The organism is Leifsonia poae (assembly GCF_027921845.1).
Classification (GTDB): domain Bacteria; phylum Actinomycetota; class Actinomycetes; order Actinomycetales; family Microbacteriaceae; genus Leifsonia; species Leifsonia poae.
Window position 1 is genome coordinate 56,375 of the sequence record NZ_BSEN01000003.1, and the last position, 56,202, is coordinate 112,576.

Below are 56,202 nucleotides of genomic sequence, written 5' to 3' on the forward strand. Positions count from 1 at the left end.
TGCGGCACAGGCTGCGTTACGCCGCCTGCTGCATTACGCCGCCTGCTGCGTTACGCCGCCTGCTGCTCGTCGGCGTCCGCGTTGCGGACCGTGGCGAGGGCGGTCGACCAGGACTCGACCTGGTCGAAGAGGGGCGTGAGCGCCGCCTCCTGCTGCGCGGTGGCCTTGAGCGACCAGTTCTCGAAGTCGTGTGCGAGGCTCAGGCCGACGTGGGCGCTGACCGTCGCTACCTGCAGCTGCGAGAGCACCAGCCGCAGGTGCTCGACGGCGCGGGCGCCACCGAACACTCCGTAGCTGACGAAGCCGGCCGCCTTGTTGTACCACTCGGCCCCGACGTAGTCGATCGCGTTCTTGAGCGCGCCCGACGTGCTGTGGTTGTACTCCGGGGTCACGAAGATGTAGCCGTCGAACTCGTCGATCTTGGCGGCCCAGGCCTTGGTGTGGTCGTTGGCGTACTGCCCCATCGCGGCGGGCATGGCCTCGTCGAGGTGCGGGAGGTTCCAGTCGAGCAGGTCGACGAGCTCGTACTCGACACCCTCGCGCTGTGCGGCGTGCTCGAGCACCCAGCGGGCCACGGCTTCGCCGTTGCGTCCCGGGCGGGTGCTTCCGATGATGATGGCGATCTTCGTCATGTGAGAGACCTTTCGTTGCGTGTGACGGATTGATGACGTGTCACCAACATCGAACCCGGGATGCGCGCAGTTCATTCCCGCCCGCTCGACCGGTCGTCGCGGCGTCCCGCGATTCCGGGCTGTCCTCTCGACTTCGAGCCACCTGCCGCCCGATTCCAGCCCGCCGCCTGCCCGCACACCGCGCCGTCGCCCGCACAACTCCGGAAGAACCCAGGCCGCGATGCACCATCTTCCGGAGTTAGGCGAGGCCCGGCGGCGTGTCGCCTCAGAGTTCCGGAGTTATGCGCAGGAGTCACCTCGCCGCCCCGGCCGCCGCCCGCACAACTCCGGAAGAACGGGGGCGGATGCCCTCCGCCTTCCGGAGTTAGGCACGGCCCGGCGGCGTGTCGCCTCAGAGTTCCGGAATTATGCGCAGGAGTCACCTCGCCGCCCCGGCCGCCGCCCGCACAACTCCGGAAGAACGGGGGCGGATGCCCTCCGCCTTCCGGAGTTGTGCCCGGAGCGGCGGCGTGTCGCCTCGGCGTTCCGGAATTGCGCGCGGAGCCAGCCGACCGTAGACACTCGGGACGGGCATCCGGAATTGCGCGGGGAGCCAGACGGCCGCAGACGCTCGGGACGGGCATCCGGATTCGCGGAACGGTAGGCTCTCTGCGCATCGGCAGGAGGACCCATGGCACGCAGACGCGACGAGCACGACGACACGCAGCTGCCTGACGACGCCACCGACGACCAACGCCGCGAGGCCGGCGACCGCCTCCGCGAACGCATCTACGCCACCTTCACCGCCCTCGCCGTGCTGATGGCGCTGAACAGCCACAGCGAGAGCCTCGAACCGCTCAACGTGCTCTACACCCTGCTCATCTCCGTCGGCGGCGTGCTGCTCGCCGGGCTGACGTCCGACCTGGTCGCGCACATGATCGTGCACAACAAGCTGCCGACGGTCGCGGAGTTCCGTCACATGCTGGCCGTCGCATCCCGTGCCCTCGGCGTTCTCGCGGTGCCGGCGATCATGCTGCTGCTCGCCTTCTTCGACGTTGTGACTGCTCGCACCGCAGTCACCGTGTCCCTCGTCTCCCTCATCGTCTCGCTCGCCGTCATCGCCCAGATCGCGGTGAAGCGCACGAACCTCAGCACCGTCAAGCGGCTGATCGTGCTCGTCGTGATCGTCGCGCTCGGCGTCGCCGTGGTGGCACTGGAGTCGCTGGCCCACCACTGACAACGAGGACGCCGTCCGCCGCAGGCACGTCGTCGGCAGGTCGCAGCCGGTCGCCGGCGGCCCGGAGGCGCAGCCACGTCGGCGCGCGCCCGCATGGCCGTGACGCGTGCAAGGATGACGTATGCCGAGCGCACGAACGAAGCCCGACCCGCGAAAGCTGACGGCAGAAGAGGACGACCTCTTCAGCAGCTTCTACCGGATGCGCCGCGGCTTCGACCGAGCACTGGATGCCCAGCTGCAGCGCGACGCCGGGGTCTCGATCTCCGAGCTGGAAGTGCTGATGGCGCTGGTCCGCTCCCCCGGTCGCCGGCTGCGCGTGCGCGAGCTCTCGGAGATCACGGGCTGGGAGAAGAGCCGCATCTCGCACCAGGTGACCCGGATGGTCGCCCGCGGCTTCGTCGAACGTCAGGAGTGCGCGGAAGACCTCCGCGCCAGCTACGTGCATCTCACCGGAGAGGGCCGCCGCGTCGTGGTCCGCGTGCTCCCCGAGCACACCGCCACCATCCGGCGCCTGCTGTTCGACGCGCTCACTCCGGAGCAGCAGGAGGAGTTCCGCGAGATCTCCCACCGCATGAACGAGGCGATCGCGGCGGAGCCGGAGGCGTAGCGATGACTCGCACGAACCACCGCGTCGCCGTGCTCGTGCTCGACGGCGCGAAGCCGCTCGATGTCGGCATCCCGGCGCAGGTGTTCTCGAACCGGCCGAGCATGCCGTACGAGGTGCGGGTGTGCGGCGCCGCGCCCGGGCTGGTCACGGGCGGCGACGGCCTCTCGTACCACGTGGCCGACGGCCTCGAAGCGCTCGAGCAGGCCGACACGATCTTCATCCCGGGCTACCGCGAGCCGGCCACGACCGAGCCGGCGGCATCCGTCGTCGCCGCGCTCCAGGACGCCCATGCACGGGGCGCTCGGCTCGCGGCGATCTCGACGGGAGCGTTCGCGCTGGCAGCGGCCGGGCTGCTCGACGGCAAGCGTGCGACGACGCACTGGCACTACACGAAGGCGCTCGAGCGGCGGTATCCGGGCATCCGGGTGGATGAGAACGTGCTGTTCGTCGACGAGGGCGACGTGCTGACGTCGGCCGGGGCGGCATCCGGGATCGATCTGTGCCTGCACCTGGTGCGGCGCGACCACGGCATCGCACTCTCCAACCACGTGGCGCGCCGGCTCGTGGCGGCGCCGTACCGGAGCGGCGGGCAGGCGCAGTACGTTCCCCGGAGCGTTCCCGAGCCGCTCGGCGACCTGTTCGCGACCACGCGCGAGTGGGCGCTCGAGCACCTCGGGGAGCCGCTCACGCTCGAGGCGCTCGCACGCAATGCGAAGGTGTCGGCACGGACGTTCTCGCGCCGGTTCGTGGAGGACACCGGCTACACGCCGATGCAGTGGGTGCTGCGGGCGCGGGTCGACCTCGCGCGGGAGCTGCTCGAACGATCGGACCTCGGCGTGGAGCAGATCGCGGCCCGCGTCGGACTCGGCAGCGGGGCGAACCTGCGCCTGCACTTCCAGCGGATCCTAGGCACGTCTCCCACGGAGTACCGGCACACCTTCTCGGCGTGAGGGTGGTGGGAGTGCCCGGGCGCGCTCGGGCGTGCTCGGGCGTGCTCGGGCGTGCTCGGCGATCTGACCTGAGCACGGGAGTCGCACGCGGGGTGCCGGGCGGTGAGTGGTCACTCGTTGTCGCTCGGAGACCGGATTAGGCCCCTCTCGCGACAACAAGTGACCACTCACCGCGAGCGACCCGCGCGTCCCTGTGGAAAACTCGCACTCCGGCACACGAGCGGGGCGCCTGCGCGCCCGTGGCGAGATCCTCGCGCCGCCTGGCGATCAGCGCGGCGAGAATCTTGCGCACACTGTCATCCAAGCCACTGTCGTCTCGGCCGAGCAGCGCACAGCATGGGGACCGGAACGAAAGGAACCCCTATGACCCGCATCGCCATCAACGGCTTCGGCCGCATCGGCCGCAACACCCTCCGCGCCCTGCTCGAGCGCGACAGCGACCTCGAGGTCGTCGCCGTCAACGACCTGACCGCGCCCGAGACCCTCGCCCACCTGCTGAAGTACGACAGCACCCTCGGCCGCCTCGGCCGCCCCGTCGAGGTCGACGGAGCGGACCTCGTGGTCGACGGCCGCCGCATCCGGGTTCTCGCCGAGCGCGACCCTGCCGACCTGCCGTGGGCCGAGCTGGGCGTCGAGCTCGTTCTCGAGTCCACCGGCCGCTTCACCTCCGCTGAGGCCGCGCGTGCGCACCTCCGGGCCGGTGCCAAGCGGGTGCTCGTGAGCGCGCCCTCCGACGGCGCCGACGTGACCCTCGCCTACGGCGTGAACACCGACGCCTACGACCCGGCCACGCACGTCATCGTCTCGAACGCGTCGTGCACCACCAACGCGCTGGCCCCGCTCGCCTCCGTACTGGATGACCTGGCCGGCATCGAGCACGGCTTCATGACCACAGTCCACGCCTACACGCAGGAGCAGAACCTGCAGGACGGCCCGCACCGCGACCTGCGCCGTTCCCGCGCGGCCGGCGTGAACATCGTGCCGACCACGACCGGAGCGGCGAAGGCCATCGGGCTGGTGCTGCCGAACCTCGACGGCAAGCTATCGGGCGACTCGATCCGCGTGCCGGTGCCGGTGGGATCGATCGTCGAGCTGAACACCACGGTCTCACGCGAGGTGACCCTCGACGAGGTTCTCGCCGCCTACCGTGCCGCCGCGGACGGGCCGCTCGCGGGCGTGCTCGAGTACGCCGACGAGCCGTTGGTCTCCAGCGACATCACCGGCGAGCCGGCGTCGTCGATCTTCGACTCGGCGCTCACCCGTGTGAGCGGGAAGCACGTGAAGGTGGTCGCCTGGTACGACAACGAGTGGGGCTTCTCGAACCGCGTCGTCGACACGCTCGAACTGCTCGCGCGCGGCTGACCAGCGGCTCGCCCGCGGCGGACCAGCTGACCGGCGGCTCGTCCGCGGCGGACGCGCTGCTGACCGGCGGCTCGCCCACGCCCGCAACGGCGGCGCGGTCGGCTCAGTTGATGCAGACTGTGTCGCTGTAGTTGGACGCGGGAGAGCTGGGCGTCGCGCTCGGCGCTGAACCAGAACCGGAACCGGAACCGGACCCGCCGGACCCACCGGACCCGCCGGACCCGGACCCGCCGCCGGTCGAACCGCCCGCGCTCGGCGCCTTCGGCATGACGCCGTCGTCGCCGAGCACCACGGTCACTGTCTTCACGGAGGCGTCCTGCTGAGCGGTCGCACCAGGCAGGTACGCGGCGACGACCTTGGCCTGCGCCTCCTGCCCGCTCGGGTACTGGATCACCGTCGTCGCTCGGTCGTTCGCGTCACCGGGCGCGCCGGTGGTGAAGCCCGCCGCCTTGAGCGTGGCGGTCGCCGTTCCGGCCGCGCCGTCCGCCGAGCCGCCGTTGAGCACCGTCACCGCGGTGTCCGCCGGCTTGGCGGCGGTGGCCTTCTCGTAGGCGCTCGGTTCGCCGACGACCTTCTGGATGAAGGCCGGCATCGCGGCGGTGTCCACCTCGACGATCGACAGGTCGCTGCCGTCGACGGTGATGGTCGGAGTGCCCGAGATCGGGATGGTCGCCGACTGGATCTTGCCGCCGGTGAGCCCCTGCATCTGCGCCGCGAGCGAGAGGAAGTTGAGACCGGGGTCGGTCTCGAGCGAGCTGCTCACCGCATCCAGCGTCGTCGACAGTTTGGCGGGATTGAGCAGCGTTCCGGCGGAGAGGAACTTGTGCGCCTCCACCGAGAGGAAGTACTGCTGGCGCACGACGCGGTCGAGGTCGCCGCGCGGCAGGCCGTGCCGCTGGCGCACGAAGGCCAGCGCCTGGTGGGCGTCGAGCGTCGAGATGCCCGCCGGGAACTTCGCGGTCGAGTACGGGTCGTCCACGGCCTGATTGAGGCAGACCTTGATGGGCCCGAGCGCCTTGGCGATGTCGTAGAAGCCGAGCAGCGAGACGCGCACCCAGTGGTCGATCGTCAAGCCCGTGAGGTTCTGGACGGTCTGCACGAGCAGTCGGGCGCCGCCGAAGTCGTCGCCGCTCGCGCCTCCGCCGAGCGCGAAGGCCGAGTTGAGCTTGTTCATGCCGTGACCGGGAACGTCGACCCACGAGTCGCGCGGCAGCGAGATGAGCGTCGCCGAGCGACCGTCCGCCGGGATGTGCAGCACCATCATCGTGTCGGTGTTCGTGCCGCCGCCGTCCGCAGTCGTCCCGAGCTGGTTCAGCTCCGCCTGCGACGCGTTGTCGGGGCGGTGGTCGTCGCCGACGAGCAGGATGTTCTGGGCCTGGCCGTCGACGTCGTTGGCCGGCTTGTCCGACGAGGAGATCGCATCCACGTGCTTCACGCCGTTGATGAACCGGAAGTAGTTGTAGGTTGCGTAGCCGCCGACGACGACGAGCAGGATGGCGAGACCGAGCGCGGTCCAGCCGATGATGCGCTTGGTGCGGCTGCGTCGTTTGCGCGGCTTGCGCCCCCGAGGAGCGCCGGACCCCTGGCCACCGGATCCCGAACCACCCGAACCGCCGGATCCCGAGCCGCCGGACCCCGAGCCACCCGACCCCGACCCTCCGCCGCCGAACGGCGCACCGGGACCGGCCGGCGGTCGACCCCCCGCCGAAGAGCCGGCAGGGCGCGTCGCACGCACGGGCCGGCGCGGGTCGACCGGCGGAACCTGACCGAAGATCTCGGTGGCGGGTTCGCGATCGTCGCGGGGCTCGTCGGGTAGCGGATAATTCGGGCGTCGCACACCGAAACGCTAGAGGGCACTCGCTGCGAAAGGGCTGGCGACCGCGGCGTTTCCCGACGAATCGTCAGCGTGCTCCCAGCCGTGATCAGTCGAACAACCTCCGGAACACGTTCGTGTCTGCGAGGTCTATCAACTCGTCGCCGCGGCCGGACATGATCGTGCGCAGCGCGTAGAGCGTGAAGCCCTTGACCTGCTCCGCGGTGATCGCCGGCGGGATCGACAGCTCCTGACGCGCGGTCACGACATCGACGAGGGCGGGCCCGTCGTGCTGGAAGGCGGCGCGCAACGCGCCCTCGAGGTCGTCCGGCTTCTCGACCCGCTGGCCGTAGATGCCGATGGCGTTGGCGACGTCCGCGAAGTTCGGATTGTCGAGCCCCGTGCCGAAGTTCACGAAGCCGGCCGCCTTCATCTCCACCTCGACGAAGTTGAGCGACGAGTTGTTGTAGACGACGATCTTCACCGGCAGCTTCATCTGGCGCAGCGTCAGCAGCTCCCCCATCAGCATCGCGAGGCCGCCGTCTCCGGCGAGCGCGATCACCTGCCGACCGGGGAAGGCCGACTGCGCTCCGATCGCGTGCGGCAGCGCGTTGGCCATTGTTCCGTGCGAGAAGGAGCCGATCAGGCGCCTGCGCCCGTTCATCTCCAGATACCGCGACGCCCACACGACCGGCGAACCGACATCCGGGATGAACACCGCGTCATCCGTTGCCAGCTCGCTCACCAGCCGCGCCACATACTGCGGGTGGATCGGTGTGCGGTTGCGGTCGTTCACCGCGAGGTCGTCCAGGCTCTTGCGCGCCTTCGCGTAGTGCGCCGTCGACGAGTCGAGATGCTTGGTCTCGGTGCGGTCCTTCAGCAGCGGCAGCAGCGCCTCGATGGTGTCGCGCACGCTGCCGACGAGCCCGAGGTCGACGGGGGTGCGCCGCCCCAGGTTCTCGCCCCGGATGTCGACCTGGATGATCTTCGCCTTCGACGGGTAGAACTGCTGATAGGGGAAGTCCGTGCCGAGCATGAGCAGCGCGTCGCAGCTCTCCATCGCCCGATAGCCGGACGAGAAGCCGAGCAGTCCGGTCATCCCGACGTCGTAGGGGTTGTCGTATTCGATGAACTCCTTGCCGCGCAGCGCGTGAACGACGGGCGCCTTCAGCTTCTCGGCGATCGAGACCAGCTGCTCGTGGGCCCCCTCCGTGCCCGCCCCGCCGAGGATAGTGACCTTGCGGGCCGAGTTGAGCAGATCGGCAGCGGCCTTCAGTTCAGGATCGGTCGGCCGGGTGACGCGCGGCGAGAAGGTGATCGGCGCGGACTTGCGACGGCCGACGCTCTCTTTCAGGAACACTTCGCCGGGGATGACGACCACGGCGACCCCGCGGCGTTCGACCGCGGTGCGCATGGCGATCTCGAGCACGCGCGGCAGCTGCTCCGGGATGCTCACCAGTTCGGTGTACACGCTGCACTCGCGGAACAGATCCTGCGGGTGCGTCTCCTGGAAGTAGGTGCTCCCGATCTCGGGCCCGGGGATCTGCGCGGCGATCGCCAGCACGGGCACCCGGCTGCGGTTCGCGTCGTAGAGCCCGTTGATGAGGTGCAGGTTGCCCGGCCCGCAGCTTCCGGCGCAGACGGCGAGCTCCCCGGTCAGCGCCGCTTCGGCCGCCGCCGCGAAGGCCGCGGCCTCCTCGTGCCGCACGTGCTGCCAGGCGATCGTCCCCGCGCGCCGCAGCGCATCGGTGAAGCCGTTGAGCGAATCGCCTGGAAGCCCGTAGACCCGCTTCACCCCCGCATCCCGGATGATCTCGACGATGGTGTCTGCGACGGTCGGCATAGGACCCCTCCTTAGCATTGGTCGTACGCAATGAACATACGCCCGGCCCCCGCGCGGCGTCAGGGGTATTGCCGCGGCCCGCACATCCGTTCACAATCGCCCCATGACGAACCGTATTGATTACTTCGAGATCGGGACTCCCGCGCCGGAAGCGACGAAGACCTTCTACTCCGGGCTGTTCGGCTGGGAGATCGGGCCGCCGTCGGAGGCGCACTACAGCATGGTCGACGGCGGCGCCGGCGGCCTCTGGGACACGACAGCGATGGGCGGCGGCTCGTGGGCGATCTTCTACGTGCACGTCGACGACGTCGCCGACGCCGTGGCGCGGGCGGAGGAACTCGGCGCCACGATCGCACTGCCGGTCATCGACAACGGCGACATCACCTTCGCGCACCTGGTCGACCCGCTCGGCAACCGCTTCGCGGTGTGGCGCCCGAACAACACCGACTGACCGGACGCCCGGCGAGCCGAAGCACGCCCGTTCCGCGCGAGGGGACGACTGGACTGTCCACTGGAACGATCCATTACGGTGTGTGTAACCGGTCACGGTCTTCGTGTTCCGGCCTGCATCGCCAACGTCCCCCGTAGTTCCGCCGGCCCCACCGCAGGAGTCTTCTCGCATGGTCAAACAGGCGCGCGCTCGAGCGACGCGAGACGCCATCATCCGGGGCGCCGCCGAGGTCTTCGAGCGCAACGGATACGGCATCGCGTCGATCAGCGACATCGCGTCGGCCGCAGCCGTCACCAAGGGCGCCCTGTACTTCCACTTCCAATCGAAGGACGACCTGGCGCACGCCGTGATCGCGCGCCAGCACGAGCTCGCTTTCAGCGCGGGTGCTCTCGTGCTCGAGCAGGGCCGGCCCGCGCTCGAGTCGATGGTGTTGCTGTGCGCGGGCCTCGGCCGCCAGCTCGTCACCGATCCGGTGGTGCAGGCGGGGATCCGGCTGACCACCGAGGTGTCGAATTTCGAACGCCCGGTCGCAGACCCCTATGAAGACTGGCTGAACACGTTCGAGGAGCTGGCGCGGCGCGCGATCGAGGAGGGCGACATCGCGCCGACCGTCGACCCGGCGATGCTCGCGCACTTCATCATCCCGGCGTACACCGGCATTCAGCTCGTGTCCGCGACGCTCGCCGATCGCACCGATCTCCTGCAGCGCATCCGGGAACTGTGGATCGTGCTGCTGCCCGGAATCGTACCGGCCGATCGTCTCGACGCTCTGCGACGACTTCCCGAGCTGATCCCCACCTCGGCCTGAGCGCCCACGGACCGTCACACCCCCAATTTGTGACGGTCGACGTGGACACCGGACCGTGGATATCAGACTAGTGCACGCAACCGGACGAACGGTATGTTTACACACCGTTCCCCCAGCTGTCCGCCGACGAGCCGAATGCTGAGCATCCTCTGGTCCTCGCCGTGTCGCACGCGGCCCGTCGCTACACTGACCCCGGAGGATCACCGCGGGGGGCGCGGTTCCTCCGCCGGGGAGGAACGACATGGCACGGACGCGCATCGACAAACGGGTGACGATGAGACTCGTCTACATCGATTTCTGGTCGAGCCTCAAGCTGTCGTTCCTCGTCTCGCTCTGCGTCGCCGCCGTCACGATCCTGGTCGCGCTGCTCGGCTGGAGCGTCCTCGACAAGACCGGCATCATCACCTCGGCGCGGGTGCTCTTCACCGACATCGGCGGAGACCGCGCCACGGACCTCTTCGCGGGCCTGACGTTTCAGGGTGTGCTGAGCTTCACCCTCGTCGTCGCACTGCTGGAGCTCATCGTCGTCACAGCCCTGGGGGCGGTGTTCGCCGCGCTGTTCAACCTCGCCTCGCGGGTGACGGGCGGCGCCAGAGTGAAGTTCGCCAACAAGGACTGAACCACGACCCGTCAACGCGTGACGCGGTGGCGTTCGAGCCCTTCGACGAGCAGTGTCACGCCGAAGGTGAACGACTCCGCCTGCTCGCCGCCGGCATCCAGAGCATCGGGCACCGCGCCGTCGGGTAGCACGCCCAGGCTGTCGTACTGCAACCGCTGCTGTTCGTGCGAGACGTGGCCGAGCACGAAATGCGCGAGCGCGGTCGCGGCGCGACGGCTCGTCTCGGCGTCGAAGCCACCGGACTCGATCGCCGCCGTCAACCGCTCGCCCGGGCCGGATGCGCCGAGTCCGAGGGCGAGTGTGCTCGAGACGACCTCGGCGCCGTCGCGATAGGCGAGGAGGCCGTCGCGCAGACTCTCCGCCTCGGAACGCGTACGAGCCGCCCAGTCCCGCTCGCCGGCCTGCGAGGCGACACGCGGGGCGTCACGCCGGGCGTCACGCGGGGCGACGATCCGGTCGGCGAGTTCGGCGAGAAGCGACTGCTTGTTCGGGAAGTGCCAGTAGAGCGCGCTCGGCTGCACGTCGAGCGCGGCCGCCAGCCGGCGCATCGTCAGGTCGGGGAGCCCGTACTCATCGAGGATGCGCAGGGCCGTCTCGGCCACATCGTCGCGGGAGTGCCGCCCGCTTCTGCCTGCGCTTTCGTTCGCTGCCACACGCCCACTATAGTGAACGCTGTTCAGGTGAACAGTGTTCAGGTGAACAACGTTCAGGAATCACCGGAGAAACAGGAGCCCGATGAACAGCCGCTTCCGCATCGACGCCACCGACATCGCGCGCATCGCGGTGTTCGCCGCCATCGTCGCCGTCCTCGGCCTCGGCGGTGGGTTCACCGTGCTCGGCGCCGTGCCGATCACCGCTCAGACGCTCGGCGTGATGCTGGCCGGGGCCGTGCTCGGGCCGTGGCGCGGTGCCCTGTCGATGCTGGTCTTCCTCGCCCTGGTCGCACTCGGCCTCCCCCTGCTGTCCGGCGGCCGTGGCGGCATCGGCGTGTTCGCGGGGCCGTCGGCCGGCTACCTCGTGGGATGGGTGGTCGGCGCCTTCGTGATCGGTGCGATCGTCCACGCGCGCGGTCGTCGCCTCACCTGGGTGCGCACCAGCATCGGCGTGCTCGTCGGGGGCATCCTCACCATCTACGTGTTCGGCATCCCCGTGCAGGCGTTCGTGACCCGCCTCCCCCTCGCGGAGACCGCGCTGCAGAGCACCGTCTTCCTGCCGGGCGATCTGATCAAGGCGGTCATCGCGGCCGCGATCACGATGACGCTCGCCCGGGCCTACCCGCGCGCCTTCCGCTCGGCCGCTGCCCGGACGGCGGCGCTGCCGGCGTCCGCGGCCCCGGCATCCGCGAACTCGGCATCCGCGAACTCGACGAGCGACTCCGTCGCCGACGCGCCCGATCACGCGGCGGACGGATCGCACACCCGGTGACGGCGCGCATCCGACCCGGCGAGATCGTCCCGCTGAGGGGCGACGCGGCGACGGTCATCGCACCGGCTCTCGCCGTGCACGACCAGGGCGGCATCCCGCTGATCGGCGACGTCCGCCGGCCCCGCGAGCAGTGGGCGCGCGTCGAGGAGCTGGCCGCCCGCGCCGGCGCTCGGCCGGGTCTGGGCTGGGCCGCACTCACCTCCGGCACGACAGGGACGCCGCGCATCGTCCTGCGCACCGCCGATTCGTGGGCATCGTCCTTCGCTGCGATCGACGCGCTGCTCGGCCGTCGGCCGGATGACGTGCTCTTCCTCCCCGCACCGCCCGCGTCGTCGATGACGCTGTTCTCGATCGCGCATGCGCACGCCAAAGCGCTGGGCGTCGTGCTCGGAGGCGGAGGCGCGGTCACGCCGGGGCCTGCACGCGACGCGACGCTCTTCCACGGCACTCCGGGAGCGCTGCTGTCGATGATCGAAGCGATCGAGTCCGGGTCGCCCTCGCGCCTCCGTTCGGCCCTCGTCGGCGGAAGCGACCTCGCTGCGTCGACCCGCGAGCGTGCCGAGCGCCTCGGCATCCGGGTCGTCGCGTACTACGGTGCCGCCGAGCTCTCCTTCGTCGCCGTCGACCAGGGCGACGGGCTCCGGCCGTTCCCCGGCGTCGAGGTGCAGGTACGCGATGACGTGCTCTGGGTGCGCTCGCCCTACGTCGCGGCCGGCTATCTCACCGACGGGCCGCAGACCGACGGCTCGGAGACCGACGGTCCGGTGACCGACGGACCCTTCCGCACCGACGATGACGGCTGGTGCACCGTCGGCGACCGCGCGGCGCTCGACGGCGACAGGATCACCCTGCGCGGACGCCGCGACGACGCCATCCTCACGGCGTCGGCGACCGTGATCCCCGGGGAGGTGGAGGCGGCCATCCGCTCTCTCCCGTGGGTCGGCGACGCTGTGGTGTTCGGGATGCCGAACGCGACGATCGGATCGCTGGTCGCCGCGGTCGTCGAGCCCGCCGCCGGTCGCGCGGTCCCCGCCCTGAGCACGGTGCGTGCACAGGCCGACGCGGTGCTCAGTCACACGCACCGGCCGCGCCGCTGGTTCGGGATGAGCGAACTCCCGCGCACCGCGTCGGGGAAGCCCGCCAGGGCGGCGATCGTCGCCCGGGTGCTGGCGGGGGAGGTGACGCCCCTTGGCGAGCTCGACCGCTGATCCCGTGATCGTCGCCGCGCGCCGCACGCCGATCGGCACGCGTGGACGAAGCCTGCGCTCCGTCACGGTGGAACAGCTGGCGGCGCCCGTCATCCGGGCCCTCGTCGACGACGGCGCCGACGCGCTCGGCGGGCGCCGGCCGGTCGCCGATGTCGTACTCGGCAACTGCATGGGTCCCGGAGGCAATCCCGCGCGGGTCGCCGCGCTCGCGGCGGGGCTCGGCTCGGGCGTGCCAGGGATGACCGTCGACCGTCAATGCGGCAGCGGCCTGGCCGCCATCGTGGAGGCCGCGACCGCGGTCCGGGCCGGCGACGAGCGGATGCGCGTCGCAGGCGGTGTCGAGAGCGCCTCGACGGCCCCCGTGCGCTCCATCGACGGCGTCGCCTACGAGCGCGCTCCGTTCGCGCCGCAGGGAACGCCGGATCCCGACATGACGCTGGCCGCCGACGACCTCGCCCGGGCGTTCGGGCTGAGCCGCGAGCGTCAGGACGCCTACACCGCACGTAGCCACCGCCGCGCGCGGGTGGCGGTGGACCGCGGCGCCTTCGACGAGGAGCTCGTTCCGCTCGCGGCACTCGCCGTCGACGATGCGATCACGGCCGTCGGCGCCAACCCGGCCGACGGCGCGAACGACACGGCGAGCATCGCCGTCGAACGCCTGCTCCCCCGCTTCCCTCCGCTGTTCGACGGCGGCAGCGTGACGGCCGGCAATTCCTGCCGCGTCAACGACGGGGCAGCCGCGGCGCTCATCGTTCCCGGGCGCGTCCGTGGGGACGCGCCCGGCCTCGCCCTGCGAGCCCACGCGACGGTCGGCTGCGACCCCGCCCTCCCCGGGCTCGGAGCCGCGCCCGCGATCGCCGCCGCACTCGATCGCTCGGGCCACCGGCTCGCCGACGTCGCCGCGTTCGAGATCGTCGAGGCGTTCGCCGCCCAACTGCTCGCCGTGCTGACCGAGCTCGGCCTCCCCGATACGGATGCCCGGGTCTGCGCCGACGGCGGAGCGCTCGCACTCGGGCATCCGTGGGGCGCGAGCGGTGCGGTCAGTGTCGTCAGACTCTTCTCGCGGCTGGTGCGCGCCGGCGCCCCTGCCGGCACGGTGGGCGTCGCCGCCGCGTCGATCGGCGGCGGGATGGGCGTCGCCGCGGTGTTCGAGGTGGTGCGATGACCGCCATCGAGCTGCGCGACGTGACCGTACGACTGGGCGACCGGGTCGCCCTCGACCGGGTGAGCCTCAGCCTCGATCACCGGCGGATCGCCGTGATCGGCGCCAACGGATCGGGCAAGTCGACCTTCGCCCGCCTCCTCGGCGGGCTGGTCACCGCGGAGTCCGGATCGGCCTCGGTGCTGGGGATCGATCCCGCGCACCGGTCGACGGAGCTCCGCCGCCGGGTCGGCTTCGTCTTCAGCAACCCCGACGCCCAGATCATCATGCCGACGGTCGCCGAGGACGTGGCGTTCTCGCTCCGGGGCGAACGCCTGCCCAAGGCGGAATCCGTCGCCCGGGTCGCCGCAGCCTTGGAGCGATTCGGGCTCGGAGCACTGGCCGACCAGGCCGCGCACGACCTCTCCGGCGGCCAGAAGCAACTGCTCGCGCTGTGCGCCGCCCTCATCCGGGAGCCGTCGCTGGTCATCGCCGACGAGCCGACCGCCTATCTCGACGCGCGCAACAGCCGCCAGATCGCCGATCACTTGCTGTCGGATGCGGGCCACGACCTCGTGCTCGTCACGCACGACCTCCGGATGGCCGGGCGCTGCGACGTCGCCGTGCTCTTCGACGCGGGCAGGGTGGTGGCCTCCGGGCAGCCGGATGCGGTGATCGAACGCTACGAGGCACTGCTGTCATGCTGACCCTCTACCGCCCGGGAACCGGCTGGCTGCATCGCGCACCCGCCGGTCCGAAGGCAGCCGTGCTGCTCGTGCTGGTGGTCGCGGTGACGCTGCTCCCGTCGACCCTGGCCGCGGCCTCCGTCGCCGCGCTGGTCACGACGGCGAGCTACCTGATCGGGGGGCTCGGCTGGCGCGTGCTCGGCCGGCAGGTGGTCTCCGTGCGCTGGGTGATCGTGATCACGCTCGGCGCTCAGCTCGTCTTCCTGACGCCGGAGGTGGCCGTGGCGAACAGCACGCGCGTGCTCGCCGCCATCCTGATCGCGGGCCTGCTGGTGCTGACGACCCGGGTCGCCGACCTGCTCGACGCCGTCGAACGCGGGCTGCGGCCGTTCGAGCGCATCGGGGTCGACGCCGAACGGGTCGCGCTGGTGCTCGCCGTCTCGATCACGACGATCCCCGTGCTGGTGCGGCTCGCCGCCGGCGTGCGGGAGGCGCAGAAGGCGCGAGGCGTGCGCGTCGGTGTCGCCGGCTTCGTGATCCCGTTCCTGGTCGTCTCCCTCAAGCACGCCGACGAGCTGGGCGAAGCCCTGACCGCTCGCGGCGTGCGCTGAACGGCGTGCGCTGAACGGGATACGGTGAACGGGATGCTCATCCACGGCCCCACGATCGACGACCAGACCCGCTGCGTGCACTACGGCGGGCCGCTCGACGTCATCGCGATCAAGTTCCGCTGCTGCGGCGACTACTACCCGTGCCACCTCTGCCACGCCGAGACGGCAGGGCATCCGGCCGAGCAGTGGCACCTCGACGAACGCGGCGAGCGGGCCGTGATCTGCGGCGTGTGCGACACCGAACTGACCATCGACGAGTACCTCGCCGTCGACGCCTGCCCGGCATGCGCCGCCGACTTCAACCCCGGCTGCCGGCTGCACACGCACCTCTACTTCGAGACCGCCTGACCGGAGCCCCCGGGGCCGGCCGCAGCCGTCGTCCAGACCCCGATGGGATAATGTGCGGATGGTCTCCGGCTCCGAGCATCCGCGCGTCACGCACTTCAACGACTGCGCCTTCGTGGGCCGCGCACTCGTCGGCGCGGCCGCGCGCGCCGGGCTGACGTGGAAGTACGTCGGCCCGGAAGCGGTCCGTCCCGCTGCCGGCTTCCGCGGCGGGTCGCACCTGCCGGGTGAGCTCCCCTACATCCTGCGTCACGAACGCGTCGCCCTGACGAGCGACGTGGTTCATGTGCACTACGCGACGTCTGTTCCGCTCCTCCAGAAGCCGTACATCCCGAAGCGCCCCTACGTGCTGCACCTGCACGGCACCGACATCCGGCGCCAGTGGAAGGCGCCGGAGACGCACGACCTCATCCAGCGGGCGATCGATGGCGCGAGCGCGGTCTACTACCCGAATCTCGACACCGCCGAGGCGGCGACGACCGCGCGGCCGGATGCCGTCCACATGCCGATCATCGTCGACACGGGCATCCTGCCCGCCTGGAGGCCGTCTTCGGAGTCCGGCAGCCCGACGGTGTTGTTCGTGTCGCGGTGGGATGACTCCAAGGGCGTCGAGAATCAGCTCGCGGTCGCGCACGCCCTCCGGGCCGCTCTGCCGCAGGATGCCCGCCTGCTCGGTCTCGACTGGGGCCCGGGAGCACCGGCCGCCGCCGAGGCCGGTGTCGAGCTGGTCCCGCGCCGTTCGCACGATCGCTTCCTCGACCTCATCGCCGGGGCCGATGTGGCCGTCGCGCAGTCGTCGGGAGTCCTGGCGACGAGCGAGCTGGAGGCGATGGCGATCGGTCCGGCGGTGCTGGTCCCGGTCCCGTCGATCGCTGACGACGGCGACCCGGCACCGGTGCTGACGGGAACGGTGGACGAGGTGGTCGAGCAGACAATGGACGTGCTCCGTGATCCACGTGCGGCGTCCGTCGCCCTCGGCGGTCGTGCCTGGGTCGAGAAGAAGCACACCGGCGACCGCTGGGTCGCCGAGCTCGAGCGCGTGTATCGCGCGGCCGCTACGCGCTGACCCGGCGCGTACCGGCAGCACCCGGCGGACGCCGAGCCGGCCCATGGGAGAATTCTCCTGTGACCGCGCGCCCCTCCCTCCTGATCCTGTCGTTCTCGCCGATCCGTTCGGATCCACGCGTCCTCAAGCAGGTCCAGCTCTTCACGCCGCACTACGACGTGACCACCTGCGGCTACGGCGATGCCCCCGACGGCGTCGTCGAGCACATCGAGATCCCGCGCGAGGCGCGCGCCTGGGTCGACGACAAGGTCGGAATCGCCACCCGGCAGTACAAGCGCGCGTACTGGAACACGCAGGCGGTGAAGGATGCCGTCCCCAAGCTCGCCGGCCGCTCGTTCGACGGCGTGCTGGCCAACGACCTGAACGCCGTGCCCCTCGCGCTCTCGCTCGATGCGAAACACGGCGTGCACGGCGATCTCCACGAGTTCGCGCCGAAGGAGAAGGACGACGACCTCACCTGGCGGCTCACGGTCGCGCCCTACATGCGCTGGCTCTGCCGCACGTACCTCCCGCGGCTGCGTTCGATTACGACCGTGGCGCGCGGCATCGCCGACCGATACGAGTCCGACTACGGAGTGAAGGTCGGCGTGGTGACCAACGCGGCGCCGTACGCCGATCGCACCCCGCAGGAGGTGCATGCACCGATCCGTCTCATCCACTCTGCCGCCGGCCAGCGCTACCGCAAGCTCGAGAACTTCATCGAGCTGATGAAGGACGCACCGTCCAACGTGACGCTCGACATGATCGTCATGCCCAACGAGCCGGACTACGTCGCCGAGTTGAAAGAGCAGGGCCGCGGCGTTCCCGGGCTCACCTTCCGCGATCCCGTGCCGTACGACAGGCTGGTCGAGACACTGGCGGAGTACGACGTCTCGATGACGTTCCTGCCGCCCACCAACTTCAATCTCGCGCATGCGCTGCCCAACAAGTTCTTCGAGGCCGTGCAGGCGCGTCTCGGCCTGATCATCGGGCCGTCGCCGGAGATGGCGTCCATCCTCGGCGAGTACGGACTCGGCGAGGTCGTGCCCGACTTCAGCGTCGCGTCGCTGCGCACGGTCGTCGCTCAGCTGACGCCGGAGAAGGTCGCCGGGTGGAAGCAGGCAGCGGATCGCGCGGCCAAGGACCTCTCGGCCGAGGAGCAGCAGAGCGAGTGGGTGCGCGCCATCGCCGAACTGTTCGCGGCGCCGGCCACTGCCACCGGAACGGCCTGACGCGTCGCAGCGCCCGTCACCGGGACGGGCGGACCAGGGCCGATGCGATCATGAAGCGCGGCGGCCCCTCGACCGCCAGCATGCCGCGGATGCCACGCGTGACCAGGGTCGCCGGATGCCCGAACCGGCGTCGGGCGCGCAACGTCGCGGCGAGCACCGAGACATCGGCGTGCCCGTCCGCAATGGCATCGAGAGCCCGGCGGTCCGCGACCGAGAAGGGGCGCTCGAAGCCGGGGGCTTCTCGTTCGAGCCGCTGGACGAGGTCGGCCGCGAACGTCTGATCATCGCCGTCCCACTCGCCGGAGGCGATGCGCGCGAGCACGGCCGCGAACACGTGGATGCGCACGATCTTGATCGCCAGCGCCCCGCGCGAGGCGAGCGGCAGGGCCGAGAACCACGGGTCGGCGAGCAGCTCGTCGACGAAGGCGAACTCGGCCCGCAGGGGCCGGGACGTCATGCTCACGCGGGTCTCCGCGTCCGCGCCCACAACGTAGGCCGGAGCCCCGCCGGCGTACCGCACGACACCGCCGAACCAGAGCTTGGCGCTGAAACTCTGGTCTTCGCCGGTACGCAGCCCGGCGGGGAACCGCAGACCGAGGCGCTGCACGGCCTCCGTCCGGATCAGCCCGAGCGGAGCGGTGCGGTAGGCGAGACGGTCCTTCACCGCGTCCAGGTCCCCTCGACGGAACGGCCTCTTCGGCGGCGTGCGCACGGTTGCGCCGTTCGCGTGCTTCTGCGGCGGGATCACCGCATCCGCTCGGCCGCCGTCGGTGTGCTTCTCCCACGCGGCGAGCGCACCCGGCTCGAGCACGTCGTCCGATCCCATGATGGCGACGTAGGGCGCGGTCGCGGCGGCGATGCCGGCCGTGAACGGACCGGCAGCGCTCGGGATGCCGTCGCGGAGCTCGAGGAAGCGCACGTCTCGCGCTAGCTCTTCCGGCACGACCGCCCGGATCTCCGCCTGATCGATGTTGTGGCACACGACCGTGATGCGCAGCTCGGCGCCGTCACGCACGTCGAGTCCCGATTCGGTCAGCGAGCGGATGGCCCGGGCGACCGGTCGTCGCGCGTCGTGCACGGCGATGACCGCATCGATGCGAGGTGTCGTCACCACGACGCTCCGGCGTTCAGTCGATCATGCCGGCGAGCTCGGCCTGCCGGGCGAAATCGGGAACGGCCGCGACGAGTTCGTCGAACGTGCCACTGGCCGCGACGCGACCGTCGGCCATGTAGTAGATCTGATCGGCGTGCCGGATGGTGGAGAGCCGGTGCGCCACGAGGATGACGGTCACCTTGCCGTGCAGTTCGCGGATGGCTGTCGCCACGGCCGCTTCTGTCGCACTGTCGAGCGCACTGGTCGCCTCGTCCATCACCAGGACGAACGGGTCGGCGTACAGCGCCCTGGCGATGCCGAGGCGCTGGCGCTGGCCGCCGGAGAGGGCGAGCCCGCGCTCGCCGATCGGGCCGTCGAGCCCGCCGGCGCGCGACTCGATGGTCTCCCACAGCTGCGCCTGCTCCAGCGAGGCCTTCGCACGGTCGCGGTCGACGTCCTGCGACCAGGTGAGCGCGACGTTCTGCCCCACTGTCGCGTCGAACAGGGAGACATCCTGAGGCACGTAGCCGACCCGGGAGTGCCACGCCGACGCGACGTGGCGCAGCGGGGTCCCGTCGATCGCGATGGTGCCCGACGTGGGATCGACGAGGCCGAGGATCAGGTCGACCAGGGTGGATTTGCCGGCGCCCGACGAACCGACGAACGCGACGGTGGAACCGAACGGGATGGTCAGCGACACATTGTCGAGGGCGAGGGGTGCATCGGCCGAATAGCGGAAGCTGACGTCGTCGAGCACCAGCGTTGTCGGATGCTCGGGCAGGTGCCCGGAATCGAGACCGTTCTGCGCCGCCTTGCCCTGAGCCTCCATGACGCGGATGTCGTCGATCACGTTGCGAGCGTGGGGCAGGTTGGCGGACGTGCCGGCCACGACGGCCTGGAATCGGGTGATCGACGGCGCCATGCGGAAACCGGCGAGGCTGAAGATCGAGACCGCCGTCACGGCAGCGGTCATGCTGCCGCCGCCGGTGAGGAAGCCGACCACGCCCACCAGCACGAAGCCGCCGATGAGGGCCGTCTCGAGGATGTAGCGCGGCACGTTGTTGAGGAACTGGATGTTCGCACGAGCGCGCGACGTGCGCACGCGGTTGGCGTGCACCACCTCCTGCACCTCGGCCGACTTGTTGCGCAGGGTCACCTCTTTGAGCGCCCCGATCACCTCGGTGAGCAGACGGGAGACCGTGTAGGAGTAGTCGCGGTTGACGCGCCCGGCGATCTGCGACTGGCGCGAGATCCAGAAGTAGAGCACGAGACCGACGAGCCCGAGGTAGACGAGCGCGGTGATCGCGATCGCGGGCTGCGAGATCATCAGCACCAGCAGCACGACGACGAAGGTCGCTGCCTCGCCGATCAGCGAGAACGCGGGGAGCAGAACGCCCGCGATGGTGTTCGCGATCCCCCAGTCGGCGAGCCGGACGACATCGGAGGAGTTGCGCTTGAGTCGCTCGACCCAGGGAGCCGCCAGGTACGCGGCCAGCAGGCGGTCGCCGATCTCCAGTTCGTACGAGGCGAAGCGACGGGTCGCCGAGAACTGCAGCAGCGAGGCGAGCACGCCCTTGAGGATGACGACGAAACAGATCAGGACGAGCAGCCAGATCAGGCTCGACGTCGAGATGGTGCCGACGACCGGGAGGGTCAGCGGCTGATTGGAGATGAGCGGCGTCATCACCACGGCCAGCAGGCCCAGCGAGAAGGCGTCGAGCACCGAGAGCAGTCCGAGCAGCCACGAGTACATCTTCAGGTAGCGGCGGCCGGACGGCGGGAGAAGCGGGAGCAGGTCGCGCAGCGTGCGAATCAGAGCCTTCACGACGCGCGTCGCCTGTCCGGAGCCGCGCTGCCGTCCAACTCGATGATCAAAGGTCGTCTGTGCACCAGAACAAACTACACACTCCGCCTGAGCGAGCGCCCACCGGAACCGACGCCCACGGCCGGGTGGGCGGGCTACGGGGCTCAGCCACGGGGGCAGCTGCCGCCGACGACCTCCGCCCGCGGAAACGTCCAGCCGCCCTCGAGCACGGCGCGATGCGGGCGGTACATCCGCACCACGTAGTTCCAGCCTGGTGTGATCGGCAGCTGGTTGGGGGCGTCGCCGGGCTCACCGCCGAACTGCACCGTGATCGTGCCGTCGTCGTTGCGTACCGCGGTGAGGTTGTTGATCGAGTACGCGTGCTGCTCGTTGCGCTCGAAGTAGCCGTCCGCGTTGTAGACGCTGATCGACCAGAAGCCGTGCACCGGCACGTCCCCCACCGTCAGCCGGTACGGAGTGCTGCCGTCGGCCTGCTCAGGGAACACGGACATGTAGCGTGCGTCCCGCGGCGGATTCCCTCCCCAGCCGCCGGCCGTCCCGATCAGGTGCCGGAGCGGGTTCACCTCGACCCTCGTGCCGAACGACGCACCCGGTAGATAAGCGAGCGCTGGACTCATCCGACGAAGGGTGTCGCGCACGATGCCGAGCGAGGCCTGATCCCAGTTCGGCGCCTCCAGGGGCGCGCCGACGACGGGGGTATCGATCCGGATGGCGTCCTGCAGCGCGTGCACGGCGGCGACGTCGTCGGCGTTCTCCGGGTCGACGAGCGTGCGCACAACGATGCCCGCGTATCGCGTTCCGATGAGTTCGCGCGTGAAGGTGTGCGGTCCGGCGCCGTAGACGCACCCGGTGGTGTAGTGGTCCTGGCTGACGGGCATCAGCGACAGGAAGCGTCCGTCCGAGTCCGGCAGGTGCACGGTGACCGGACCCGCCTCCACGTCGACCACTCCCGACGAGTAGAGCGTGTCGCGGTTCATCCGCACGACGGACTGCTCCTCCACCCGCGTCGGCACGCGTGCGTGGTGCAGCACCCCCACCCCCGACCGCCCTGCGGCCTTGCGGAAGTACGTGTCGCTCTCGGCCCGGACGAAGTTGTCGACCGTGACCGCCACGGACGTCTCCGACCCCGTGCTCATGCGATGACTGTAGACCCGGGCGGGCATCCAGGGCCAGAGTGGGTGCAGGGGGATCAGCGCGGGCGGGCGAGAGGATCCAGCCATGAAGATCGCCATCATCGGCACCGGACGGGTCGGCCGCACCCTCTCCGCCGGATTCGCGACGGCCGGCCACGAGGTCGTGCTCGGCTCGCGCGATCCGGACGACCGCGGCGACGCGCCCGCGCCCATCCTGCCGGCCGCGGACGCCGTGGACGGCGCCGACATCGTGGTCGACGCGATCCCCGGCAACGTCGCCGTGCCGAACCTCCGCGAGCTGGGCAGGTCCGCCCTCGACGGCACGATCCTGATCGATGTCGGCAACGCCCTCGACGAGCGCTACGGCCTGGTGTATCCGAACGCGAGCCTCGGTGCAGCCCTCCAGGCGGAGTTCCGGCACACCCGGGTCGTGAAGACACTGAACACCGTGAGTGCGCCCCTGATGACGCGGCCGAAGGACCTGCCGCCCACCACCGTCTTCCTCTCGGGCGACGACGCCGAGGCGAAGGCGATCGTGGGCGGCCTGCTCGGCGACCTCGGCTGGAGCGCCGAGAACCGCATCGACCTGGGCGGCATCGACACCGCCCATGGACCGGAGCTCTACGTCTTCCTCTCGATGGAGATCATGCGCGCGGTCGGAACGCCGCTGTACGGGATCTCCGTGGTGAGCGGCCCGCGTCCGGTGACCTGACCGCGCGCTGCGCCTGCGCATCGGCTCAGATCCAGGTGCCGAACCGGCGGATGTACCGGGTCTTGAGCAGCTGGGTGAGCAGGCAGTAGGCGGCGAGCGTCGCGAGCAGCCAGGGGAAGTAGGTCCACGGCAGCGCGACGAGCCCGAGCCCGGCGCCCCAGCCGGTGAACGGAAGCACGAGGCCGAACACGCAGACCGCTCCGGTGGCCAGCAGCACCGGCAGACTCGCCCGCGACTGGAGGAACGGGAGGCGCCGGGTGCGCAGCATGTGCACGACGAGCGTCTGCGAGATGATCGATTCGATGAACCAGCCCGACTGGAACAGTGCGGCATGCTCGGGGCTGTTCGCCGCGAACACGATCCACATCAGCGCATAGGTCGTGAGGTCGAAGATCGACGAGATCGGCCCGATCCGGATCATGAAGCTCGAGAGGCTCTTCGACTCCCACCGGCGCGGGTCCTTCAGCTCGTCCTCGTCCACGTCGTCCCACGGAAGGGTGAGCATCGACAGGTCGTAGGCGAGGTTCTGCACCAGCACGACCAGCGGGATCATCGGGATGAACGGGAGCAGGGCACTGGCGATGAGCACCGAGAACATGTTGCCGAAGTTCGACGACGCGGTCATCGAGATGTACTTCATGGTGTTCACGAAGGTTCGGCGGCCCTCGACCACTCCGCCCTCGAGCACGGTGAGGTCCTTCTCGAGCAGGATGATGTCGGCGGACTCCTTGGCGATGTCCACCGCGGTGTCCACGGAGATGCCCACGTCGGCGACCCGGAGCGCCGGAGCGTCGTTGATGCCGTCGCCGAGGAAGCCGACCGTGTGGCCGTTGGCCCGCATCGCTTCGACGATGCGGGCCTTCTGGGTGGGATTCACCTTGGCGAAGACCGCGGTCTCGTCGGCGAGCGCGCCCAGCTCATCGAGCGTCAGGTCGTCGAGCTCGCTGCCGAGCACGATGCGGCCGGCATCGATGCCCACCTCACGGCACACCGTCGCCGCGACCTGCGTGTTGTCCCCGGTGATCACCTTTACCGCGATGCCGTGCCCGCGCAGGCTGGCGATCGCGGCGCCGGCCGACGCTTTGGGCGGGTCGAGGAAGGCGAGGAAGCCCACCAGCGTCATGCGCTCCTCGTGCCCGCGGGTGTACTCGTAGCGCTCTTCGTCCTCGTCGGGGACGACCGAGCGGATCGCAACGGCGAGCACGCGCATCCCGAGCTCGTTCTGCTCGGCGACGAGCGCGTCGAGAGCGGCCAGGCGGTCCTCCGTGAGGTCGAGTTCCTTGCCGTCCGCGAGTTCCGAGGTGCACTGCGCGAGCACTTCTTCGACGGCGCCCTTGGTGATGATGAGGTGGGAGAAGCCGTCGTCGACGACCACGGACATCCGCCGCCGCTCGAAGTCGAAGGGCATCTCGTCGACCAGCGTGTACTCCCGGCGCACGCGGTCGAGCTCGTGCGGGCCGGCGGCGGCCACGATCGCCGTGTCGAGCAGGTTGCGCAGCCCGGTCTGGAAGTGCGCGTTCGCCGTGGCGTAGCCGAGCGTCGTCTCGCTCGAGCGTCCGGCGACGTCGAGGTGCCGCTCGAGCGCGATCCGGTCTTCGGTGAGCGTGCCGGTCTTGTCGGTGGCGAGCACATCCATCGCGCCCAGGTTCTGGATGCTGTTGAGCCGCTTGACGATCACCTTGCGCGTTGCCAGGTACTTCGCGCCCTTCGCGAGGTTGGCCGTGACGATCAGCGGGAGCATCTCCGGGGTCAGGCCCACCGCGGTCGTAACTCCGAAGAGGAAGGCGCTGGTCCAGTCCTTGGTGAGCCCGTTGATGACGAACACCACCGGGACCATCACCAGCATGAACCGGATGAGCGTGAAGCTCACCTTTTTGATGCCGACGTCGAAGGCGGTCTCCGGCCGGGCGCCGACGATGGCCGACGACATGCTGCCGAAGTAGCTGAGACGGCCCGTGGCGACGACGACAGCGGTCCCGGAGCCCGACACGACCGAGGTGCCGAAGAACCCGAGGTTCGGTGCGTCGAGCAGCTCGGACGCGTTCACGTCGGGGACCGCGTCGATCGACTTCTCGGCCGGAAGCGATTCACCCGTCAGCATCCCCTGGTTCACCTGCAGGTCTTTCGCGCAGACGAAGCGCACGTCGGCCGGCACCATGTCGCCCGCGGCGAGCTCGACGATGTCACCACGAACCACCTCGTCGATCGGGTGCTCGCGGGTGACCGAGGTCCCGTCGACCCGGCGCGTGACCGCGACCGTCGTGCGAACGAGCGCCGTGAGCTGCTCGGCCGCCCTCGACGAGCGGTACTCCTGCCAGAAGCGCAGGGTGGCGCTCACCAGCACCATGACGCCCACGGTGACGACACCCGTGACGTCGGGGCCGTCCTCCGGATCGGCGAACACCACGTCGGTGATCACCATCACCACCACGAGGAACAGCAGGATCAGGATGAACGGGTTCACGAAGGCGCGGAGGAACTGCACGATCGCCGGCGCCGGCCTGTCGTGGGCGACCTCGTTCCTCCCGTAGCGGGCACGACGGGTCTGCACGGAGTGCTCGTCCAGCCCGGTGAGCGCGGTCGACATCGCGGCGATGGCCGCCGCGGGCGGCATGGTCGCAGACTCGACGAGCAGCGTCGATGGCGTCAGCCGGTCGGAATCGGTCCGGAAGGTACGGAAGGTACGGAAGGTACGCATGAGATGTCCCGTTCGTTCGGGCGCGACGACCACCCCGCCGGTGGGCCGGCGAGGAGAGTGCGCGTCGCGACAGGTGAAGGTGTTCTGCAGCGCTGGACGAACGGAGTCCGCCACTTCCACGTAAGAGCTTCGACACTGCACGACGTGTCCCACCATCGAACGGGCGGGAAGCCACTTTGGGTGACCCCTTAATCCGGGGAGACCTGTCCTAACCTTGGGCGTCTCTCGACGTCGTCAGATCAGTGGCCTGTGTTCGTGCAGGAGCCTCGCCTAACGAAGTGCTGCATCCCGACGCTAACAACGCGTGGTGGGCGCAGGCCGGTGCGCGACGAGCACGTAGCCGCGAGCCACGAATCTAAGTGTGGCGGCAGCGCGCGTAGTGCGTGCGAGAATGCTGCGGTGCGAGCAGGCGAATTGGATGTCGTGAGCGGTCCCGAGCTGGAGTACCGCGCGGCCGTCCCGACGCTCGGCATCCGTGAGACCGTCCCGTTCCGCACGATGCTCTCCAACCGGGACCGCCTGCTCGCGGAACTGATCGCCTGGCTCGACGAGAACGGTGTCGAGCCGACGGGCCCCTTCTTCCTCCGCCTCCACGTGGTGAATATGGCCGATCAGATGCAGATCGAGGTCGGTGTCGCGGGTAAGTCAGACGACACGGACGATCGGGTCCAGGCCGGGGCGATCCCGGCCGGCAGTTATGCCGTGCTGGCCTACCGCGCGAAGTCCATGGCGGCGAACCGCCTCCTGCACGCCTGGATTCAGGAGCAGGGCCTCGAACTGGACACGAAGCCGCACCCCGGTGGGGAAGCCTTCGCCTCCCGCTGCGAGATCTACCTGACGGACCCCCGCACGGAACCGCGCAAGACGCGCTGGGTCGTCGAACTCGCGTTCCTCACTCGCTCGTAGCCACCTAGCCGTGCGCGATGGACGAGGCTAGCATTCAGCCACAGAGCGAAACGGACATCCCCATGACCGACAGCACGCCATCGACCCCAGCCCCCACCGTCACCGTCGGAACCGCCGAGCCGACCGGTGCGGCGAACGATGTCGTCACCCCCGTACCCCCGCCCCTCGTCCCGGTCGCCTCTGCTCCGGTGGTCACCTTGTCGGCCGCCGCCGTTCCGGTCGCCCCGCACGCCGTGACCAATGTCTACGTGACGACCTCGCCGGTGGTGCCGCAACCCCTCGCGCCCCTCCCCCGCAAGCACGCACGTGTCGCCTACGCGCTGATGCTGCCCTCCTTCATCGGGATGTGCGGCCTGCAGCACTTCTACCTGGGCAAGGTCGGGCAGGGCGTGCTCTGGCTCTTCACGTTCGGACTGTTCGGGTTCGGCACCGTGCTCGACGCGTTCACCCTCAACTCGCAGACCAAGACGATCAACGCGCGGCGCGCCCTCGGCATCCGCTGACGGCGCGTCACGCGGTCACGCCGGCCGAGGGATCACTGGCGCTCGCGCTTTCGCTCTCGCGCAGGGCGGCCTCCACCGCCTTCTTGACGCGCTCGTCCTCGCGCGCCGCACTGCGCCGACGCCGTGCGCGCAACAGGAACACCGTGCCGACCACAGCCGCGGCGACGAGCAGCACGAGCACCAGCAACGCCCACGGGATGGCGACCGTACTGCCGCTCGACCGCACACCGTCCAACCCGGGAGTCACCCCCGACACGGCGGGCAGCTGCGGGTTCAGCGTCGTCGTCGCGGACAGCCAGAACGCCGGGACGACGCCGGAGACCGGCACCGAAACGGTCCACGATTCGCCCGGCAGCAGCTCGGGCACGGGGGCCACCCCCTCCACCTCCACCGGGAACCAGCCGAACGGCCCGGTCAGTGCGACGGTCTGACCGGCGGCCAGCCGCACGTTCCCCGTGTTGCGCACCGTGTACGCGATGGTCGCCGCTCCGGTGCCGAAGGGGTTGAACGTGCCCGTGTAGTCGACGTGCAGCTTCTCGACGGCCACGCTCGGGGCCAGCGCACCGCCGACCCGCACGTGCATCCGGATGCCGAGGCGACGATCGACGCTGATGCCGTTCTCCTGCGACGTGTGAGGCAGCGAAGTGAGGATGCCGCCGGCGTAGTCGCCGGGCGTCGCCGTGGCTGGGACGGTGACGGTGAACGGCACCTGGACCGTCTTTCCGGCAGCGACGGTGAGCGTCCCGCCGCGAAGCGCCGTCCAAGCGCCGACGGCCACCGACTTCTTGTCGGGCGTGAGCAGGTCCAGCTGTCCGCTGGAGGTGGTGAAGCCGTCGGCCGCGTAGACCTCGAGCTTCAGCGGCGCCGCGTCATGGTTGCTGATGACCAGGGCATCGCTCACGATCGCGCCGGGCTTGATCGTGTACGCGAAGTTCTGACGGTCGGTGCCGTTGGCGTTCGACGCCGTTCTGACTCCCCAGGTGACATCGTCGGCGGCCGAGGCCGTGCCCGCCGGGCCGGCAGCGATGAGACCAGCGGAGAGGAGGAGTGCGGCGAGTGCAGCGGGGAGGAGCCGGGTGGCGGCCGATACGAAGCGGGAGGTACGAGCGTTCATGAGTCCTCGAAGGAAGAGGGGCGGAAGATCAGCTGAAGAGGGTTGGTGATCGGAGTGGGCGCAGGATCGCGCCCACTCCGACCGGTGGAGCGGATGACTAGCTCAGTGCGGTGAGCGTGAGCGTCGCCTGGTACGTGCCGTCGGTGACGTCGACCGGGAGGTTCAGGTCGAGCGCGGCGCCGAGCTTGGCCGAGCCGCGGGCGTGACCGTTGGCCGCGTCGCCGAGCGTGGACGAGACGGAGAGACCGTCGCCACCCGAGAACCCGGACTGCACCCGGTCACCGGCGACGGCGTCGCCGCCGGCCTCGGTCACCGCGGGCGTCCAGCCGAGGTACTTGCCCGAGAACGACTTCGCACCCGAAGTGAAGTCGCCGACCTGCGCAGAGACGGACCACTGCGGGCCCGACGCGCGGGTGTCGGTGACGCGGATCGGGTTGATCGAGCCGACCGCGGCGTAGTGGTCGCCGGCTTCGACGGCCTTGCCGAGGTCGACGAGACCGTTGGTGCCGTCGATGTTCCAGACGAACTCGCCCGGAGCAGCCTCGGGAACCGTGACCTGCAGCGCCTGCGAGTTCGTGTCCGGCTTCGCCTCGCGGGTCAGGGTGACCTGGTCGACGATGCTGTTCACGGGCTTGTCGGTGCCGTTCGCCTGGCTGCGCAGCGTCTTGATCGTGATCGCGTTGCCGGTGATGTCGACCGCGCTGTAGTTGCGCACCTTCTCCTGGTTCTGCACCGAGAGCCACCAGAAGCCCTTGTTCTGCAGGTCGTAGTACTTGGAGCCCGACGACGAGTTCGCGGTCACGTACAGCACTCCGCCCGGACCGGCGACGACCGAGTCCGCACCGGCGGCCTCATCCGGATTCGCCTTCTCACCGTTGTGGATGAGGTAGCTGCGCGCGTAGCTGTGGTCGTGACCCTGCAGCACGAGGTCGATCCCGAGGTTCGAGATCGCGGTCGGCAGGGTGCTGCGGCGATCGAGCACGTCCGCGTCCGTGGCGTGCGGACCGGGCGAGTAGATCGAGTGGTGGAAGGCGAGGACCTTCCACTTGGCCTCGTCGCCGTGCTCGGCGACGACCTGGTTCATCCAGGCGATGTGCGACGCGTCGCGGCTGTTCGAGTTGATGTCGAGGAACAGCACATCCTTGTAGATGAACCAGTAGTCACCGCCGGAGCCGGTTCCCGTGCCCGCGCCAGCGGTGCGGTCGACGTTCGGAGTGTTGAAGTGCTGCTCGTACGCCTTGGAGCCCACGTCGTGGTTTCCGTTGGTCGCGACGAACGGGATCTGGCGCAGGGCATCCGACGCCAGGAAGGCCTCGTACTGCGGCTCGCTGGTCGCCGTCTCCACCTGGTCACCGGCCGAGAACAGCAGCTCGGCGTTCGGGTAGGCCGAGGTCGCGACGTTCAGCGTGTCCACCCATCCGGCCGAGTCGTTCGCCACGTTGCCCGACGAACCGATCTGCGGGTCGCCGAAGAACAGGAAGTTGAAGTCGCCGCTGAACTTCTGCGTGCGGAACGAGTAGGTCGCCGACCAGTCGCCGACGCTGCCGACGCGGTAGACGTAGGCTGTGGCCTCCTTCAGCCCCGTGACGGTGGCGAAGCGGTTGTACTCGTTGCTGGTGGTGAGGCCGCCGGTCGCCGAGATGGTCTTGGCCTGCTCGGGGAAGGCCCCGTCGACCACATCGGAGGCCAGAGCGACCTGCACGACCTGAGCCGTGTCGGTCGCCGAATACCAGGAGAAGTTGCGCTGCGACTCGGTCGCACCGACGCCGAGCACGATGTCGGTCTGGTTGGTGGACGCGGCGAAGGCGGCCGGTGCGGAGAGCAGGCTTGCGCCGAGGGCGACCGTCAAGCAGACGGCAGCCGCGGCGAGCCGGGGTGTTTTCCGGCGATGCGCAGGCGTTGCGGCCTGCGGTGCGTCGTGAAGCGACATGGGTGATCCAGTGCCTTTCATAGTGGAGGGATCCGCGGGTTCGCGGGGTGCACGCCTCACGGTGGCGGGGGTCGGTGAATCCTGTATGAATTCACAGAGTTCAGAGGGTGTCCGTCGAGAGAACCACTCGAACGGGGGGGGTCCGCCCCTCCGCCTGGCGGCTACTCGATCCCGAGCACGCGCTGCACGAACCACACCAGGGCGATCACGGTGACGGCGGCCGCGACGGCGATCCCGACCCACAGCCCGGTGCGCGGTGCGCGGCGGCGCAGCACGATGAGCAGCGGGAAGACGACCGCGATGATCCCGAGCTGCACAGCCTCGATCCCCACGTTGAACACGAGCAGCGACCAGAGCAGCGTCCACGACCACGCCTCGTCGATGCCGAGGGCGCTCGCGAAGCCCAGCCCGTGCACGAGGCCGAACAGGAAGACGACAGCAAGGCGGAGCCAGTCGGCCTTGTCCATCCCCCGCGACGGCGCGAGGTCGGCGACGGTCGGGATGCCGGACGACCGTCGCTTCCAGACGCCCCATAGGTACCAGGCGGCGACTACGGCGATGGAGAGCGCGATGATCGGCTCCACGATCGCCGCCGGCACCGTGACGACTCCGAGCGCGGCGAGCAGGAACGTCACCGAGTGCGCCACGGTGAAGGTCGTCGCGGCGAGTACGACGTCGCGGAGCCGCCGCGATCCGATGATCAGGGCGAGCAGGAACAGGATGTGGTCGATACCGCTCAGCAGGTGCTCGGCGCCGAGCAGGAAGAACTCGCCGAAGCGCTCGCCGGCACTCTGCCCGGTGGAGAACGACGGATGCTGGGCATCCAGCGCCGCACTGCCCGACCGGCCGTCGAGGTCGTACGTCACGATCGTCTTGGTGTCTTTGACGTAGTCCTCCGCATCGGGGAACAGCGCGCTCGCGATCTCGTGGGCTGCGTGACCACCGGATGCCGCAGCGCAGGTGAACTCGAGGGTCAGTTGCGCGTAGGGCACGCCGTCGCGCTGGTGCACGGGGATGTCTCCGACCTGCCGGGGACGGCAGGCGGACCCCTCGGCCGCAACGGTGAAACGCTCGGTGACGTACGCCGTCACCGTGGCGGCGTGGGCGTTCATCGCCGTCGCCTCCTCGCCCGTCTCGAACAGCCTGGTGCCGTCGTCGAACAGCGCCTGGTCGTGCTGCTTCTCGGCCGCCGAGACGACGAGCAGGTCGTATTCGAGCTCGAGGTGCGTACGCACGGTGCCGTCGGTGGGAGCGGTGATGTCGGCGTAGACCGTCGAGCTGAAACCGTGCGCCTGCGCCGCAGCGGCCGGCAGCAGGATCCCGATGGCGGTGGCGATGGCGGCGATGATCAGGGCGACGGTTGTGCGAGGCTCCCGCACGAAGGGGCGGCGCGGCCGCTGCAGGGCGCGGCGCGGCCGCTGGTTCGTATGACTCACCCGCACACGGTGTCCGAGCCGGGTTAACGCGATGCGGCGCGCGCGCGAACGTGAGGAAACGTACAGAAACGCAGTAGTCCCGCGGATGCTCGCCGAGCCGGAGTGTTCGCCTGTCGTTCATCTGCACGGAAGCCCGGCGACATCGCCGTGCCGCGACGCTGCGGCACGGTCGGAGAACCACATCCATCCCCGGCCACCGAGAGATCCATCCCGTGACCCGCACGCCCGCCTCGTCCTTCCTCTCGTCCGCGCTCACCGTCGCCGCCGCGGGAGCGCTCGTCGCCGCGATGGCCGGATGCGTCGCCACGGCTCCGGAACCTGCTTCGTCCTCGACGGCGCAGGGCGGCATCCGACCGCTCGGCGACGGATTCCTCGGCAGCGTCACGACACCGACGCCCGAGGCCACGGTGAATCCGGAACCCGGTTCGTGGGCGGGGGTCGTGCCGCCCGCAGGCTACCGCGTCGCACTCATCACGGCCGGTGCGGACGCGGCCACGACGACGCTGGCGACCGCGGTCACGACCTGGGCCGAGCGCGAGAGCGTCGCGCTGACCGTGCTGACGGCCTCGACGGATGACGAGGTGGAGCAGCGCATCGACGAGGCCGTGGGGATGGCGCCCGACCTGGTCGTCGGAGCCGGCTCCCGCATCGTCGACGTCTTCACGCTGCTCACCGGGCAGCACCTTCAGCAGCAGTTCCTGATCATCGGAGCCGAGCTCCCGGAACCCACCGGGAACACGACCGCGGTCGTGTGGAAGGGCGCGAGCTTCCGCGGCACCGGGCTGAGCACCGCCGACGAACTGGATCCGGATGCCGTCACTCCGGCTCGCGCCCGTGACGCGATCACCGCTGGGGTCGCGAGCGTGCTGCACGACTTGACCGGGATCGTGCTGCGCCTGCCGTCCTGACCGGATGGCTCGTCGACGAGGGCCTCAGCCTTCGCGGCGCGACCTCCACAGGAGCCAGATGAAGTACGGAGCCCCGATCACCGCCGTGACGAGGCCGACCGGGATCTGCGCGGGAGCGATGACCGTGCGACCGATGGTGTCGGCGACGCAGACCAGGAACGCACCGAGCAGTGCGGCCACCGGCAGCACGCGCACATGGCGCTGCCCGACGAGGGCGCGCGCGGCATGCGGCGCGACGAGACCCACGAAGCCGATCACCCCGACGGCCGCGACGGCCGCCGCGGTGAGCACGACGGCGATGCTCAGGAGCCCGAGGCGGGTCGACCCCAGGCGGATGCCGAGCAGCCGGGGTGTGTCGGCATCCAGACCGATCACGTCGAGCCGTCGTCGCATCGTCACGAGGATCGGCAGCGTCACCGCGAGCGCGACCAGCACGGGGAGCACCTGCGGGAACGTGCGGCCGTAGGTCGAGCCCGACAGCCACACCAGCGCCTTCGCCCCGTTGTACGGATCGGTGAGCACGATCAGCAGGCTCACCAGTGCGGATGCGCCCGCCGAGACACCGACGCCGATCAGCACCAGCCGGTTCTGCTCGAGCCCGCGGCGCGCGGCCAGCCCGAAGACGAGCGCCGCCGCGAGCGCGGCCCCGGCCAGCGAAGCGCCGCCCACCAGCCAGAAGCTCGCCAGGGGAACGGCCGTCAGGATTCCGACCGCCCCGACGCCGGCACCGCCGACGACGCCGAGGATGCCCGGCTCGGCGAGCGGGTTGCGCGAGACCGCCTGCACGACGGTTCCCGCGACGGCGAGCGCGGCGCCGGCCAGCAGCGCCGCCACGACCCGCGGCATCCGGGAGTCGAGCACGAACGTGACGATGCGCCCGGCGTTGCCGGTCACCCAGTTCGCCACGTCGCCCAGCAGCAGCCGGGCATCCCCGAGCAGCACGGCCGCGATCGTCGCGACGATCACTCCCACGACGGCGACGATCAGGGTGATCACGAAGGCCCGCCGGCTGCGCACCCGGGCGAACGCGGTCGACGAGCTCGTCGACCCGGAGTCGCGCGAACGATAGGCGAGCACCACCAGCACGACGGCGCCGACGACGGTCGTCACGATCCCGGTCGGCACGGCCACGCCGGCCTGAGCACCGAACACCGCGCGCAGGAGCACGTCGGCGCCGAGCACGACGAGCACGCCGGCGACAGCGGACGCGGGGATGAACGCCCGATGCCGCAGCAGGCCGGGCACCCTCGCACCGAGGAGCCGGACGATCGCCGGCGCGCAGAGACCCACGAACCCGATCGGACCGGCGATGGTGACCGCCACCGCCGCGAGGAGCACAGCGAGGACGACGGCGATGCTGCGCGTGCCCCGCGGGCTCACTCCCACGACCGCCGCACCGTCATCGCCGAGCGCGAGGATGTCGAGCCGTCGGCCGAGCACCAGCAGCCCGATCAGCGCGAGCAGGGCGACGGGCGCGAGCTGGTTGACCGCCTGCATCCCGATCTGCGCCAGCGAGCCGTTGCCCCACGCGAAGAGCCCGGTCGTCTCCTGGGCTCGCAACAGGATGAGCATCCCGCTGAGCCCGCTGAACGCGAGGGTCAGAGCCGACCCGGCCAGCACCAGCCGGATCGGACCCGACCCTGCGCGGGACAACCCGAGCACGATCCCGGCCGCGATCAGCCCGCCGATGAACGCCGTCGCTCCCGCCGGAAGCGCGGGCAGGCTGATGCCGAAGGCGGCCACGGCGACCACCGCGAGATAGGCTCCCGCGTTCACCGCGAGCGTGTCCGGCGACGCCAGGACGTTGCGCGAGACCGACTGCAACGCCGCGCCGGATGCCCCCAGGGCGCACCCGACCACCAACCCCGCGACCAACCGGGGCAGGCGCGAGTCGATGAGCACCGCATCCGCCTGGCTCGTGCCGGAGCCGGTGATCGCCCGCCAGACCGCGCCGAGGTCGACGGAGGCGGTGCCCTGGCTGACGTGCACGAGGGCGAGAACGGCCACACCCAACAGCGCGAGCACGGCGAGCACGAGCATCCGCCCGCCGGCGCCACCCCGGCGACCGCCATCAGACGGACGGGACGCGCGGGACTCGGCGTCCCGGTCGGACGGCGCCGGAGACGGCTCGGGCGCGCGCTGCAGGGTGGGGGTGCTCACGATCAGTCGGTCAGGGCACCGACGACTGCGTCGATGTACTGCTCCATCGCCGCCGTGCTGCCGAACATCCAGATGCCGTCGGGCAGCCGGTAAGTGTGACCGGCCTTCACGAAGGGCAGCGACTTCCACACGGCGTTGTCCTTCAGCGCGCCCGCGAACGGGTCATCGCCGTCGGTCGAGTTCGCGATGTAGGCGAAGCGGGCGTCGCCCAGCTTGGTGAGTCCCTCCACGTCGGTCGATGCCAGGCCGTAGGCCTTGTCGCCGGTGAGCGACCAGGGGTCGGTGAGACCGAGTTCGGCGTTGATGTCGGCGAGCAGGGAGCCGGTCACGTACGGGCGCACGGAGACCTGGTTGTCGGTGACCCAGCCGTCGGCGAAGGCGAGCTCGGTTCCGGCAAGACCGGCCGCGGCGAGCTTCTTCTTGCCGTCGGCCATCGCCGAACGGAAGCCGGCGATCTCGGTCTTGGCCGCGCTCTGCGTTCCCGTCGCCTCGGCGATGAGGTTCACGTTGTCGATCATCTGGTCGATCTGCCGGCTCGCGTCCGCCGAGCGCACGACGATCACCGGCGCGATCTTCGACAGCTGGTCGATCGCGGAATCCGACAGATCCGTGGTGCCGACGATCAGATCCGGGTCCAGTGCCGCAACGGTGTCGACGCTCGGCTCGCCGCGCGTGCCGATGTCTTTGACCTCGCCCTTCAGCGGGGCCGCGGTGTCCCAGGCGGTGTAGCCCTTGACGTCGGCGACACCGACCGGCTGCACACCGAGCGTGACCAGCGTCTCCACGACGTTCCACTCCGTTCCGACGACGCGTTTCGCCGGGCCGTCGAGCTCGACCTTCTCGCCGCGGGAATCCGTGACGGTGAGCGAACCGCGGGTGGCGGCGTCCGCGGCGGGCGTCTCGGTGGTTCCGCAACCGGCGAGGGCGACCACGGCCGTTGCGGCGAGCGCGACGGTGATGGTGTTCCTCAGGGTGCGGGGGCGGGTCGCCTGGGGGCGGGTCGTCTCGGCTCTGGTCGTCTTGGGGCTGGTCGTCATGAGTGTGCGGGGGTCCTTTCGGTTCTGAGGTGATGCGTTCCGACCGCGCGGGTGCGCGGGATGCCGGTCTCTGGGTTCGCATCGACGTCGATGCGGATGCCGTAGGTCGAGCTGAGCCGCTCGGCGTCGTAGACGCCGGAGGGCGTGCCCGCCGCGATGACCCGCCCCTCCGAGAGGAGCACGACACGGTCGGCGACGGCGGCCGCCTGATCCAGGTCGTGCAGCACGACGCCGACGGTGACGCCGTGCGTATCCGCGAGGTCGCGGATGAGGTCGAGGATCTCCACCTGGTACCGCAGGTCGAGGTAGGTGGTCGGCTCGTCGAGCAGCAGCACGTCGGTGTCCTGGGCCAGGCAGCACGCTAGCCAGACCCGCTGCAGCTGCCCGCCGGAGAGACTCTCGACGCCGCGATCGGCGAACTCCTCCACCCCGGTCACGGCGAGCGCGTGGGCGATCACCCGCGCACCCTCGGGGTCGGTGCCCCGGAACCGCCGACGGTACGGATGCCGGCCGAACCCGACCACGTCGCGCACGCTCAGCCCGGACGGTGTCGGACGGCTCTGCGCGAGGAGGGTGATCCTGCGCGCGAAATCACTGCGCGACAGGGCGAGCGCGTCGGCCTGTTCGCCGGGCTCGGACGAGACGTGCACGCTTCCCGAGCGGGCCCGGTGCAACCGTGCGATCGCCCGGAGGAGCGTCGATTTGCCGCTGCCGTTCGGGCCGATCAGGGCCGTGACCCGGCCACGCGGCAGCCCGAGCTCGGCGTCGTGGACCACGTCGGTCCCGTCGTACGCGACGGTCATCCCGCGAGCGTGCAGCCCGAGGTCTGCGTCAGCCAGGGGGGTGGTTTCGTGAAGGGTCACAAGTCAGTACCTTAGGGAAGCCTTACCTAACTTTGCAACTACGATGGAGTCGCGCATCGAGCAGGAATCGAGAAGCAGGAGGCCCGGGCGCAGACCTACCGTGAAGTCATGACATCAATCGAATCCGTCACTCTCGACGTCGCAGACACCAGCGCCGCTGAGCGCTTCTTCACCGCCGCCTTCGGGCTCGACTCCCGGGTGCAGGTGCGCGCCTTGGAGGCCCCCACCTCGGGATTCCGGGGCTACTCCCTCTCGCTCATCGTGTCGCAGCCGTCGACCGTGAACGCGCTCTTCGACTCCGCCGTCGCGGCGGGCGCCACGGTGGTGAAGCCCGTCTCGAAATCGATGTGGGGCCACGGCGGGGTCGCCCAAGCGCCGGACGGCTCGATCTGGAAGGTGGCGACCTCGGCCAAGAAGGACACCGGCCCTGCGACGCGCCAGATCGACCAGGTCGTGCTGCTCCTCGCGGCCGGCGACGTCTCGGCGACCAAGCAGTTCTACGTCGGCCACGGCCTCGCCGTCGGCAAGAGCTTCGGCACGTACGTCGAGTTCGACATGCCCACCAGCCCCGTGCGACTCGGCCTCTACTCCCGCAAGGCGCTCGCGAAGGATGCCGGCGTGCCGCCGGAGGGATCGGGATCGCACCGGATCGCGATCAACAGCACCGCGGCGCCGTTCACCGATCCCGATGGCTTCGCCTGGGAGCCGGTGTCGACGTCGGCTCGCGCCTGAGCCGTCGGCCCGGGGACTGTTCGTGGCTCCCGGGTTAGAAGTCTTCGCGCCCCTCGGCGTCGATGTCGAGCGCCTTCTGGTCGGCCGCCCACGCTTCGAGCACCAGCTGCAGCTGTCGCAGCAGCCACTCCGCCTCGAGCGCCTCGGCCTCGAGAGCGGCGAGCCTGCGCATCCGCTCGCCAGAGGTTCCCGTGAGATCGTCCATCACTCCTCCTTCGTCGTGACCGAGTCTGCTCCCGCGAGCCTGCTCGCACAACGCCTCCCACCCCGCCAGTGCTGTGCGTCGCATCGACTCTGCACTGAGGCGACTCAGTGGGGCGGCGTGGTGAGGGTCTTCTCGAGGAGCGCGCGGAGTCGGCGCCGCTCGGTGGGGGTGAGCGCGTCGGTCACGGGCGACAGTGCCGCGGCGACCCGTACCTCGACCTCGTCGGCGAGCGCGAGGCCGGCGGCACTGAGGTACACCTCGACGGCCCGGCGATCGGTCTCGCTGGGCGCGCGCTCGACCAGCCCGCGCTTCTCCGCGCGGTCGACGAGACCGGTCATGGTCGACTTCTCGAGCCCGAGATAATCGGCGAGCCCGGCCATCCTGAGCCGTCGATCGCGGAGGATCGCGAGCACGCGCAGCTGGGTGAGCGAGAGGTCGTACTCGGCGCTGATCCGGCTCAGCACGGCCACCGTCTCGAAGGCCGACCGGGCGAGGGCGTCGACGAGGCCGTTGCGTTCCTCGGTGCGGAGATCGTCGATCGGCTGTGTGTTCGTCACGCCTCGATCCTATTTGACATGGTACGTATCGCAAACTATTTTTAGTTCGTATCACGAACTAAAAATGATCAGGAGGAGAACGATGCGCGCAGCGGTCGTCTCACACTTCGGCACGGCCCCGGCCGCCGAGGAGTGCCCCGATCCGTCCGCCCACAGCGACGACGAACTGGTGGTCGACGTCATCGCCGCCGGCCTCCACCCTCGCGTGCGGTCCCAGGCGGACGGATCGCATTACACGAGCACGGGCGCCCTCCCCCTGGTGCCCGGCATCGACGGCGTCGGGCGCGACCGGCACGGCGCCCTCCGCTACTTCATCCTCCCGGACACGACGCTGGGTTCCATGGCGCAGAAGACGGTCATCGATGTGCGGCGCAGCATCGTGCTCCCGCCGAACAGCGACCCGATCGCGGTGGCGGCCGCCATGAACCCGGCGATGTCGTCGTGGCTCGCGCTGCGGCAGCGCATCCGGTTCGAGCCCGGGCAGAGCGTGCTCATCCTCGGCGCCACCGGCAACGCCGGCCGGCTCGCCGTGCAGGTCGCCGCGCACCTGGGAGCGGGCGAGATCATCGCCGCCGGGCGTGACGCCGACCGCCTGGCGATGCTGCCCGCGCTGGGAGCGACGGCCACCGTCCGTCTCGACGGGCGCGCCGACGAGGTGGCGCGCCGGCTCGGCGAGACCGCCGCCGACGTGGATCTCGTGCTCGACTATCTCTGGGGCGAGCCGACGGCGGCCGCGATGGTCGCGGTCGTCTCGGATCGCACGGACCGCGGCCGACCGCTCAGCTGGATCGAGATCGGTTCGGTGGCCGGCGCGACGGCGTCGATCCCGTCGGCCGCACTGCGCGCGGCACGCCTGCAGATCGTCGGCAGCGGCCAGGGGTCGGTCAGCACACGCGAGATCCTCGCGGAGCTGCCCGCCCTGGCCGACGCCATCACCGACGGCGCCTTCACGATCGATGCCGTCGCCGTCCCCCTCGAGCACGTCGCTGAGGTGTGGGCGGATGACGCGCGCGCCGCACAGCGCGTCGTGCTCACCCCGTAGCCGGCGAGCGGAGTCAGGTGAGAGTCAGGGCGTGACGAACAGGCCCGCCTCGGCATCCCGGCTCGACTGCTTCTTGAGGATGAAGTGCTGCTTCTTCCCGGTCGCCGTGTACGGCAGCTCGCCGACGAAGGCGTAACGACGGGGACGCTTGTAGTCCGCGAGCGAGACGCTCGCCCGGCAGTGCGCGTCGAGTGTCGCGGCCGCAGCGGCGGCATCCGCGAGCCGGCCCTCCCGCGGCTGCACATACGCGACCACGACCTCGCCCCACTCGTCGTCGGGCAGGCCGACCACGATGCTGTCGGCGACATCGGGATGCCCGGCCAGCACCTCCTCCACCTGCACCGGATGCACGTTCTCTCCGCCTGAGATGATCATGTCGTCTTTGCGGCCGATGATCGTCACGACCTCGTTCGCATCCCAGCTCGCGAGGTCGCCCGGGTACATCCACGCGCCCCGGAACTTGCGGGCCTGTTCCTCAGGGTTGTGCATGTAGGCGTAGCCGCTCTTGACGGTGCGCATGATGACCTCGCCGATCTCGTGGCCGTCTTTCTTGGCCAGGTCGCCCGGCTCCGCGATCCGGTCGTCACCGTAGACCGTGACGACTGCAACGTCGTCGTCGAGGCAGGCACGGCCCGCGGCGCCCGCCGCATCCGGCAGATCCTCCGGACGCAGGTAGGTGTTCCAGAACGCCTCGGTGGTGCCGTAGCCGTTGGCGATGCGCGGCGTGAGCACGCGCTGGTAGCGCAGGGCGGCGGAGCGGTCGAGCGGTGCGCCCATCGTGACGATGCCGTGCAGGCTGCTGAGGTCGCGGGGCTCCGCCTCCTGCGCATCCGCGAGGCGCTCGAGGTTCGTCGGGGCGCCGATCACGTAGGTGAGGCCGTAGTCCTGCACACTGTCGAGCACGATGGCGGCGTCGAACCGTGGCAGTGCGACGACCTCGGCCCCGACGTAGAAGGCCGTGTTCGGTCCGGCGCAGTAGTTGCCGCCCCGGTGGAACCACGGCGACATGTTCATCGTCTTGTCGGTGGGCGCGAGGGGGAAGTGCATGATCACGTCGTGCGCGGTGAGCACCTCGTTGAGGCTCGTCAGCGGCACGGCCTTGGGCATCCCGGTGGTGCCGCTCGTGTAGAGCCGGGACGTCTCGTCCCAGACCGACGCTCCCTCGGGCGCGCGGAACGACGGGGCATCCGGCACCAGCAGGTCGTCGAACCGCACGGCACCCTCGAGGAGCGGGCCGTCGCCGACGGCGGCGAGCACGGCGGGGCGGTGATCGGCGAGCTCGAGCGCGGTGGCGACATCGTCGCTCGCTGCCGCGTCGTACACGAAGACGGCCGGGCGAGAGTCGTCGAGGATGTGGGCGGTCTCGCCCGGCGCCAGGCGGAAGTTCATCGGTGAACTCACGGCCCGCAGCCCCTGCGCCGCCACATAGAGGAAGGCGAACTCAGGGGTGTTCATCAACTGGTAGGCCACGATGTCGCCGACGCCGACCCCGCGAGCGGAGAGACCGGCCACCAGTCCGCCGGTCACCCGCCCGAGTTCCGCGTAGGTCCAGCTGCGGCCGGTCGGCGGATCGGTGATCGCGGTCCGCGCTGCATAGCGGTGGGTGTTGCGCTCGACCGCTGACGCATAGGTGAAGTGCTGCTCGAACACGGAACGCAGGGTGCTCGGGTCGTACTCGGTGTTCGGCTGGGGGGTGCCGCCGTCAGGAGCGGTGCGGGTGTTCGGGTCGGTGCTGGTCATGTCTTTCCTGGAGGGTCGGGCAGGGTTCAGGCGTCCAGTGGGCGTCGACTCGCTTTCGGATCGGTGGGGTCGCTCTGGCGGAACTCGGACCAGAACGGGGGCGCGACGACGGTGAGACCGCCGTCGACGACGAGGGTGTGGCCGGTGATGTAGCCGGCGTTCGCGGACGCGAGGAACCGCACGGCTTCGGCGATGTCGTCGACCGTGCCGAGCCGGCCGAGCGGGATGCGCGACGTCATCACGTCGAGGTCGGGCACGTCGTCGTGACCGTAGAAGTAGTGCAGCGAGTCCGTGTCGATGAGGCCGCCGTTGACCGCGTTCACCGTAATGCCGGCAGGGCCGAGCTCGGCGGCGAGATGGCGCACCCATGACTCGACGGCGGCCTTGTCGGAGCCGATCGCTCCGTACAGCGGGAAGGCGCGATGGCTGCCGTAGCTGGTGACCGCGATGATGCGGCCTCCTGAGGCGGGGCGCGCACTCTCGACGGCGCGCATCCGCTGCGCGGCGCGCTGGGCGAGCAGCACGAACGAGCGCACGTTGGTCGACCACGAGCGCTCCAGGTTGCGCGCGCTGAGGTCTGCGAGCGGCCGGAAGACGGATGCCGCCGCACTCGCCACCAGGATGTCGATGCGCTCGCCCGCCGGGAACTCGTCGTCGAACATCCGGTCGATGTCGTCGTCGCTCTCGAGCTCGAGCCGGTGGGCGCGCGCCGATCCACCGGATGCGGCGACGGCGTCGACCACGGCCTGGGCCGCGTCCGCCTCCCGCCGGTAGGTGAAGACGACATCGACACCATCCGCGGCGAGCACCTCGACGATGCGGCGGCCGATGCCGCGCGACCCGCCGGTCACCAGCGCACGTCGCCGACGCGCGGCCGATTGCGTGGTCGCCTGGTCTGGGCCGGATCCCGATTCGTTCGTCGCTGCTCCTGTGCGTCTACTCGATGCCGTCCGTCAGTCTAGACCCGGCGGAGGGTGCCTCCGCAACGGCCGTCCCGACGCCGACGGCGAGGGGCCCCGAATCGTCGTTCCCGGGGCGCGGGAGCGACGTTTCGGGGCACCTCAGCGGCAGCGGCGTCCGCCCGCGTCAGCGGGTGAGCGAGGCGACCGCGAGCTTCGTGGCCGCGGCGAGCAGCGCGTTGTCCGGGGTCGCGTCGGGAGTGTCCTTTCTGGTCAGCACCGCGACGACGATTGGAGCGCGGTGCGCCGGATAGACCACCGCGATGTCGTCGCGCACGCCGTACTCGCCCGTTCCGGTCTTGTCGGCGACCGGCCACGCGGGATCCACGCCCGCTCGGATCGTGTCGTCGCCCGTCGTGTTGTCGAGCATGGTGTTGCGCAGGAGCATCCGGTCGCTCGTCTCGAGCACGCCGCCCAGCAGCACCGAGCGGAGATCGGCAGCGAACTGCGCAGGGGTGGTCGTGTCGCGCCGGTCTCCCGGTAGCGCCTCGTTGAGGTCGGGCTCGATGCGATCGACGTCGGTCACGCGATCGCCGATGCCGCGCAACCAGTTCTCGACCGCCTGCGGTCCCCCGAGCCGCGCGACGAGCAGGTTCGCGGCCGTGTTGTCGCTGAAGCGGAGCATCGCATCGAGCAGCTCCCGCACCGTCATCCCGGTGTCGACGAAGCGGCTCGTGATCGGGGCGTACTCGAGCAGGTCCGCACGTGTGTAGTGCACCACGGTTTCGAGATCCGCGGTCGACGAGCGCTGCAGAGTGGCGGCCGCGATGAACGTCTTGTTCGAGGAGGCGAAGGGGAACCGCTCCCCCGAGCGGTAGCCGACGGTGCGGCCCGAGCCGGTGTCGATCGCGAGGATGCCGAGGTGCGCGTCGTGCGTGCGCTCGAGCGACGCGAAGGCGCGCGTCAGGGCCGCCCCTGTCGTCGACGCGACCGGCGCCGCGGCCGTCGAGCTCGCCGCCGTCGACGTCGCCGCCGCGGATCCGGATGGCGAGACGCCCGGCGCCGCGAACAGCGGCGCACTGGAGAACACGGCGGCGGCACCGAGGGTGACCGCGACCGCACTGGCGAGGAATCGTGTCTGAATCTGCATGAGCTCCACCCTCACCCGCGACCATCCATCCCGTCGAAGACCGGAACGCTCCAATCGATGCCCGTTCAGCATCGGACTAGGCTGCTCGAGTGGACATGATCGCAGCCTGTCGCGTGCTCGTAGCGATCGAGGAACGGGGAACCGTCACCCGCGCGGCCGCGGCTCTGGATGTCGCACAGTCCGTCGCGAGCCGGCGCATCCTCGCCCTCGAACAGCACTTCGGCGGTCCCCTGCTGGAGCGGACCGGACGCCGCGCGGTGCTCACGCCGTTCGGGCGCGACCTCGTGCCCTCCGCGCGCCGCCTGGTGCGACTCGCCGATGAACTCGACCTCGACGCCGCACGTGCGCGGCTGCGGCCGGTGACGATCGCCGTGCCGGAGACCTGTTCCACCCGCGACCTCGCCGTCGCCGACGCCGCCGGCCGCGCCGCCGGTCTCCGCCTGGAATTCCGACGACTGCCTCCGCTGCGCCGCACTGAACTCGCCGAGACGCTCGGCGTGCGCGTCGCCATCGCCGACGTTCCTCCGGCCGAAGCGCTCTGGGTCGTCGAGCTCGGCGCGGCCTCGCGGCGCCCCCTCCACCGGGCACTCCGGCTCGAAGGACTCCGCGCCGTGCGGTCAGGGAGCACGCGCCGCGACGAGGACGCGGGATCGCGCCTGCGGATCTGCCCGGAGGACGACCTGCCGCACGTGCGTGACATCCTGACGCGCGCGGGGTTCGCCGCCGGTCTCGCGCCCGGGCAGCTCCCCGTCGACACCTCGCTGACGGCCGCCCTCGCCGGCGTGCTCGCCGACGGCGATCTGCTGCTCTGCACGCAGGCGGAGGCGGAGGATCTGGGGCTGCACTGGCGGCCGTTCACCGGCCTCGCCCTCGCCCGCGGGTTCGCGCTCATCGGCGACAGCGAGCACGACGTGCGCACCGTTCAGGATGCCGTCGCGGACGAGCTCGCCGCCGCGCTCGGCGCGGTCCCGGGTCCGGCGCTCGAGCCGACGCAGCCGACGGAGCCGACGGAGCCGACTGACCAGGAGGAGGCCCCGGATGCGTGACGAACGGCTGCTCGGCGACGTGCGCGCCGAGCTCGCGCGCGCCGGACTGCGCGCCTCGCTCGTCGTCAGGGACCTCGACGACGGCAGGGAGGTCTCACTCGACGGCGACATCCCGATCCCGGCGGCGTCCCTGGCAAAGGTCCCGTTGGCGCTGGCGGTGCTCGACCGCATCGCCGACGGACGGCTCGACGGCGCGATGCCCGTGACGCTGCCTCCGGGGGATCCCGCCGAGATCACTCCCGGCACCGGCCGCTTCCGGCATCCGTCGACGATCGCGGTCGACGACCTGGTGTCCCTCACCCTGACGATCAGTGACAACGGCGCCGCCGACGCGCTCCTGCAGCTCGTGCCCGCCGCGGAGGTCATGGCCGACCTCGACAGGCTCGGCATCCGCGGGATCGTGGTGCGGCATCCGTTCGCGGACCTCAGCGACACGCCCCTCGAACGATTCGCGCCGGACGAAGCGCACCTCGCCCACACCCTCGCCATCCGCGGGAGCACACCGGCGCACGGCCATCCCGTGCGCCAGCTCGATGTGGCACGCACGAACACGACGACCGCCACCGGGTTCGCTGACCTACTGGAGGCGGTGTGGCGCGAGCGCGGCGTCCGGCGCGTGGTCGCGGAACGGCTGCGCGGGCTCCTGCACGCCAACGTCATCCGCCACCGGCTCGCCCCCGACTTCGCGACGGATGATGCGCGCTGGGCCTCGAAGACAGGCACCCTGCTCAATCTCCGCCACGAGGCCGGCGTCGTCGAGCACGCCGACGGGTCGCGGTTCGCCGTGGTCGCTCTCAGCGCATCGTCGGTCGCGGCGACGGCGCAGCCCGCCGCGGAAGCCGCGCTCGGCGCCGCTGCGCGCGAGCTGCACCGCCACCTGCGCGGGTGAGGGGACGGACGCAGGTCCGGCGTCGCCGAGTCGATCTCACTGCAGGAGCTGCCATGGACGAGATCGCGGCGGCGACGATCAACATCAGCGCGGGCACCCTGCCCGACTAGCGCGGCCTGCGGACCGGAGACGAGGACGCGCCCAGCAGACCGCGCCGAAAGCCCTCGGCGACCGCAGCGGCCCTGTCCCCGACGCCGAGCTTGCCGTAGACACTGAGGAGATGCGTCTTCACCGTCGCCTCGCTCAGGTGCAGCCGCGCGCCCGCCTCGCGGTTCGTCGCGCCGTCCGCCACCAGTCCGAGCACCTGGAGCTCGCGCGGGCTGAGCAGGCTCGCCTCCGGCGTGCGCACCCGGTCGACCAGGCGCGACGCGACGGACGGCGAGAGAGACGCGTGGCCCGCCGCGGCCGCGTGCACCGCCCGCACCAGCTCGTCGCGCGACGCGTCCTTGAGCAGATAGCCGGTCGCACCGGCCTCGATGGCGGGCAGCACGTCGGCGTCCGCGTCGTAGGTGGTCAGGACGACCACGCGGCTCGGGATCCCGAGCCGCACGAGCTCCCGGATCGCCGTGACGCCGTCGGTCCCCGGCATCCGGAGATCCATGAGCACGACATCCGGCTGCAGTGCACGCGCGAGGCCCACCGCCTCCGCACCGTCGGACGCCTCGCCGACGACCTCGATGCCGGGGTCGGACGACACCATGCCCACGATGCCGTCACGGACCACCGGATGATCGTCGGCGACCAGCAGACGCACGGCGGTCATCCGGGCACCTCGACCCGGACGGCCGTGCCGCGGCCCGGGCTCGACTCGATGACGAGCTGACCGGCGACGGCCGTGATCCGCTCGCGCATGGCGATCAGTCCGTAGCCGCCCTCGGGGCCGTCGGTGCGCTCTGCAGCGGGATCGAAACCGCGACCGTCGTCACGCACCTCGAGCCGCGCGCCGCGGGCGTCGTGCCAGAGGCTCAGGGTGACCTGATGCGCACCGGCATGGCGCTCGACGTTGGCGAGAGCTTCCTGGGCCGTTCGCAGCAGGGTGACCTCGGCCTCCGTCGGGAGGGCGCCGGCCGCGTCGGCGGTGTGCACCTCGACCGGGATGCCTGTGCGCTCCGACCAGCGACGGGCGGTCGTCGCGATCGCCTCCGGGAGCCCGGCCGTGTCGAGCACGGCGGGGCGCAACGCCTGCACCGAGCGCCGCGCCTCCCTGAGTCCGTCCCGGGCCAGCGCGAGCGCAGAGTCGGTGTGACGAGCGCGGGCGGTCTCATCCGGTGCGTGCTCGGCGGCCTGGAGCTGCGTCACGATGCCCGCGAAGCCCTGCGCGAGCGTGTCGTGGATCTCGCGCGCGAGCCGCGCACGTTCCGCCTCCGTCGACGCGCGTTCCTGCTGCTGTCGCGCCACCCGGAGGCCCCAGGAGAGGCCGCACATGATGATGACGTTGATCAGCACCACGATCGTCCTCCCGGCGATGCCGGCCGGGTCGACGCCGAGGCTGGACGCCTGCGCGAGACCGGCGACGACGGCCGTGGCGGCGACCGCGACGAGCTCCCACGGCCAGGAGACGAGCGAGTAGGCCATCGAGAAGGTCCCGATCGTGAGGAACGCGAACCAGCTGTCGAGCTGCACGAGAGCGAGGTTGATCACGATGACGCCGGTCATCAGCACGGCGACGGTGGCGGGCCGGCCGTTCCAGGGCATCCGGAGGTCACGGAAGACGAGGACCCACAGGGCGTATGCGGCACAGAGCGTCAACTCGGGCACGAGTCGTGCCCAGTCCCCCCAGCCCACCCCGAGCGCGAAGGCGGCCAGCATCCCCGCCATCAGGTAGGGCACGACCGTGAGCACGGCCCGCCAGCGCGGATCGACCATACGCCGACCCTACGCGTCCTTCGGGAAGTGGGCGCGGATGCGGGGCAGGTTGGCCAGGATCGCCACCGGCAGCACGAGCGCGCCGCAGACGGCCTGCTCGATGCGCACCCAGTCGGGCAGGAAACCGGGGATCGACACGATGACGACGACCGCGATCACGACCACGGGGCTGATGATCCGGAGGCGGGTCAAGGAGTCGCGCGACCCTCGCGCGGCGCTCACCGCGATCAGCACCAGGACGACCGAGCTGGCGAGCACGAGGGAGCACCGGATCCAGATCGCGATGGCGACGGATGCGCCCGTCGCGTTCTGCACGATGAGCACGGCCTCCATGGCGAGACTGACCAGCAGGAAGGCGGTCAGCAGCACCAGGATCGGCCGGAAGGCGGCACGGCGCGCGGCATCGGCGGCGACGGAACGGGCGTGTGCGGGAGCGGATGTCTCTGTCATGCCTCCAGCGTCTCGAATGGGACCCGGCGCCGGATCGACCGTTCGGCCGGACTCCGTCACCGAACGGTGGAGTGGTGCCGGCACCCGTCCCGCGCAGAAGACGAGGCGGCGAGGGCTACCTCCGAGGCCGCCGTTGCGGCAGACTCGCACCGCAGGAGGACACGATGAGCGCGACGACCGACTTCTCAGCCCGGCTCAGGTCCGAGCTCCATCACCGGATCCGGCGGATGTCCGGCCGCGATCCGACGGAGCGCGGCAGATCGGTCACGCCGCTGGAGCTGCTCTACGACCTCACCTACGTGGTCGCGTTCGCCGCCGCATCCGATCAGCTCGCGGAGCAGCTCGCACGCGGCGACGTGTGGCGGGCGATCGGCGCGTTCGTGTTCGCGGTGTGGGCCGTGAGCTGGGCCTGGTTCAATTTCACCTGGTTCACCTCGGCGTACGGAACGGACGACGTCGTGTTCCGGCTCGCGACGATCGTGCAGATGATCGGCGTCATCGTGCTCACGTACGGACTTCCGGTGAGCTTCGAGTCGGCCGCCCATGGCGGGAGCCCGAACAACCTGCTGCTGGTGATCGGCTACATCATCATGCGGATCCCGCTCATCGCGCTCTGGGCGTCGGCCGCCGTGCAGGATCCACGTCATCGCAAGAGCTCTCTGGCCTACGTCTGGATCATCTCGATCGCGCAGGTGGGCTGGCTCCTCACCGCGATCCTGCCGCTGCCGACCGTGCCGACGGTGATCGCGCTGGTCGTGCTCGCGCTGGCCGAGATGACCGCACCGATCGCGGCGGCGCGACGGTTCGGCCACGCCCCCTGGAACGCCGGTCACATCGCCGAGCGGTTCGGGCTGCTGACCCTGATCACGATCGGCGAGGTCATCGCGGGCACCACGGCGGCGGTCGGCGCGCTCATCCAAGCGAAGGACTGGTCGCCCGAGGCGGTGATGATCGCGGCCTCCGGGCTCGTGATCGCCGCCGCGGTCTGGTGGACGTACTTCCTCGTGCCCTCGCGCACGGTGCTCGAGGAGCGTCCGGAGAGGCTGTTCGCGTGGCGCAACGCGCATTTTCCGCTGTTCGGCTCCATCGCTGCCATCGGCGCCGGTCTGCACCTGACGACGATCGCAGTTCAGCACGGCGGCGTCTCGCTGTTCGGGATCGCCCTGTCACTGACCGTTCCTCTGGCGATCACAGTCGTGCTCATCTTCCTGATCTGGTCGGTGCTGATGCGCTCGTTCGACCTGACGACGCACCTGCCCCTGCTGCTGGCGACACTCGCGCCGCTCTGCGCCGCGGTCGTCGTCGGACTGCTCGTGAATCCCGGCGAGCCGCTGGACCTCTCGCAACCGGGCGCCCTCACGGCGTTGAGCACCGTGATCGGTCTGGCGGCGCTGGGCGCCGTGGTCGAAGTCGTCGGGCACGAGCTCGTCGGCTACGAGCACACCCTGCGCGCCTGGGAGCGCTCGACGACCTGATACGACGGCGCACTGACCTGGTGAGCCGCCGCGGCGGCCGTGTCTGTGTGAAGCTGGGACGGCAGCCCGGATTCCACAGCCCGGATTCCACAGCGAGGGAGAGCCATGTCCGCCAGAACGTCGATCGTCATCGGCACCGGCGTCGCCGGTGCCGCCACCGCCTTCGGGCTGGCGCGGCGCGGCGTGACCGTCACCATGGTCGAGGCCGAGTTCGACGGCCGCGCGACGGCGGCCGGCGCCGGCATCATCCAGCCGTGGAGCTCGTCGGTCGACGGCGAGTTCTACCGGCTCTACGCGGCGGGCGCCGACTACTACGACGAGCTCATCCGGCGGCTGGCGGAGACCGGTGTTCACGACATCGGCTACCGACGCGCGGGCGCACTGGTGGTCAACCGGGACAGCGGAGTGCTGGACGACGTCGAAGCCCGCGTCGCCGCGCGCGCGGCCGATGCACCGGCGATGGGGACCGTCTCGCGCATCTCCGGCGAGCGCGCACGTGAACTCTTCCCGCCGCTGGGCCCCGATTTCGAGGCACTCCACATTGCCGGCGGTGCACGCGTCGACGGCCGCGCGCTCCGCGCAGGACTGCTCGCCGCGTCGCAATCGCTGGGCGCCGTCGTGGTGCCGGGCACCGCATCCCTCGTCTCGGCGCCACGGGGAGGCTGGGCCGTCGCGGTCGGAGATCGCGTCCTCGAAGCCGACTCGATCGTGGTCGCGGCCGGGGCGTGGACCGACCGCGTCATCGAGCCGCTCGGGCTGCGCATCGCGGTGGAGCCGCAGCGCGGGCAGATCACGCACCTGCGCGTCGGGACGGCGGACACCCGGTCCTGGCCCTCCGTCCATCCGGTCGCCAGCCACTACCTGGTGGCGTTCGACGACTCGCGCGTCGTCGTCGGCGCCACGCGCGAGACCGGCTCCGGATTCGACCCGCGCGTGACGGCGGACGGCCAACGGCAGATCCTCGAGAACGCCCTCTCGGTGGCGCCGGGCCTCGCGGACGCGACGCTCATCGAGACCCGGGTCGGACTGCGACCGCTCCCCAAGGGCGAGCTGCCCATCGTGGGTGCCCTCGAGGGTTTCGACGGGCTCTATGTCAACGCGGGCTTCGGCGCCGCGGGCCTGACCATGGGCCCCTTGGTCGGAGACCGGCTCGCGGCCGTCATCGACGGGGAGACCCCGCCACCGGCGGCCGGGCTGCTCGCGCCGGTCGCGGCGCACCGGTAGCCGCGGGCACGAGGGTCGGGGGCCCGCGATCCGCGGGCTAGACCACCAGCGACCGGATCGCCGTGGCGGCGGCGCCGCGTGCCCAGTCCTCGAAGGTGTGGGGGCGCACGACGATACGGCACCGGTCGGCCGACGCGAACACGTGCTCGGCATACGACCGGCGCAGCGGTTCCTCGATCAGATCGAAGTTCACCACGCCCTCACCGCCGATTATGACGAGTTCCGGACCGACCATGTTGACAAGGCTGGCGATGGCCGCACCGATCACGGTGCCCGCCTCGGCGAATGCCTGAGCGGCGACCGGGTCGCCGTCCCTGGCGAGCTCGACCGCCTCTTCGATGGAGACCTCACGCCCGAGGCCGGCCGATACGGTTGCCACGATCGCGGCCGTTGCAGCGACGGCCTCCACGCAGCCTCGGCGTCCGCAGGCGCAGATGCGGTCGGGCGAGGTCAGGGGCAGGTGGCCGATCTCTCCCGCGACCCCGTACGCACCCTCGACGACCTCACCATTCAGATGCAGGCCGCTTCCGATCCCGCGCCCGATCGTGACGATCGCGAAGGAGCTCGTACCCAGACCGACACCGAACCAGTGCTCGCCGATCGTGAGCGCCCGAACGTCGTTCTCGACCACGATGCGCTGCCCGAGCCGTTCGGCCAGCGCATCGCCGAGCTCGACGCCGCGCCAGTCCATCAGCGCGGAGTCGCGAACGACTCCCGACTCCATGTCCACGTCGCCGGACACAGCGACGCCGATGCACGCCAGACGCGACCTGAGTCCTCCGAGGCCGCTTCGAAGACGCCCGCAGATCTCCACAATGGCATCGATGACGGCCGCCGGGTCGTGCGAGGTCAGCCGCAGACGGTCGGAGGTGATGATGCGGGTGGTGAGGTCGGTGGCGACGCCGATGATCTCGTCGGCGTTCACCTTGACCCCCAGCGCCACCACGGCGTCGGGGACGACGGCGACCGGACTGACGGGTCTCCCCGGGAGCCCGGTGAGCGTCGGGTCGAGAGAGTCGTTGAGGAGACCGGCGGCGACGAGCGGCGTCACCGCCTTCGTCACGGCGGCCTGCGAGAGCCCCGTCAGTCGGGCGACGTCGATCCTGCTGATGGGGCTGCGGGTGAGGATCGTAGTGAACACGCGCGTGGCCGCGTCCGACGACGATCCGAGCAGCGCCGTCCGCGTCCGCGTCTCATCGTTCATGGTGCGCTCTCTCTGATCGGAATGAGGTCGGCGGGCGAGGGCGCACCCTCGCCCGCCGGTCTCGATCTGCTACTTCTTGGCGAGGATCTCTTTCGACTTCTCCTGCGCCGCCTTCAGGAAGGACGAATCGCCCTCCCCACTGAAGAATGCCTCAAACATCGGCTGCAGCGTGTCAACCAGCTCCTGTCCGTTCGCGGTCGGGGGCGCCGGGTACAGCTCGTCGTTCTTCAGCGCGTCGACGAAACTGGAGATGTCCACCCCATCGGCCTTCTGGGCGTCGACGGTCGACTGGAGGGCTGCCGCGATCGACGGCAGGAAGGTCGCGGTCTTGCCCGCGACAGTCTGGCATCCGACGGTGCCCATGTACGAGACCCACTTCCAGGTCTGGTCGACGTGCTTGGTTCCCACGAAGATGTTGTTGGCGTTGGAGTTGCTGATCATCCCGCGACCATCCGGGCCCTTCACCGTCGGCGCGATCCCGACCTTCAGGCCGGGCACCTTCGTGAGGGTCGTGGCGTTCCACGTCCCGTCCTGCGCCATCGCGACCTGTCCGGCGCCCATCTGCTCCGAGGAGGAGACGGTGAACTGGCCGAACTTCGGCATCAGGCCGCGGTCGCCGAGGGTGCGCACGTAGTCGAGGGTCTTCGCGAGGCGAGGGTCGTCGAAGGGCAGCTCCTTCGGCCACGCCTTGACGTCGCCGCCGAGCTTCCAGCCCAGGGTCGTGACGAACGGGTTCCAGGAGGTCTGGCCGTTGAAGTCCCCGGCGGCGAGCGTTCCGATGCCGTAGGTCTTGACCTTGGTCTTATCGAATCCGGCCTCGTCGCCGCGCTTGCCGTTCTTGTCGACGGTCAGGTGGGCGACGATCTTGTCGAACGTGCCGCCGTCGTCGGGATTCCAGGTCATGTTCTTGATGTCATCGTCGGTGTAGCCGGCGGCCTTGACCATGTCCTCGTTGAAGAAGATCGCCGCGCCCGCCCAGTCGAGCGGGATGCCGTACTGCTTGCCGTCGGTGTACTTCCAGGAGTCCACGCCGATGTTGAACGTGCTCAGGTCGAAGTCCGTCTTCTTGATCAGATCGTCGAGCGGCATGATCTGCTTCTGACCCGCGTACTGGCCGAGCAGGGGAACGCTGTTCTGAAACGCGTCCGGCGCGGTGCCCGAGACGAACCCGGCGGTGAGCTTGGTGAAGTAGTCGTTGACGTTGTACTGCGAGATCTTGACGTTGATGTTCGGGTTCTCCTTCTCGAACCCGGGGATGCAGAGCTTGTAGTTGGCCGCCTGGTGATCGTCCCAGGTCCACCAGTTGACGGTGACCTTCTCGCTCGAGGCGTTGTCGGACGAGCACGCCGCGAGGCCGACGGCCGAGAGTCCGGCCGCTGCCAGGCCTGCGATGATGCGGAGCTTTTTCATGAGTTCCTCACTGTGATTGCCCGGGCGCCTTCGTCGGTGCCGGGGGTGGATTGTTGTGGTGGGTTCGTGACGATGGCCTGTCTCCCTGCGGGGATCCGGACGTCGAAGTCTGCGCCGCCGTATCGCACGCGCACCTCACGCGGTGTCGTGTGCGGGTTGTGCAGCACGGCCTCGCCGAGGCGGCCGTCGGACCAGGTGATGTCGACAGCGATGGCGCCCCGGGCGTGGAGGCCCGTGACGTGGCCGCCCGGCCAGGCCGTCGGGAGGGCGGGGAGGAGGTGGATGCGCCCCTCGTGGCTCTGCAGCAGAAGCTCGGCGATGGCGGCGGGGAAACCGAGGTTGCCGTCGATCTGGAACGGAGGGTGGGTGCTGAACAGATTGGGGAGCAGCCCGCCCCATTCGGAGCCGTCGACCGGTCCGTGACGGCGGGCATCGCCGTCGTACGGCGTGAGCGCCTGCTGCAGCAGATCCGCGGCGATGTCGCCGTCACCGAGTCGGGCGCGCAGCGCGATCTTCCACGCCCACGACCATCCCATCGCCCCCGGCCCACGGGCGTCGAGGAAGCGACGGGCGGCCTCTGCGAGCTCCGGGGTGGCGTCGGGGGTGATGAGGTCGAGCGGGTGCAGGCCGATCAGCGGCGAGAGGTGCCGGTGACCCGGCTCGTAGTCGTCGACGTCGGCCGACCATTCGCGAAGCCGGCCGTCGCTGCCGACCCCGGGTGCGGGGATGGTCGCAAGGGCCGAGATGATCTCTCCGCGGAGCGGGTCGCCGGCGTCGACGGTGTCGATCGCCTTCAGTGCACGCTGGAGGAGCGCGCCGATCAGTTCGAGGTCCATCGTGGCGGTGAGTCCGAGAGCCCGGGCGCGGCCGTCCTCATCGCGATACATGTTCTCCGGCGAGGTGGACGGCGCCACGTAGGCGGTGCCGTCCGGCCCGACCTGGAGCCAGTCGAGGCAGAACTCGGTCGCCCCGCGCAGCAACGGCCAGATCCGGTCGCGCAGGAGAGCGGTGTCACTGGTGAACTCGTACTGGTCCCACAGGGAGTGGGAGAGCCAGACGCCTCCCATCATCCAGATCGCCCAGCTCGGCGCTCCGTGGCCCATGCCGACCGGCAGGCTCCATCCCCACAGATCGCTGTTGTGGTGCGCGACCCAGCCGCGCGAACCGTAAAGCTCGCGTGCGACGTCGCGGCCAGTGCACGCGATGCGCTCGACGAGAGCGAGGAGCGGCTCCGCCTGGGACGAGAGGCCGAGCGGGCCCGTCGCCCAGTAGTTCATCTGAGCGTTGATGTTGATCGTGTAGTTCGACGACCACGCCGGTCGCAGCTCGCCGTTCCAGATGCCCTGGAGGTTCGCGGCCGGGCCCCCTGCGTGCGACGAGGACGTCAGCAGGTAGCGGCCGTACTCGGCGGCGATCGTGGCCCGCAATGCGTCGTCGGCACCGCGCAGGATGTCGGCGTCCACATCCCAGCGGCCCTCTCGCCGGCCACCGATCGCGAACCGCGCCGCCGCAGGACGACGCAGCGAGGCGTCGTCGACGACCGGGGACGCACTCTCGGCGAGCGCATCGAGCGCGCCGAGCGCCCGACCCCGTGCGCGGTTCCGGATCGTCTCGTGGGAGACGCTCCGCCACTCGTCGTCCGCGCCGGCCCACCACGACTCAGCGCGGGTCGACGACGAGAGGGCGATCAGCAGCTTGCTGGCATTCCGGATCGTCAGACCGGAGTCGTCCGCCACCGTCGTGCCATCGCTCCGCACCGCCAGAGCGGCGGATGCGAAGCCGTCGTAGGTCCCGTCCCCCGGATCCGCGTAGCGCAGCGCCGGGACGACGGACGGTTCGTGAAGCGGCGCCCCGTCGATGGGGACGGCGATGTCGAGTGCCAAAGTCGCGTCCGCGACCTGCCGCCCGAGCTCCCGCAGAGGTGTCGACAGGCGCACCTGCACCTCAGCGATCGGAACGTCGCTGTCGATGGCGATGATCAGCGTGCGGTCGACGATCCTGGATACCCGCGTGACACGCGCTCCGCCGACGCTGAGCTGCTCCTCGACCACCGCGCGGTCGATATCCAGTACCCGCGCCGGCTCCCCGGCGGCCGGCACGGCGCCATCGATTCCGACGAAGAGATCGACGAACGGCAGGAACTCCTGCGAGTAGCGCCCTTCGAACGCCATCAGCAGCGCCTCGGCACGGTCGAGGTCTCCTGTCGCGAGTGCATCGCGCACCGCCTGCAGACGCTCTGGCCCGGCTCCTTCAGCCAACACGCGCCGCAGCTCGTCGGCGGGGGTGTCCGGTGCTCCCGACCACACCGTGGCGTCGTTCACCTGGTAACGGCCGCCTGCGCCGCCGAACACCATGGCGCCGAGCAGTCCGTCGCCGATGGGGACGGCTTCCTCCCAGTGCTCCGCCGGGTCGCGCCACGCGAGCTGAAGGGTGTCGATAGTCATTTCAGCCCCGAGAATCCGATCGAGTTCACGATGCGCTTGCCGAACACCATGAAGAGGATGAGCATCGGCAGCGCCGCAACAAGGGTGGCGGCCATCAGACCTGCCCAGTCGGGCTGTGTCTGCGGCGACGACTGCTTGAACACGGCAAGGCCGAGGGTCAGCGGCTGCACCGTGGAATCGGTGGTGACCAGCAGCGGCCAGAAGTAGTCGTTCCAGATCCCGATGAATCCCAGGATCGAGAGGGTGATGATCGGTCCGCTGGTCATCGGCAGCGTCAGCCGGAACAGCACGCGGAGCTTGCCGGCACCGTCGATCAGCGCGGCCTCCTCGATCTCCGTCGAGAGTCCGAGCATGAACTGACGCAGGAAGAAGATGTTGAAAGCGGAGAAGAGAGCACCGGGCAGGATCATCCCGGCGAAGGTGTTGAGCAGCCCGAGCTCCTTGATGAGCACGAAGTTCGGGAGCAGGGTCAGGATGCCGGGGACCATGAGGGCAGCGAGGAACACCGAGAACACGACCTCGCGGCCCCGCCATTCGAGGCGGGAGAACGCATACGCGGCGATCAGGGAGAAGAACACGATCAGCGCGGTCGAGATCGTCGCGTAGATGATCGAGTTCACCAGATAGTGGAGGATCTGCACTGTCGCACCGGAACCGCCTTGCGCGATCGACTCCTGCGAGTCCTCGAGACCGAGAACGCGCAGGAACGGTCCGAAGGTGAAACCGACGGGCAGGGGTGACGACGGGTTGGCGATCATCGCGTAATTGTTCGACAGGGCCGAACGGAGCATCCAGTAGAACGGGAAGATCGTGATGAGCACGATCACGATCAGGTAGATCCACGCGACGGAGCGGCCGGCGGTGATCGTGCGGTGCCGGCGACGCGGCGCGCGGGCCGCGACGGTGGGGGCAGGGGCGGCAGGGGCGGTGGTTGTTGCGGTCATCAGGCGTTGTCCGATTCGCTCGCGCGCAGCAGTCGCATCTGCACGAAGGTGATCACGATGAGGATGGCGAAGAGGGCCAGTGACATCGCGGACGCGTATCCGAAGTCGAACTGGCCGAAGGCCTTCTGGTAGATGTACATCTGCAGCACGTTGGAGGCGTGAGCGGGTCCGCCCTTGGTCGCGACCGAGACGATGTCGAAGACCTGGAACGCACCGATCACATTGAGCACCACCACGAGGGCCAGGATCGGCCGGAGGAGCGGCAGCGTGAGACGGAAGAACATCTTCGGCTCGCTGGCCCCGTCGATCCTGCCCGCCTCGTAGATCGACGGCGGGATGGTCTGCATCCCGGCGAAGATGATGATCGAGGTGTAGCCCATGTTCTTCCACACATGGATCAGCGCCAGTGACGGGATCGCCCACTCGCGGGAGGTGAGGAAGCGGATACCGTCACCGCCGATGGCCTGCACGAGCTGGTTGACGATGCCGAGCTGGGCGTCGAGCATCCATGACCACACCGTCGCGGCGACGACACCGGAGATGAGGAACGGGAGGATGATCAGACCTCGCAGGACGGTGGAGTTGGTCACCCGGTGCAGCACGGCGGCCGTGA

Annotated in this window: 52 protein-coding genes and 1 riboswitch (1 of these 53 running past the window's edge); of the genes, 25 read left to right on the forward strand and 27 right to left on the reverse strand. The window is 70.1% G+C overall.

Translation table 11 applies throughout. The features are described from left to right. Positions 1-50: 50 nt before the first annotated feature. A complete protein-coding gene (locus tag PKE84_RS03945; RefSeq protein WP_271175913.1) occupies positions 51-632 on the reverse strand; it encodes an NADPH-dependent FMN reductase in 582 nt (193 codons plus the stop codon). A gap of 670 nt (positions 633-1,302) precedes the next feature. Here PKE84_RS03945 and PKE84_RS03950 point away from each other — a divergent pair. From PKE84_RS03950 to gap, 4 genes are all read left to right on the forward strand, one after another. Beyond that, the gene (locus PKE84_RS03950; RefSeq protein WP_271175914.1) at positions 1,303-1,848 is read left to right on the forward strand and encodes a hypothetical protein; all 546 of its coding nucleotides are present in this window, start codon (positions 1,303-1,305) and stop codon (positions 1,846-1,848) included. Positions 1,849-1,969: 121 nt separating this feature from the next. Then, a complete protein-coding gene (locus tag PKE84_RS03955) occupies positions 1,970-2,455 on the forward strand; it encodes a MarR family winged helix-turn-helix transcriptional regulator (protein WP_271175915.1) in 486 nt (161 codons plus the stop codon). A gap of 2 nt (positions 2,456-2,457) precedes the next feature. Continuing rightward, positions 2,458-3,405, forward strand: coding sequence for a DJ-1/PfpI family protein (locus PKE84_RS03960; protein WP_271175916.1), 948 nt, complete (start codon positions 2,458-2,460; stop codon positions 3,403-3,405). A 363-nt stretch (positions 3,406-3,768) separates the two neighbouring features. Then, entirely contained in the window at positions 3,769-4,767 is a 999-nt protein-coding gene (gene gap / locus PKE84_RS03965) for a type I glyceraldehyde-3-phosphate dehydrogenase (protein WP_271175917.1), read from the forward strand. Positions 4,768-4,870: 103 nt separating this feature from the next. Here gap and PKE84_RS03970 read toward each other — a convergent pair whose 3' ends face one another. Together PKE84_RS03970 and poxB are read right to left on the reverse strand one after the other, a co-directional pair. Further along, the gene (locus PKE84_RS03970; protein ID WP_271175918.1) at positions 4,871-6,604 is read right to left on the reverse strand and encodes an LCP family protein; all 1,734 of its coding nucleotides are present in this window, start codon (positions 6,602-6,604) and stop codon (positions 4,871-4,873) included. Between the two features lie 85 nt (positions 6,605-6,689). Next, complete coding sequence (gene poxB / locus PKE84_RS03975) at positions 6,690-8,423, reverse strand: ubiquinone-dependent pyruvate dehydrogenase (RefSeq protein ID WP_271175919.1); 1,734 nt, start codon at positions 8,421-8,423, stop codon at positions 6,690-6,692. 103 nt (positions 8,424-8,526) lie between these two features. Here poxB and PKE84_RS03980 point away from each other — a divergent pair, with 103 nt between their 5' ends. The 3 genes from PKE84_RS03980 (at position 8,527) to PKE84_RS03990 (ending at position 10,301) form a co-directional block, all read left to right on the forward strand. Then, the gene (locus PKE84_RS03980) at positions 8,527-8,874 is read left to right on the forward strand and encodes a VOC family protein (protein ID WP_271175920.1); all 348 of its coding nucleotides are present in this window, start codon (positions 8,527-8,529) and stop codon (positions 8,872-8,874) included. Between the two features lie 169 nt (positions 8,875-9,043). Beyond that, entirely contained in the window at positions 9,044-9,682 is a 639-nt protein-coding gene (locus tag PKE84_RS03985; RefSeq protein WP_271175921.1) for a ScbR family autoregulator-binding transcription factor, read from the forward strand. A 241-nt stretch (positions 9,683-9,923) separates the two neighbouring features. Further along, positions 9,924-10,301, forward strand: coding sequence for a DUF3566 domain-containing protein (locus tag PKE84_RS03990; protein WP_271175922.1), 378 nt, complete (start codon positions 9,924-9,926; stop codon positions 10,299-10,301). A gap of 11 nt (positions 10,302-10,312) precedes the next feature. On the opposite strand, the gene PKE84_RS03995 is transcribed toward PKE84_RS03990, so the two are convergent. Then, positions 10,313-10,954: a TetR/AcrR family transcriptional regulator C-terminal domain-containing protein gene (locus PKE84_RS03995; RefSeq protein WP_271175923.1), complete on the reverse strand. Its 642-nt coding sequence runs from the start codon at positions 10,952-10,954 to the stop codon at positions 10,313-10,315. 82 nt (positions 10,955-11,036) lie between these two features. On the opposite strand from PKE84_RS03995, the gene PKE84_RS04000 reads away from it, so the two are divergent. From PKE84_RS04000 to PKE84_RS04035, 8 genes are read left to right on the forward strand one after another with little or no spacing between them, the layout of a single operon-like run. Then, positions 11,037-11,726 (forward strand): biotin transporter BioY, encoded by a 690-nt coding sequence (locus tag PKE84_RS04000; protein WP_271175924.1) that lies wholly within the window; start codon positions 11,037-11,039, stop codon positions 11,724-11,726. Beyond that, positions 11,723-12,934, forward strand: a complete 1,212-nt coding sequence (locus tag PKE84_RS04005; RefSeq protein ID WP_271175925.1) for a class I adenylate-forming enzyme family protein — start codon at positions 11,723-11,725, stop codon at positions 12,932-12,934. Before PKE84_RS04000 ends, PKE84_RS04005 begins: the two co-directional genes overlap by 4 nt. Continuing rightward, a complete protein-coding gene (locus tag PKE84_RS04010) occupies positions 12,915-14,099 on the forward strand; it encodes a thiolase family protein (RefSeq protein WP_271175926.1) in 1,185 nt (394 codons plus the stop codon). The genes PKE84_RS04005 and PKE84_RS04010 overlap by 20 nt, the downstream gene beginning before the upstream one ends. Further along, positions 14,096-14,782: an energy-coupling factor ABC transporter ATP-binding protein gene (locus tag PKE84_RS04015; RefSeq protein ID WP_271175927.1), complete on the forward strand. Its 687-nt coding sequence runs from the start codon at positions 14,096-14,098 to the stop codon at positions 14,780-14,782. The genes PKE84_RS04010 and PKE84_RS04015 overlap by 4 nt, the downstream gene beginning before the upstream one ends. Then, positions 14,776-15,372 (forward strand): energy-coupling factor transporter transmembrane component T family protein, encoded by a 597-nt coding sequence (locus PKE84_RS04020; RefSeq protein WP_271175928.1) that lies wholly within the window; start codon positions 14,776-14,778, stop codon positions 15,370-15,372. The genes PKE84_RS04015 and PKE84_RS04020 overlap by 7 nt, the downstream gene beginning before the upstream one ends. A gap of 33 nt (positions 15,373-15,405) precedes the next feature. Then, complete coding sequence (locus tag PKE84_RS04025; RefSeq protein ID WP_271175929.1) at positions 15,406-15,720, forward strand: CHY zinc finger protein; 315 nt, start codon at positions 15,406-15,408, stop codon at positions 15,718-15,720. Between the two features lie 58 nt (positions 15,721-15,778). Beyond that, positions 15,779-16,783, forward strand: coding sequence for a glycosyltransferase family protein (locus PKE84_RS04030; protein WP_271175930.1), 1,005 nt, complete (start codon positions 15,779-15,781; stop codon positions 16,781-16,783). 59 nt (positions 16,784-16,842) lie between these two features. Then, positions 16,843-17,994, forward strand: a complete 1,152-nt coding sequence (locus PKE84_RS04035; RefSeq protein WP_271175931.1) for a glycosyltransferase family protein — start codon at positions 16,843-16,845, stop codon at positions 17,992-17,994. 16 nt (positions 17,995-18,010) lie between these two features. On the opposite strand, the gene PKE84_RS04040 is transcribed toward PKE84_RS04035, so the two are convergent. From PKE84_RS04040 to PKE84_RS04050, 3 genes are all read right to left on the reverse strand, one after another. Beyond that, positions 18,011-19,108 (reverse strand): glycosyltransferase family A protein, encoded by a 1,098-nt coding sequence (locus PKE84_RS04040; protein ID WP_271175932.1) that lies wholly within the window; start codon positions 19,106-19,108, stop codon positions 18,011-18,013. A 13-nt stretch (positions 19,109-19,121) separates the two neighbouring features. Further along, a complete protein-coding gene (locus tag PKE84_RS04045) occupies positions 19,122-20,912 on the reverse strand; it encodes an ABC transporter ATP-binding protein (RefSeq protein ID WP_271175933.1) in 1,791 nt (596 codons plus the stop codon). A gap of 143 nt (positions 20,913-21,055) precedes the next feature. Next, positions 21,056-22,048, reverse strand: a complete 993-nt coding sequence (locus PKE84_RS04050; RefSeq protein ID WP_271175934.1) for a DUF1214 domain-containing protein — start codon at positions 22,046-22,048, stop codon at positions 21,056-21,058. Positions 22,049-22,130: 82 nt separating this feature from the next. Here PKE84_RS04050 and PKE84_RS04055 point away from each other — a divergent pair, with 82 nt between their 5' ends. Then, positions 22,131-22,757, forward strand: a complete 627-nt coding sequence (locus tag PKE84_RS04055; RefSeq protein ID WP_271175935.1) for an NADPH-dependent F420 reductase — start codon at positions 22,131-22,133, stop codon at positions 22,755-22,757. 25 nt (positions 22,758-22,782) lie between these two features. Here PKE84_RS04055 and mgtA read toward each other — a convergent pair whose 3' ends face one another. Continuing rightward, on the reverse strand, positions 22,783-25,455 hold the full coding sequence (gene mgtA / locus PKE84_RS04060) for a magnesium-translocating P-type ATPase (protein WP_271175936.1): 2,673 nt from the start codon (positions 25,453-25,455) through the stop codon (positions 22,783-22,785). Between the two features lie 107 nt (positions 25,456-25,562). Then, a riboswitch (M-box (ykoK) riboswitch) is annotated at positions 25,563-25,740 on the reverse strand. A gap of 114 nt (positions 25,741-25,854) precedes the next feature. Between mgtA and PKE84_RS04065 the strand changes: the two genes are divergently transcribed. Continuing rightward, positions 25,855-26,361, forward strand: coding sequence for a GyrI-like domain-containing protein (locus PKE84_RS04065; protein ID WP_271175937.1), 507 nt, complete (start codon positions 25,855-25,857; stop codon positions 26,359-26,361). Positions 26,362-26,423: 62 nt separating this feature from the next. Continuing rightward, on the forward strand, positions 26,424-26,864 hold the full coding sequence (locus PKE84_RS04070) for a TM2 domain-containing protein (protein ID WP_271175938.1): 441 nt from the start codon (positions 26,424-26,426) through the stop codon (positions 26,862-26,864). A 7-nt stretch (positions 26,865-26,871) separates the two neighbouring features. On the opposite strand, the gene PKE84_RS04075 is transcribed toward PKE84_RS04070, so the two are convergent. The 3 genes from PKE84_RS04075 to PKE84_RS04085 all read right to left on the reverse strand — a co-directional run bounded on the left by PKE84_RS04075 (position 26,872) and on the right by PKE84_RS04085 (position 31,344). Next, positions 26,872-27,978, reverse strand: coding sequence for a WxL protein peptidoglycan domain-containing protein (locus PKE84_RS04075; protein WP_271175939.1), 1,107 nt, complete (start codon positions 27,976-27,978; stop codon positions 26,872-26,874). 97 nt (positions 27,979-28,075) lie between these two features. Beyond that, a complete protein-coding gene (locus PKE84_RS04080) occupies positions 28,076-29,908 on the reverse strand; it encodes a purple acid phosphatase family protein (RefSeq protein ID WP_271175940.1) in 1,833 nt (610 codons plus the stop codon). Between the two features lie 161 nt (positions 29,909-30,069). Further along, entirely contained in the window at positions 30,070-31,344 is a 1,275-nt protein-coding gene (locus PKE84_RS04085) for a HupE/UreJ family protein (RefSeq protein WP_271175941.1), read from the reverse strand. A gap of 212 nt (positions 31,345-31,556) precedes the next feature. Here PKE84_RS04085 and PKE84_RS04090 point away from each other — a divergent pair, with 212 nt between their 5' ends. Continuing rightward, positions 31,557-32,252: a BMP family ABC transporter substrate-binding protein gene (locus PKE84_RS04090; protein WP_271175942.1), complete on the forward strand. Its 696-nt coding sequence runs from the start codon at positions 31,557-31,559 to the stop codon at positions 32,250-32,252. A 24-nt stretch (positions 32,253-32,276) separates the two neighbouring features. On the opposite strand, the gene PKE84_RS04095 is transcribed toward PKE84_RS04090, so the two are convergent. The 3 genes from PKE84_RS04095 to PKE84_RS04105 are packed head-to-tail and all read right to left on the reverse strand — an operon-like array spanning position 32,277 to position 36,252. Next, positions 32,277-34,412 (reverse strand): iron ABC transporter permease, encoded by a 2,136-nt coding sequence (locus tag PKE84_RS04095; protein WP_271175943.1) that lies wholly within the window; start codon positions 34,410-34,412, stop codon positions 32,277-32,279. Positions 34,413-34,414: 2 nt separating this feature from the next. Then, positions 34,415-35,449 (reverse strand): ABC transporter substrate-binding protein, encoded by a 1,035-nt coding sequence (locus PKE84_RS04100; RefSeq protein ID WP_271175944.1) that lies wholly within the window; start codon positions 35,447-35,449, stop codon positions 34,415-34,417. Beyond that, complete coding sequence (locus tag PKE84_RS04105; RefSeq protein ID WP_271176179.1) at positions 35,446-36,252, reverse strand: ABC transporter ATP-binding protein; 807 nt, start codon at positions 36,250-36,252, stop codon at positions 35,446-35,448. The genes PKE84_RS04100 and PKE84_RS04105 overlap by 4 nt, the downstream gene beginning before the upstream one ends. A gap of 168 nt (positions 36,253-36,420) precedes the next feature. Here PKE84_RS04105 and PKE84_RS04110 point away from each other — a divergent pair, with 168 nt between their 5' ends. After that, positions 36,421-37,044, forward strand: a complete 624-nt coding sequence (locus PKE84_RS04110; protein WP_271175945.1) for a VOC family protein — start codon at positions 36,421-36,423, stop codon at positions 37,042-37,044. 34 nt (positions 37,045-37,078) lie between these two features. Here PKE84_RS04110 and PKE84_RS04115 read toward each other — a convergent pair whose 3' ends face one another. Together PKE84_RS04115 and PKE84_RS04120 are read right to left on the reverse strand one after the other, a co-directional pair. Beyond that, positions 37,079-37,249 (reverse strand): hypothetical protein, encoded by a 171-nt coding sequence (locus tag PKE84_RS04115; RefSeq protein ID WP_271175946.1) that lies wholly within the window; start codon positions 37,247-37,249, stop codon positions 37,079-37,081. Between the two features lie 104 nt (positions 37,250-37,353). Continuing rightward, positions 37,354-37,806 (reverse strand): MarR family winged helix-turn-helix transcriptional regulator, encoded by a 453-nt coding sequence (locus PKE84_RS04120; RefSeq protein WP_271175947.1) that lies wholly within the window; start codon positions 37,804-37,806, stop codon positions 37,354-37,356. An 82-nt stretch (positions 37,807-37,888) separates the two neighbouring features. Here PKE84_RS04120 and PKE84_RS04125 point away from each other — a divergent pair, with 82 nt between their 5' ends. Further along, positions 37,889-38,848, forward strand: a complete 960-nt coding sequence (locus PKE84_RS04125; protein ID WP_271175948.1) for a quinone oxidoreductase family protein — start codon at positions 37,889-37,891, stop codon at positions 38,846-38,848. Positions 38,849-38,872: 24 nt separating this feature from the next. Here the strand turns inward: PKE84_RS04125 and PKE84_RS04130 are convergent, their stop codons facing one another. From PKE84_RS04130 to bla, 3 genes are all read right to left on the reverse strand, one after another. Next, positions 38,873-40,588, reverse strand: a complete 1,716-nt coding sequence (locus tag PKE84_RS04130) for a class I adenylate-forming enzyme family protein (protein WP_271175949.1) — start codon at positions 40,586-40,588, stop codon at positions 38,873-38,875. A 26-nt stretch (positions 40,589-40,614) separates the two neighbouring features. After that, positions 40,615-41,439, reverse strand: a complete 825-nt coding sequence (locus PKE84_RS04135) for an SDR family oxidoreductase (protein WP_271175950.1) — start codon at positions 41,437-41,439, stop codon at positions 40,615-40,617. Between the two features lie 235 nt (positions 41,440-41,674). Continuing rightward, positions 41,675-42,637 carry a class A beta-lactamase gene (gene bla / locus PKE84_RS04140; RefSeq protein WP_271175951.1) on the reverse strand — a complete coding sequence of 321 codons (963 nt, stop codon included), beginning with the start codon at positions 42,635-42,637 and terminating at the stop codon, positions 41,675-41,677. A 95-nt stretch (positions 42,638-42,732) separates the two neighbouring features. Here bla and PKE84_RS04145 point away from each other — a divergent pair, with 95 nt between their 5' ends. Both PKE84_RS04145 and PKE84_RS04150 read left to right on the forward strand, forming a co-directional pair. Further along, entirely contained in the window at positions 42,733-43,683 is a 951-nt protein-coding gene (locus PKE84_RS04145) for a LysR family transcriptional regulator (protein ID WP_271176180.1), read from the forward strand. Then, positions 43,676-44,572 carry a serine hydrolase gene (locus PKE84_RS04150; RefSeq protein ID WP_271175952.1) on the forward strand — a complete coding sequence of 299 codons (897 nt, stop codon included), beginning with the start codon at positions 43,676-43,678 and terminating at the stop codon, positions 44,570-44,572. The genes PKE84_RS04145 and PKE84_RS04150 overlap by 8 nt, the downstream gene beginning before the upstream one ends. Positions 44,573-44,678: 106 nt before the next feature. Here the strand turns inward: PKE84_RS04150 and PKE84_RS04155 are convergent, their stop codons facing one another. Genes PKE84_RS04155 through PKE84_RS04165 form a run of 3 tightly spaced genes read right to left on the reverse strand, consistent with a single transcriptional unit; the run spans position 44,679 to position 46,888 of the window. Next, positions 44,679-45,335, reverse strand: a complete 657-nt coding sequence (locus PKE84_RS04155; RefSeq protein ID WP_271175953.1) for a response regulator transcription factor — start codon at positions 45,333-45,335, stop codon at positions 44,679-44,681. After that, positions 45,332-46,438: a sensor histidine kinase gene (locus tag PKE84_RS04160; protein ID WP_271175954.1), complete on the reverse strand. Its 1,107-nt coding sequence runs from the start codon at positions 46,436-46,438 to the stop codon at positions 45,332-45,334. Before PKE84_RS04160 ends, PKE84_RS04155 begins: the two co-directional genes overlap by 4 nt. A 9-nt stretch (positions 46,439-46,447) precedes the next feature. Next, positions 46,448-46,888, reverse strand: a complete 441-nt coding sequence (locus PKE84_RS04165) for a hypothetical protein (protein ID WP_271175955.1) — start codon at positions 46,886-46,888, stop codon at positions 46,448-46,450. A 164-nt stretch (positions 46,889-47,052) separates the two neighbouring features. On the opposite strand from PKE84_RS04165, the gene PKE84_RS04170 reads away from it, so the two are divergent. Then, positions 47,053-48,363 (forward strand): low temperature requirement protein A, encoded by a 1,311-nt coding sequence (locus tag PKE84_RS04170; protein ID WP_271175956.1) that lies wholly within the window; start codon positions 47,053-47,055, stop codon positions 48,361-48,363. A 105-nt stretch (positions 48,364-48,468) separates the two neighbouring features. Continuing rightward, on the forward strand, positions 48,469-49,587 hold the full coding sequence (locus tag PKE84_RS04175) for an NAD(P)/FAD-dependent oxidoreductase (protein ID WP_271175957.1): 1,119 nt from the start codon (positions 48,469-48,471) through the stop codon (positions 49,585-49,587). Positions 49,588-49,624: 37 nt separating this feature from the next. Here the strand turns inward: PKE84_RS04175 and PKE84_RS04180 are convergent, their stop codons facing one another. The 5 genes from PKE84_RS04180 to PKE84_RS04200 form a co-directional block, all read right to left on the reverse strand. Then, on the reverse strand, positions 49,625-50,791 hold the full coding sequence (locus PKE84_RS04180) for an ROK family protein (protein ID WP_271175958.1): 1,167 nt from the start codon (positions 50,789-50,791) through the stop codon (positions 49,625-49,627). A 69-nt stretch (positions 50,792-50,860) separates the two neighbouring features. Continuing rightward, positions 50,861-52,201: an ABC transporter substrate-binding protein gene (locus PKE84_RS04185; protein WP_271175959.1), complete on the reverse strand. Its 1,341-nt coding sequence runs from the start codon at positions 52,199-52,201 to the stop codon at positions 50,861-50,863. Further along, a complete protein-coding gene (locus PKE84_RS04190) occupies positions 52,198-54,645 on the reverse strand; it encodes a glycosyl hydrolase family 95 catalytic domain-containing protein (protein ID WP_271175960.1) in 2,448 nt (815 codons plus the stop codon). The genes PKE84_RS04185 and PKE84_RS04190 overlap by 4 nt, the downstream gene beginning before the upstream one ends. Next, entirely contained in the window at positions 54,642-55,589 is a 948-nt protein-coding gene (locus PKE84_RS04195) for a carbohydrate ABC transporter permease (protein WP_271175961.1), read from the reverse strand. The genes PKE84_RS04190 and PKE84_RS04195 overlap by 4 nt, the downstream gene beginning before the upstream one ends. Further along, positions 55,589-56,202 carry the 3' portion of a carbohydrate ABC transporter permease gene (locus PKE84_RS04200; protein ID WP_271175962.1) on the reverse strand. 349 nt of this gene lie beyond the right edge of the window, so only the last 614 of its 963 coding nucleotides appear in the window; its start codon lies beyond the right edge, outside the window — the gene reads right to left on this strand; it ends in the stop codon at positions 55,589-55,591. The genes PKE84_RS04195 and PKE84_RS04200 overlap by 1 nt, the downstream gene beginning before the upstream one ends.

Excerpts from the sequence above, each read along its gene's own strand:
- PKE84_RS04055 (WP_271175935.1), top strand. The coding sequence starts at position 22,131 with ATGAAGATCGCCATCATCGGCACCGGACGGGTCGGCCGCACCCTCTCC.
- PKE84_RS04050 (WP_271175934.1), bottom strand. The coding sequence starts at position 22,048 with ATGAGCACGGGGTCGGAGACGTCCGTGGCGGTCACGGTCGACAACTTC.
- PKE84_RS04025 (WP_271175929.1), top strand. The coding sequence starts at position 15,406 with ATGCTCATCCACGGCCCCACGATCGACGACCAGACCCGCTGCGTGCAC.
- bla (WP_271175951.1), bottom strand. The coding sequence starts at position 42,637 with ATGCAGATTCAGACACGATTCCTCGCCAGTGCGGTCGCGGTCACCCTC.
- PKE84_RS04185 (WP_271175959.1), bottom strand. The coding sequence starts at position 52,201 with ATGAAAAAGCTCCGCATCATCGCAGGCCTGGCAGCGGCCGGACTCTCG.
- mgtA (WP_271175936.1), bottom strand. The coding sequence starts at position 25,455 with ATGCGTACCTTCCGTACCTTCCGTACCTTCCGGACCGATTCCGACCGG.
- PKE84_RS04125 (WP_271175948.1), top strand. The coding sequence starts at position 37,889 with ATGCGCGCAGCGGTCGTCTCACACTTCGGCACGGCCCCGGCCGCCGAG.
- PKE84_RS04130 (WP_271175949.1), bottom strand. The coding sequence starts at position 40,588 with ATGACCAGCACCGACCCGAACACCCGCACCGCTCCTGACGGCGGCACC.
- PKE84_RS03960 (WP_271175916.1), top strand. The coding sequence starts at position 2,458 with ATGACTCGCACGAACCACCGCGTCGCCGTGCTCGTGCTCGACGGCGCG.
- PKE84_RS04080 (WP_271175940.1), bottom strand. The coding sequence starts at position 29,908 with ATGTCGCTTCACGACGCACCGCAGGCCGCAACGCCTGCGCATCGCCGG.
- PKE84_RS04160 (WP_271175954.1), bottom strand. The coding sequence starts at position 46,438 with ATGGTCGATCCGCGCTGGCGGGCCGTGCTCACGGTCGTGCCCTACCTG.
- PKE84_RS03955 (WP_271175915.1), top strand. The coding sequence starts at position 1,970 with ATGCCGAGCGCACGAACGAAGCCCGACCCGCGAAAGCTGACGGCAGAA.
- PKE84_RS03945 (WP_271175913.1), bottom strand. The coding sequence starts at position 632 with ATGACGAAGATCGCCATCATCATCGGAAGCACCCGCCCGGGACGCAAC.
- poxB (WP_271175919.1), bottom strand. The coding sequence starts at position 8,423 with ATGCCGACCGTCGCAGACACCATCGTCGAGATCATCCGGGATGCGGGG.
- PKE84_RS04075 (WP_271175939.1), bottom strand. The coding sequence starts at position 27,978 with ATGAACGCTCGTACCTCCCGCTTCGTATCGGCCGCCACCCGGCTCCTC.
- PKE84_RS04015 (WP_271175927.1), top strand. The coding sequence starts at position 14,096 with ATGACCGCCATCGAGCTGCGCGACGTGACCGTACGACTGGGCGACCGG.
- PKE84_RS04190 (WP_271175960.1), bottom strand. The coding sequence starts at position 54,645 with ATGACTATCGACACCCTTCAGCTCGCGTGGCGCGACCCGGCGGAGCAC.
- PKE84_RS04100 (WP_271175944.1), bottom strand. The coding sequence starts at position 35,449 with ATGACGACCAGCCCCAAGACGACCAGAGCCGAGACGACCCGCCCCCAG.
- PKE84_RS04180 (WP_271175958.1), bottom strand. The coding sequence starts at position 50,791 with ATGAACGATGAGACGCGGACGCGGACGGCGCTGCTCGGATCGTCGTCG.
- PKE84_RS04165 (WP_271175955.1), bottom strand. The coding sequence starts at position 46,888 with ATGACAGAGACATCCGCTCCCGCACACGCCCGTTCCGTCGCCGCCGAT.
- PKE84_RS04175 (WP_271175957.1), top strand. The coding sequence starts at position 48,469 with ATGTCCGCCAGAACGTCGATCGTCATCGGCACCGGCGTCGCCGGTGCC.
- PKE84_RS04000 (WP_271175924.1), top strand. The coding sequence starts at position 11,037 with ATGAACAGCCGCTTCCGCATCGACGCCACCGACATCGCGCGCATCGCG.
- PKE84_RS03980 (WP_271175920.1), top strand. The coding sequence starts at position 8,527 with ATGACGAACCGTATTGATTACTTCGAGATCGGGACTCCCGCGCCGGAA.
- PKE84_RS04070 (WP_271175938.1), top strand. The coding sequence starts at position 26,424 with ATGACCGACAGCACGCCATCGACCCCAGCCCCCACCGTCACCGTCGGA.
- PKE84_RS04195 (WP_271175961.1), bottom strand. The coding sequence starts at position 55,589 with ATGACCGCAACAACCACCGCCCCTGCCGCCCCTGCCCCCACCGTCGCG.
- PKE84_RS04155 (WP_271175953.1), bottom strand. The coding sequence starts at position 45,335 with ATGACCGCCGTGCGTCTGCTGGTCGCCGACGATCATCCGGTGGTCCGT.
- PKE84_RS04150 (WP_271175952.1), top strand. The coding sequence starts at position 43,676 with ATGCGTGACGAACGGCTGCTCGGCGACGTGCGCGCCGAGCTCGCGCGC.
- PKE84_RS04020 (WP_271175928.1), top strand. The coding sequence starts at position 14,776 with ATGCTGACCCTCTACCGCCCGGGAACCGGCTGGCTGCATCGCGCACCC.
- PKE84_RS04170 (WP_271175956.1), top strand. The coding sequence starts at position 47,053 with ATGAGCGCGACGACCGACTTCTCAGCCCGGCTCAGGTCCGAGCTCCAT.
- PKE84_RS03990 (WP_271175922.1), top strand. The coding sequence starts at position 9,924 with ATGGCACGGACGCGCATCGACAAACGGGTGACGATGAGACTCGTCTAC.
- PKE84_RS03950 (WP_271175914.1), top strand. The coding sequence starts at position 1,303 with ATGGCACGCAGACGCGACGAGCACGACGACACGCAGCTGCCTGACGAC.
- PKE84_RS04145 (WP_271176180.1), top strand. The coding sequence starts at position 42,733 with ATGATCGCAGCCTGTCGCGTGCTCGTAGCGATCGAGGAACGGGGAACC.
- PKE84_RS04115 (WP_271175946.1), bottom strand. The coding sequence starts at position 37,249 with ATGGACGATCTCACGGGAACCTCTGGCGAGCGGATGCGCAGGCTCGCC.
- PKE84_RS04110 (WP_271175945.1), top strand. The coding sequence starts at position 36,421 with ATGACATCAATCGAATCCGTCACTCTCGACGTCGCAGACACCAGCGCC.
- gap (WP_271175917.1), top strand. The coding sequence starts at position 3,769 with ATGACCCGCATCGCCATCAACGGCTTCGGCCGCATCGGCCGCAACACC.
- PKE84_RS04105 (WP_271176179.1), bottom strand. The coding sequence starts at position 36,252 with ATGACCGTCGCGTACGACGGGACCGACGTGGTCCACGACGCCGAGCTC.
- PKE84_RS03985 (WP_271175921.1), top strand. The coding sequence starts at position 9,044 with ATGGTCAAACAGGCGCGCGCTCGAGCGACGCGAGACGCCATCATCCGG.
- PKE84_RS04030 (WP_271175930.1), top strand. The coding sequence starts at position 15,779 with ATGGTCTCCGGCTCCGAGCATCCGCGCGTCACGCACTTCAACGACTGC.